Consider the following 57,671-nt stretch of genomic DNA (forward strand, 5'->3'; position numbering starts at 1 on the left):
TATCGAAATCTCTTATATAGTTTCAACCATCAAGCCAATAATTTAACTTTCCTTAGACTGACTTGTTAATGTATTCCAAATATAATTAATTTTATTTGAGAACGCCATTTCACGCCGAATAACATATACATCTTGAAATAAGTTATATTGATTACAGTCAATTACTTTTAATTTTTTCTCAGCAATCTCTCTTTCAACCAATAATTTAGGTAACCATGCAATGCCTAAACCTTGTAAAACCAACTCTTTTAAATCACTTGCATTATCTGTTTCATATAAAGTCCGATAATCTAATTTATTTTCAATCGCCTCATCAACACAGTTTCTTAAGTATGCTTGTTTACTATAAGCCAACAAGGGAAATGTCTGCTCGAATGAGTATTTAGGAGTACCATTATCATTTAATGCAGTTATAGGCAGTATTTCCATTTCAAAAATTTTATGGAATACGAAAAAAGATAAATCAAGTTGTTGTAAAGTTTTTTGATCACAATACCCAATTAAAAAATCACACGACCCATCTTTAAGTAAGCGCATTCCTTGTTTGAGATTAGCAGCAATAATTTCTAATTTTAAATCTTCCATGTTGATTGATAATTCATGAATAAAGCGAGGGAAAAACTGTGTGATTAAGGAATGAGATACTGCAAACTTAACCGTTAACTCATTGTTTTTAATATTCTTCTCTAGATATTTAATCGTTGCATCTAGTTGATTTTTTATGTTTTTTGAAGATGCCAATAAGACTTGACCTGCTTCTGTGAAATCAATGTTCTTACTATATCGTTTTAAAATTTGGAAACCCAATGCATTTTCAATATTTTGAATCCTGCGTGTAAATGCAGATTGTGTGACGTGTCGTAGTTCTGCCGCTTGGGAAATAGATTCTTCTTGCTCAAGTGCAAGTAAATCTTCAATCCATCGAATTTCCAAGGTCATAATAAATCCTTAATACATACTTTTATAAATTATAATCTATTATGCAAAAAATGCATGCAGTAATATTTTTTTACATTAGAAAAAAAATACGCTGCACTCTAATATGGATCTATTGAAAATTAGAGTCTATTTAAATGAACGTTAAGATTAATACACGTACTGAAAAAGATTTACTAGGTTATAAAGAAATTCCTGCTCATTGTTATTATGGTATTCAGACTTTAAGAGCATTAGAAAATTTTAATTTAAGTCCAAACAAGTTAAGTCAGTTTCCGGTTTTTATTAATGCACTCGCAATGGTTAAATCAGCATGTGCACATGCTAACTTTAAGCTTAATAAGCTTGATGAAAATAAAAACAATGCCATTCAATATGCGTGCCAACAAATTCTTGATTATAAATACCACGATCAATTTCCAATAGATATGATTCAAGGGGGTGCAGGCACTTCAACCAATATGAATATTAATGAAGTTCTTGCTAATATTGGTTTAGAGTATTTAGACTACTCAAAAGGTGACTATCAATATTTACATCCAAATAATGATATTAATATGTCCCAGTCTACAAATGATGTTTACCCTACAGCTATTAAAATCGGTTTAATTGCTGCAATAGATCAGTTAAATACCCCATTTTTAAACTTAATTCAAAGTTTTAAATATAAGTCAGATGAGTTTTCTCATATTTTAAAAATGGGTCGTACTCAGTTGCAAGATGCTGTGCCGATGACTTTAGGTCAAGAATTTGGCGCTTTTGCAACCACGCTACAAAATGATTTGAACAAACTTAATCAAATCATGCCGGATGCCTTAAGTGTCGTGAATTTAGGGGGGACTGCAATTGGAACAGGTATTAATACCGAAGCGAAGTACCGTGAGTATGCGATTGCCTCATTATCGGAAATCATGCAACGAAAAATTAGTAGCGCCCCTGATTTAATTGAAGCGACTTCAGATATGGGGGATTTCGTTTTATTATCTAGCTTATTAAAACGTACAGCCACTAAACTCTCAAAAATTGCCAATGACTTGCGTTTACTCTCTAGTGGCCCACGCACAGGTATAAATGAAATTCATTTAGAACCACGCCAGCCTGGTAGCTCAATTATGCCAGGTAAGGTTAATCCAGTGATTCCAGAAGCAATGAACTTAGTATGTTATCAAGTCATTGCTAATGATTTAGCTATTACTTTGGCTGCAGAAGCAGGCCAGTTACAGTTAAATGCTATGGAGCCTTTAATTGCTTTCAAACTGTTTGAATCTATTGATCTGCTAAGCAAAGCGATGCAAATGTTCCAACATAAATGTATTGAAAATATACGTGCAAATGCTAAACATTGTCAGGCAAATGTTGAAAATTCAATTGGTATTATTACTGCACTGAATCCCTATTTAGGTTATGAAACAACGACACGTATTGCGAAACAAGCCAATGAATCAGGCCAGAGCGTTTTGACTTTGATTAAAGCCGAAAATCTACTGTCAGATCAAATTTTGGCTGATGTTCTAGCGATCAACAATATGGTACAGCCTAAACAATGTGCTTAATCATCAGTTCGTATTAGTATTAATAGTTATCTAAGCTAAAAGGAATCTATTATCAGGTTCCTTTTAGCCTGAAACCCTTGTGCTGGAGGGGAAGATAAACAGCATGATCTACATTATAAAATCAGATCTTGTTTTTCTCGTACTTTTTGATCGACTTCCGGCCACTTAGACATACGACTCTTTATGTTGGCGCTGCTTCAAATACTTCTGCACTCATCCTATCGAGATGCGAATGGTGCATGATTCGATTGCAGAATATTTCGATATACTCATCCTTTCCAAGTATGGCTGTAGGTTATGTCAGTTTAGGTAATTCCCTATTATGCCTAGAAGATTAGAGATACATCACTTGTCATTAATTTCACAAAATAAATAATTTATTCCCTAACTCTTTTTAATAAATCAAAAAGCTGTTTATTTTTAATTTATTAAAAAGTTCTCAATAATTTTGCTACTCTTCCCGTATGCACTCAATCTTCTCACCTTGATTGAATGCCAACTGGTTAACAACAGTTTATATTTACCTGTCTGATCAAATATTTCCCGTCGCTCTTATCGCTTGGCGTTTAAGATAAGTGAGCTGGTTCAACGATTGGGTGAATCACTTTCGATACAACCATCAACCAAATTAATGGTGCGATCACAAGTGGCTGAAAGACGCGGGTCATGCGTGACCAGCAGCACTGCACAATCACGTTCACGATGTACTTTACGAAATAGTTCAAACATTTCAGCAGCGGTTTGGGTATCCAGATTGCCTGTGGGCTCATCGGCCAATAATAACGCCGGTTCAGTAATCAAGGCGCGCGCTATCGCCACCCGCTGTTGCTGACCACCTGAAAGCTCATTCGGTTTCCGGTCAGCGAACTTTTCCAAACCCACAGCAGCGAGCAAATCACGCGCCCGTTGCAACCCCTGTTGATTCGGTTTGCCACGAGTCATCATTAGCGGCATTAAGATATTATCCAATGCCGTAAACGCCTGAATCAGATGATGAAACTGAAACACAAACCCGATACTGTTACCGCGCAACGCAGTACGTCCGCTGTCATCCATCGCACTGGTCGGTTGTCCCAGTAGATAAAGTTCACCGCTGCTAGGCTTATCCAGCAGACCCAAGATATTCAATAAGGTACTTTTGCCAGATCCGGAAGGACCAATCAGCGCAGCAAAGTCGTTGCGACCAATACACAGATCAATGCCATGCAGAACTTCAACTTCATTGAGCTGACCAATATTATAAGATTTACGCAACCCTTCTAGGCGCAGCACTTCCTGAGACTGATCAGACATGACGAATTGCCTCCACCGGGTCGAGCGCTGCTGCCCGGCGTGATGGTACAGCCGCAGCCAGAACGCCAGTCACTGTGGCCAGTAATAACGCCAGGAGTACCAGCTCGATTGAAATCGGGATATAGAATAATCCTGGACCAAAATTATTAAAGACCCAGACCAGACCATAACTCACCACACTTCCCAGCACCGAACCGAGCAAGCCAAAGATTGCGCCCTGAAATAAGAAAATTCGTAAGATTTGCGCTTGGGTCGCGCCTGTAGCACGTAAAATGCCAATTTCCCGGGTGCGTTGTACCACACTGACCGACATGACGCTGGCAATCCCGAAAGCCACGGAAATCGCCACAAATACAATAATCATATTGGTCGACAGGCTCTGTGCGGTAATCGCATTCATCAGCTGGGCATTGGTTTTAATCCAGCTTTCAGCTTTCAAGGAGGTCAAACGTCCTATCTGTGCAGCAATGTTATCTGCCTCAAAAATATCTGCGATGGTCAGATCAATGACCGTCACCCCGCCCGGCAAGCCGAGTAAAGACTGTGCCTGTTTTAAGTCCAGATAGACATATCGTGCATCCAGTTCGCGTACCCCCAACTCAAAGATTCCGGCTATATTCACCAATGCACTATTTTGCTGACCGGTATCCAATCGCAACTTGCTACCCACCTGTACACCCAGATCTTTGGCTAACTGGCTGCCAATCAGTACATCGTCGGCACCTACTCGTAACTGACCACTGATCAGATATTCTTTCAACGGAATGATCTGTTGATAACGCTCTAGATTGATACCGACTAAGGCAACCGATTCGACTGCATCACCCCGCTGGACAAATGCAGGTCCAGACACTACTGGAGATACCGCCGTCAGTACAGGCAACTGATCCAAGGTTTCGGTAATTTGCTGCCAGTTATTGATCGAGCGCAGCCGCTGTGCTCGCTTGTCTTCCTGCACTAATTGCACAGTCCCTGCAGGAGGCGGCACAATCTGGTTCACTTGATCCGGTGACAGCAAACGGATATGTGCCTGAGTGCCCAAAGTGCGTTCGACAATATTCGACTGCAACCCATGAATTAAAGCACTAATAAACACGATTACAGCCACACCCACTGCGACACCCACAGTAATCATAATGGACTGCGCACGGCCCTCTCGCAAGAAACTGACCGCGATTTTCCATTCGATCCAGAGCCGCCCGAGAAAGTTTTTCAATCGAATTTCACCGGTAATTCATTTTTGCTGTCGGTATCATTAGCAGGATTCACCAATGTATTGTCTTCGGGCTTTAAACGGACTCTTGCCCCATCTTTTAAGGAAGATTCTGCATTAGCTAGTACTTGATCACCAGCACCTAAACCAGAAATCACTTCTGACATGGCAAGACCACGTAAGCCTAAACTCACCTGCTGACGCTGTATTTTTCCATTACGCACCATTAATACCACTGCCTTATTTCCCTTGATACCGCTTAAAGCATCATTCGGAATTGTGAGTGCCTGCGCTCGTCTAGCTGTCTCGACATTAACTGATACGGTCATGTCCTGACGTAGAAAATCAGGCACTGGATTCACGGTTAATCTGACCTCGACCGTACCACGCTGAGGATCAATGCTCGGTGCAATAAAATTGATACGGGCCGGAAAAGATTGATCTGGATAAGCATCGGTAATGACAGTTGCATTTTGCTGCAAGGCCAGTTGTGGTAAATTCCGCTCATCCAGCGGTACCCGGATTTCTGTATTGCCCTTCAATGCAATCGTAAATAAAGTTTGCCCTGGCTGGACTAAATCACCCGGCTCCACATTACGTGTGAGTACAGTACCTGCGACCGCAGCCCGAATTTTTGTTTTGGCCAATTGCGCCTGCGCCACTGCAAGCTGCTGACGAAGTGAAGCTTCTTCGACTTGCCCCGGAGCCAGGGCTGCCGCTTTTAAGCGTGCCGTTTCAAAATTGTTACGCGCGACTCTTTCTGCTTCTACCGCCTGTTCTATTTCTTCAGCCGACAGCATTCCCGCTTCTGCATTGCGTCTACGGACTGCCTCACGACTCGCCTGTTCCAGTTGTGCTTTGGCACTGGCCAACGCCGCCACTGCCTGTGGCCGTGTACTGGTTGCCAGTTCGGTTAGGGTAAGCTCGGCCTGCCGCACTTGGGCAAGTAGCTCATCCGATTTCAGAACCACCAACAGGTCACCCGGTGAAACTTGGTCTCCCTCCTGTACCAGCCGCTGAAGAACCACACCGCTAATTTCACTGCCTACCTGAGCACGCGAAACCGTCGCCACTCGTCCGGTCGCGACGACATTTTGCACCAGAGGCATGGAGGTTATAGTATAACTTGGCAATACTGGCCCTTGCCACCAGCGAAATAGAGCAAAACCTACTGCAAGCACAAGCAATATAATGATCAAATATTTATAGCGGGTAGCACGCAAGGAGCATCTCCAGTTCAACTTAAAAGCTTAGGGCCTTAAATGGCAAAGTATCGTTAGCCTATAAATTTGTATCTTTTCATTTTAGTTAATTATCAAGCTCTATTGAAAGGTCTCATAAATCTAAACATTTAAACACGGCGGAAGTAACCCAGTAGAGATTGGCGATTATCCAAATTCTAGTCCAAATATGCCCATCTAAAGATAAACGAAAATAGTATCTTATACATCTCTATTCGTACTTTTTGTTTGAAGACGATTACATATAAGCTTATTTCATAAGTCACTTTTACCGGATTATATATTATAAATCCGATAATGAAGTTGAGTCTAAGCTTCCATCTTTTCCATCGGTTTTGATAATGCGTTGCAAGTATTCTGAAAGTTTTTTCAGCCTGCCGACTAGATACTCAATCCTTCTTCTTATTTACTGATCTCTCCATTATGAACTTTTAATTCAGAATTCAATTCGCAGTATTTTTTTATTTTCATCATAATAGAGCAAGGTAATAAAATGCATCTATATCCTCATAACCTTTAGCTGCAAGGATAAAAAATCCTGTAGAAATCACTTTTAAATTTCTTTTAGATAGCTTGAACTGATGTACCGCAGCACGACTGTTACATCAACTGAGAATTCTTCTGGATATCGTTTACTGCTACACAGCATTTTTTAGGATACTCGGCAATAATGCAGACGCGGCTTTAGCAGCAAACTTGACTGTAAAAAATCATGATGCTAATACTTAACAAAACATGAAGATGTACAAAAACAATGGTATTCGGCACTTTAACTTGTGTATTCATACAAATATAAAATCCCCAAACACCCGGCAAACCACCAGTAGCGGATGTGCCAGCCGCTTTTTGCATGACTACGCCATAATGATGCAAGTAAGGTACTGTTAGGCCCTCGCCCCCAATTCCAAATATTGCAGAAGCCCCGTCTATCCCATACCTGAAAAATTTGTTTAGTCGTTAGTGGAAGTAGTTTGTTCTGATCTACGAGCTTTTTTGCATCTACTCACATCGTAGAAGCAACCCAGAACACAAAAACACCCTTGATCCTTTAAAAATTTATTCCAGAAAACAGCCCAGCAACGAATCCGGCTAATCCACCAACAACTAAAAAGTGATCAACTCCACGGCATACTCCTTCAAAGTTTGATGATCATTAGACCATTGACTTAAGCGACTTCCACCTCACCCACATGATGATAAGCACGATTAAAATAAACCAAACTTTCATTCTGTTGACTTTGCTTGATTGCAACAACACGACATATAAAAATACTATGCGTTCCGACGTCTTGAATTTGCTCAATCTCACAATCAAAACTCACCAAAGCATCTGCTAAAACAGGTGCACCGGTCTCCAATGTTGTCCAAGAAGCATGTTTAAAGCGCTCTTCTGAATTCAATTTGGATGCAAATGCATTGGATATCTGTTCATGCTGTGCACCTAAAATATTCACAGTTAAAATTTCATTTTCAATAAAATGTGCATGTGACCGAGACGCCTGATTCATACAGACCAGCAATGTCGGCGGTGTATCTATAACACTACATACCGCTGATGCAGTAAACCCATGAACACCAGATGCATCTTCTGTGGTGACGACATTGACCGCAGTCGCTAACAAAGACATTGCATTTCTAAAGTCAGTTGCTTCAATCATCACTTAAATCCTGAATTTGACTATAGCTAGTCTCTCGATGGAATTAAGGCTACTGACTGGTTTAACCAGATTTATCTGATCAAACCAGCAGAAATAACCCTTCATACATCTTGATATCAATAAGTACTAGGCAGTAAGTTCTTGACGAACGATTTCCGCACCCGCACTTAAAGCATTCAGCTTACCGCGTGCCACTTTACGAGATAAAGGTGCCATTTCGCAGTTGGTCGATGGATAAAGCTTGTCGGCATCGACAAATTGCAGTGCTTTACGTAACGTATTTGCAACCTCTTCCGGTGTTTCAATGCTATTGACATCAATGGTACCGACCATCACTTTTTTACCGCGAATCAGTTCAATTAAATCCATCGGCACATGGGAGTTGTGACATTCCAGTGAGATAATATCGATTTTGGATTGTTGCAGCTTAGGAAACGCTTCTTCATATTGACGCCACTCAGAACCCAAAGTTTTTCCAATCAGTATTGGCTTTAATGCCGTAACCATAGCAAATATGCACTGCGGTTTCACATTTCAGACCTTCAAGGGCACGCTCTAAAGTAGCAACGCCCCAGTCATTTACTTCATCAAAGAACACGTTGAATGCTGGCTCATCAAACTGAATAATATCCACGCCCGCCTTAATTTTATCCAAATCGCTTAATATAAGGTTTAAATACAAACCCTAGAGTGATGTTGAATACATTTAGACTGATCAATAAAACACTTTTCAAGTTAGAGCAATCATAAGTATACAATTTCGTTCTAATGAAGCTGTGTTCTAAATAAGTCGATCCAATTAGGCAGACCTTCTACCCAAGTTATCAGTTAACTCGGGCAACTTGAAAAAAATATATCTGTTGAAATGTTGTTTTCGCTGTTCTTAAAAATCAACTGTTAGGCTTGATGACATGTTCCGCATCAAAATGTTGATAGGTGAGCCGATCTGCTGAATCTTCCGACAAGGGCAAAACTTCGTGCAGGGAAGACAAACAGCGCTGTGTCAAGTGAATATATTGCTCGGTACCCTTGGTTTTCCAAGCAATTTCTTTAGCTTCCAAGCTACGGATCACCTTGGCTGGGCTACCGAAAGCCAGTGAGTTTTCAGGAATCCGGGCTTTGGCTTTGACCGTACTATTGGCACCAATAATGGTATTTTCACCAATTTCAGCCTCATCCAGAATCACGCTGTTCATTCCCACCAGCACATTTTTGCGAATAATACAGCCATGTAAAATTGCACCATGTCCAATATGACCATATTCTTCTACTAAGGTCACGCTGTCTGGGAAGCCATGAATCGTACACGAGTCTTGAACATTGGCATTTTTCTGAATACGAATCCCGCCAAAATCGGCTCTTAAGGCCGCGAAAGGACCGATATAAACCCCGGCCTCAATCACAACATCACCAATCAGCACCGCAGTCGGGTGAACATAAGCTTGAGGACTGACAACAGGGATCACCCCATCTATAGCATAGCAAGGCATCGTTTTATTCCTTTAAAATCTAATTGCTGTAGTAACTGATTGCTTTAATAACTGATTTCTTGCTGACGCAAACCACCAAAGCGTTTATAGAACTGTGGATGTACAGGCGGCATGGAACCTTCTGAAGTCCGTGCAGTCTCCATGAAAAATTCTTCACCCGCAGCGACCACGGTTTGATACAAGTTACTGCTTAAGTTCCGGGCATTGATGGATAACCAGTTTGAAGGTAACAATTCAAATGGCAGGTTTGGATCTTTCAATAAAATGCGACGATATTGATGAATCAATAAAATCCGCAGTTGAAAGGCCTGTACCGGATCAAGTTCCTCTTCATTTTCGACTAAATGAAAGAACTCTCTAAACACACCGATGAATTTTTCATAACGCTGATGCAACTCCTGAACCGGCCAATTCGTCTCTACCATGCGTTTCACGGTTGGATACGATTCCTGCCATAACAGTAAAGTTTCTGCCTTAAACACCACCACCTGCTCTGTCATTTTTAAATTTAACAGCAAGTTTTGCAGTTTGTGATGATCACAACCCGGATAGGCCATAACATTGGTGGCAATATTGGCAAAACCCAACCATTCTAATTCTTTTTTCAGGCTTACTTTATTTTCCAGTTCAACAGAACTCAATAAAACCAGATCCCATTTCTGATCCCATTCCTGATGGCTAAAACTGTAAATCTTTTGATCTGCCATAATAAATCGCTGGCGGCTGCTTTCCGTGACGCGGTAGTAACTGGTTCGGCCGATTTTTTCCGAAACTAACCAGCCATTTTGCACCAAACGAAATACGGCGGTACGAACAGATCTTTCGTTAAAACCAAATACGTCCATTAACTGGATTAAACTGGCCAAACTGATGATGCCGCCGCGGTGAAAAATACAGTCACCAAAGATAGTCATGATCAATGAGGTGCCACTGAGGGCTTCATTGCGAATAAAGTCATCGATGATTTGTTTTAATTTCGGATTCATTTCGTTTAACTTTACCTTGTAGAAACTGGATGATAGACCATTTGGCTATCATCCAATAGTACTTCATGCAGACTTGCGGATATCAAAAACGCGCTGTGCCTTACCTTCAGAACGTGGCAGACTCCCTTCTGGTAGCACTTCCACACTCACTGTGATCCCAACCATGGTTTTAATCTGGCTCTTCAGCTGATTCGCCAGCTGGTGCGCCATAATATCACTACTATCTTTACGCATTTCAGTACGAATATGCAATGTATCCAGATGCCCTTGTTTACAAATTTGAATTTGGTAATTAGGGATCAGTTGCTGGATCTGTAAAATCTGCTCTTCAATCTGTGATGGGAAGACGTTGACCCCACGGATAATCATCATGTCATCACTGCGGCCAACAATCTTGTCCATACGGCGCATGGTACGCGCCGTGCCTGGTAATAAACGGGTCAGATCACGGGTACGGTAACGGATCACCGGCATGCCTTCTTTGGTAATGGTGGTAAAAACCAGCTCGCCCAACTCACCGTCTGCCAGCACTTCTCCGGTTTCAGGATTGATAATTTCCGGATAGAAATGATCTTCCCAGATGGTCGGTCCATCTTTGGATTCCAGACATTCCATGGCTACGCCGGGCCCCATGACTTCTGACAGACCATAAATATCCAAAGCATTAATGCCGAGGCGATCTTCAATTTCCTTGCGCATTTCATTGGTCCAAGGCTCTGCACCAAATACACCGGTTTTAATCGAACTTTTAGCAGTACCAAATTTTTTCTCAAGTGCCTCAATAATATTCAGGCAGTAAGATGGCGTGACCATCAGTGCAGTCGGTTTGAAATCATGAATTAACTGCGCCTGACGTTCAGTCTGTCCACCAGACATTGGAATGACAGTTGCGCCTAGACGTTCAACACCATAATGGGCACCTAAGCCGCCAGTAAACAATCCATAACCATAGGACACCTGAATAATATCTTTGCTAGTCAAGCCGGCTGCTCGCAGAGAACGCGCCACCACATCTGACCAGGTGTTGATATCATTTTGGGTATAACCGACTACGGTCGGCTGACCGGTGGTACCGGAAGAGGCGTGCACACGTACGATCTGTTCTTGTGGAACTGAGAACATGCCAAACGGATAGTTATCGCGTAAATCCTGTTTGGTGGTAAACGGGAATTTAGCCAGGTCTTCCAGTGATTTGAATTCATCCGGATGCACACCCGCATCATCAAATTTCTTTTTATAAACCGGACTGTTCTGATACGCATGCTGTAAGGTCTTTTTAATACGCTGTAACTGTACACTGCGTAACTCATCTACCGATACCGTTTCAATTTTTTCCATTGCATTGTTATTCATATTCTTACTCCTGATGCAGTCGTCCTGACCACAATTTATTTCATTAATTGAATGATGTTGTTAATCTATATTTTCTAGAATCAGTGCAACTCCCTGTCCTACACCCACACACATGGTACAGAGTGCATATTTTCCATTACGACGTTTCAGTTCATGCATCGCCGTGATCACCAGACGGGTACCACTCATACCTAAAGGATGACCTAAGGCAATAGCCCCCCCATTCGGGTTAATTCTCGAATCATCATCTTGTAGGCCAAGTTCACGAATCACTGCTAATGATTGCGCTGCGAATGCTTCATTCAACTCAATCACATCCATCTGTTCAAGACTGAGTCCGGTCTGCTTCAAGACTTTCTGCACAGCAGGAACAGGCCCAATGCCCATATATTTGGCTTCAACCCCTGCACTGGCCATCCCGATCACTTTGGCTTTCGGACGTAAACCATACTGCTCGGCAAATTGCTGATTCCCGAGTAATACGCAAGCCGCACCGTCATTTACACCCGAAGCATTGCCGGCGGTGACTGAACCACCTTCTTTACGAAATGGGGTTTTTAAGGCTGCCAGATTATCCAGTGTCGTCTCTGCACGCGGGTGCTCGTCTTGAGAAATGGTCAGGGTGGTTTTCTTCGGACCTTTAACCTCTACCGGCAGAATTTCTTCGGCGAAAACTCCGTTCTGCTGTGCTACTGCAGTTTTCTGCTGACTGTGATAGGCAAATAGATCCTGATCTGCGCGGCTGACCTGATATTTTTCAGCGACGTTTTCAGCCGTTTCCGGCATGCTGTCGACGCCAAATTGTGCTTTAAATTTTGGGTTGATAAAACGCCAACCAATGGTGGTGTCATAAATTTCTGGGGTACGGCTAAATGCTGTGGTCGGCTTGGATTGTACAAAAGGCGCACGGCTCATGGATTCTACCCCACCGGCCAAAATAAATTGTGCTTCACCCGATTTGATGGCACGTGCTCCCAGTCCAATTGCATCCAGACCTGATGCACATAAGCGGTTCACGGTGAGCGCTGGCACAGATTCAGGCAGTCCTGCAAGTAAAGCAGCCATACGCGCAACGTTACGGTTATCTTCACCGGCCTGATTGGCACAGCCTAGGATCACTTCATCCAGTTCACCCCATGGCAATGCAGGATGCTGATCTTTCAGATACTGAATGGGGAGTGCTGCCAGATCATCGCTACGAACACTGCTGAGTCCACCGGCATAGCGTCCGATCGGGGTACGAATTCCATCAAAAATATAAACCTGTTCCATGATTGTTCCTTTTAGCCAGCGACACTTAATGGTTGCTGCTGAGTTTTCTGTGCATGTCCCTGCACCGCTTTCTTTGCTAAATATATACTAGTTCTATAGCGATCTTCACCATAAATACGATACATATTTTCTAAAATTTGTAAAATTGTGTAATATCCAATTTTATCTGCCCATTCAAATGGGCCACAAGGATAATTGACACCATATTTCATAGCAGAATCAATATCTTGTTCTGATGCAACATCATGCAATACCGCTTCACATGCTTCATTCACCAGCATGGCGATACTACGTATAACATAAAGGCCCGGATGATCCTTAGACCAAATTGGTATCACATTCATACCTATAAGGAATAGCTCTGCCACTTGGCGCTGTTCTTCACTACACGCCGGTGATGCCACCACCGGAATCGCTTGGGCATTGGCCCAATCTGCATGCCAGTCCATCAACACCACTGGGTCATGCGGATAGGTCAGTTCAACCGACTCGCCGAGCGATAATCGCAGGGAAAGATCATCAATCAGGATTTCATTCTGTTCTGCCACCTGAAAACTCAGTTCCAGATGAGATGCCTGTTTTAAACGTTCAATCAGTGCTGATGAATGCAGCCATTCACCTTTTACCGTAACTTTGAGCTTATTCACCGACTTGGCATAACTGACAGGCAACTCATACGCTGGCGCAGGCTTGGACTGTGTGTAATCATAAAAACCCTGACCAGACTTGCGGCCATAACAGCCGGCATCGACCAGCTCTTTTTGAATCAGAGATGGGCGGTAGCGTGGCTCATAGAAAAATTCCTGATAGACACTTTGTGTCACCGAAAAATTCACATCCTGTCCAATCAGGTCCGTCAGTTCACACGGCCCCATGGCAAAACGGCCACATTCGCGCATGATGTAATCGAGCTGTTCCGGTGTGGTGGCCTTTTCCTGCAAGGCACGAAAGGCTTCAGCATAATAAGGTCGTGCAACACGATTGACGATAAAACCGGGCGTCGATTTGGCCCGTACCGGAACTTTGTTCCAGTGCTTCATCAGATCAAATACTGCATCGGCCAGGATTGCTGAGGTTTTTAAGCCTTGGATCACTTCAACCAGCTTCATCACCGGTGCTGGATTAAAGAAATGCAGCCCAATCACCCGTTCCGGATTCGGAATCGCCGAGGCAATGGCGGTAATCGAAATCGAAGAAGTATTGGACGCAAAAATCGTCTGTTCCGGGCAAATAACAGCAAGCTGTTGAAACAGGTTTTGTTTAACCTCTTTCTTTTCGACAATGGCTTCAATAATTAAGCCCACATCGGCCAGCTGTTGAATATCTTCGGCCACGATCAGATTGGCGAAGGTACTCTCCAGCAATTGCTGGGTCATTTTGCCATTCTGTACCCGCTTGCTAAGCTGTGCCTCTAAAGCAGTCAAGGCACTCTGAACTTTGCTGCGATCGAGATCAAACACATAGGTCAGATGCCCGTGCATGGCGGCCAGTTGTGCAATACCAATCCCCATGGTTCCAGCACCGACCACAGCAACTTTGACGTGTTCCAAATTGATCTGTTGCATGATTTAGCATCCTTTATATTCAGGGGTACGTTTCTGCATAAAGGCTTGTACACCTTCTTTATAATCGCTTGAACGTCCAGCCAGACGTTGCAGGTCACGCTCCAGAATGAGCTGCTGATCAAGATTATTGTCGGCTGCGGCATGAATGGCTTTTTTGATTAGTGACAGGCCATAAGTCGGTTGCTTGGCCAAATGCTCGGCCAGTTTTTTCGCTTCCACTTGCAGTTGCTCATCCTCAACCACTTGCCAGATCATGCCCAGTTGTGCTGCGCGCTCAGCCGGAATTTTATCGCCAAGCATCGCCAGACCCATTGCCTGAGCACGCCCGACCAGACGCGGTAGGAACCAAGTACCGCCTGAATCTGGCACCAAGCCAAGACGGCAGAAGGCTTGAATAAAGGAAGCAGATTTTGCTGCAATCACAATGTCACACGCCAAGGCGATATTGGCACCTGCCCCTGCCGCCACACCATTTACCGCACAAATCACCGGTTTTGGCATCTCAGTAATCAGTTTGATTAAAGGGTTGTAATATTTTTCAATCGACAGACCTAAGTCCGGTGCATCGGCATTTGGATCGACCACACGATCATTCAAATCCTGACCGGCACAGAAACCACGGCCTTCAGCTGAAATCACCACGGTACGAATCTGGCTGTCTTTGGCCCAGGCCTTGATGACCTTGGAGACTTCCTGATGCATGGTTTCATTAAAGCTGTTGAGCTGTTTTGGACGGTTAAAGGTCAGGTAGCCCACTGCATTTTTTTCTTCGACAATAATTGTTTGATAATCCATTACACACCTCTAAATTCTGGTTTTCTTTTTTCTAAAAATGCATTGATGCCTTCCTGGCGATCTTGGGTCGCCGCCAACCAGACAAAATGCTGACGTTCCAATTTCAATCCCTGACTTAAAGTCACTTCATGAATCGACTTTAAAGATTGCTTGATGGCGCGAATGGCCAGCGGCGCCTGCTTGGCAATTTTTTCTGCCAGTTCCAGTGCGTATTGCACGGTCAGTCCTGCCGGACAAAGCTGGCTGCTAATGCCATGTTGCAATGCGGTCTGGGCTGAAATCATTTCACCGGTCATGGCCCAGCGCATCGTCAATTGCTGACCGACTAAACGTGCCAGACGCTGTGTGCCACCGGCGCCCGGTAGCATCCCTAAACCAATTTCAGGCAAGGCAAATTGGGCATTTTCTCCGGTCAGCACCATGTCACCATGCAAGGCCAACTCGAAACCTGCACCAAGAGCATAACCATTCACAGCCATGATTAAAGGTTTGGAAAATTCATCAATTTTTTTCCACAGCAGTGGCCGCTGATCCTGCTGGATGCTAACCACGTCTAACTGTGCCAGCTCATTTAAATCAGCACCGGCAGCAAAGCATTGCGTATTTCCGGTGATGACCACGGCTTTCACGGCAGCATCAGTTTCCAATTCCTGTAAACAGTCTGCAATACCTTGCAAGGTCGCATTGTTTAGGGCATTGCGCTTTTCCGGGCGATTCAGCTCAATCAGGACTACGCCGGGTTTTGGTGAGCTGGTTTTAATATAGGTCATCCTTGAACTCCTGCTATGCTCAGCAACTGATTCCGTACTTATTCATCAAAACTCAGACGTACATTGGCCGTGGTTGGACGTGCCTGACAACTGAGCACATAGCCTTTCTGAATTTCATCTTCTTCCAGACTGTAGTTGACTGCCATTTCGACCTTGCCTTCCAGCACCTTACATTTACAGGTGGCACAGACGCCGCCCTTACAGGCATATGGCAGGTCTGCTCCGGCACGAAGTGCAGCATCTAAAATACTGTCATCCTGTTTGGAGACTTCAACAATCAGCTCACGACCATCAAGAATAATATTGACGCGTTCTTCATTCCGGCTTTCCATCTGCTGTGCTGTTGCTTTTGGTGCAGTGCAGGTATTGAAGCGTTCAGTGTGAATCTTGCTCGACTGAATACCCCAAATCGGTAATACCGTTTCAACCGCTGCCATCATTTCTTCAGGCCCACAGGCAAAACAATGATCGGTGTCGGCTGAAATCAGATTCGCCTGAAACAGCTGCTGTAATTTGTCTGCGTTGATCCGACCGTTAAAGATTTCACTATCATTCAGTTCACGTGAAAAAATATTCACCAGTTGCAGACGTTCTTTAAAGCGGTCTTTCAGGTCCATGATCTGTTCAGAAAACATGGTCTGTTTCCAGGAACGGTTGCCATACACTAGGGTAAATGTTGCGTCCGCTTGACGGTTTAACACCGACTTTACAATCGATAAAATTGGCGTAATGCCACTGCCGGCTGCAAAGCCTAGATAATTTTGACCACCAGTCTTGGCTGCTTTTTGGAAGAACACCCCTTGTGGTGGCATCACTTCTACAACATCGCCCGCTTTCAAATGCGCATTGGCCCAGGTCGAGAACTGACCCTGATCAATTTTTTTAATCGCAATGCTCATATCTTCCTGCGTATCACTGCAGATCGAGTAACAGCGGCGCAGCTCGCCGTCATCGGTTAAATGACGAATGGTCAGGTGCTGACCCGGCTGATATTGAAAAGCATCCAACTGCTCAGGCGCGAGATCAAAGGCAATGCAGATCGCCTGCTCGGTTTGTGGCTGAATCGATTTAATGGTTAATGGTATAAATTGGCTCATGGCAAAATCCTTCTTTTAGGTGGCGGTGTTCAGGCTTCTTATTGGTTTACCCTGCCCACCGCGCAATCGTTACAATTAAATACATTTGAAATAGTCAAAAGTTTCTAAGCAGTCCCGACATTGATATAAAGCTTTACAGGCGGTCGAACCGAATTCACTTAATAATTTGCTGTTGTTACTTAAGCACTGTGGACAGGTGATGCCATCGGTCAATGCCACATGCGTACCACAGCTATGTGACTGACCTTGCGGCGGGGCAATACCATATTGCTGTAATTTGTGTTTGCCCGATTCACTCATCCAGTCCGTGGTCCAGGCTTGAGACAGGTCCACAATGACTTTGACCGGCGTCAAACCGTTCGCCTCGAAAGCCTGGGTAATTTCTGCTTTTAATAAATCCGTGGCCGGACAGCCGCTATAGGTCGGCGTGAGTCGCACCACAATTTCATCCTGCTGATTCAGCTCGACGCCACGAATCATGCCCAGATCAATCACTGACAATACCGGAATCTCTGGATCAGAAACCTGCTGCAAAACGTCCCAACATTGATCTTCTACGTGTCGAATCAGATTCATGCGACTCACTCCCTGTGATTGTGCCAAATTACCAGTTCATGTTTGGATATGAGCGCTGCATGTATTGCAGTTCAGCCAAAACAAAACCGAGATGTTCTGTATGTAAGCCCTGTTTAGCCCCACTACGATAAGCGCCGAGCTCTGGCAGGCTTAATTTAAATCGAGCTAACTCGGCTGTAATCTTCTCCAGCCACTGAGTTTTTAAATTTTCAATATCTGGAATCACACCGCTATCGACCAGCTGTTTTTCATCAGCCGTCAATACAAAAAGCTCTTCTGTAAAACGCCATAACTGGTTTAAACCTTGCTGGGTTTTTTCATGCGCTTCTGCTGTACCTAGACTTAGGCGTTCCATCCAAGTGGTGGAAAAACGCTGGTGATATTTCACTTCTTTGAGTGACTTCACTGCAAAAGCCGCCAACTCAGCATGCTGACTTTCAGTTAAAGCACTAAACAATAAAGCGTGATAATGATCCATCAACCACTGGCGTACCAAGGTCTGGGCAAAATCACCATTTGGTTGTTCGCACAGCAGCAAATTACGGTATTCACGCTCAGTACGGAAATAAGCCAGCTTGTCTTCATCACGGCCCAACCCTTCCACTTCACCGGCCAGACTGAGTGCAGTACGTGCCTGACCGAGCAAATCCAGTCCGATATTGGCTAAGGCAATATCCAGCTCCAGTTCAGGTGCATGACCACACCACTCTGCCAAACGATGTGACAGGATCAGTTGACTGTCACCCACATGTAAAAGAAATTCTGCCAATACTTGATTTGTCATAATTTTCACCTTTCCCTTTACATGTGCTCGATGCCAGACGGAATGTTATAAAAGGTCGGATGGCGATAAACCTTGTCCAAAGCCGGTTCAAAAAATTCTGCTTTTTCATCTGGCTGGGAAGAGGTAATCAATTCAGATTTCACCACCCAGATACTGATGCCTTCATTGCGGCGGGTATACACATCGCGGGCATTTTGCAGTGCGACTTCCTCATCCGGTGCACGCAGGCTGCCAACATGACGGTGACTCAGGCCCTGTTTACTACGCACAAACACTTCATAAAGTGACCAGTTGTTTTTGTTATTCATGAGCAAAATTCCCTATATTGATCAAACTGTTTTAAGCAACTTTTTGTGCTGCTGACTGTTGCTGCCGTTTTTGCGCATAGACTGCTGCTGAATCACGTACCCACTTGCCGCCTTCCCAAGCTTTGCGGCGTGCTTCAATACGCTCATGGTTACACGGTCCCTTGCCTGCAAGAATCGCGAAGAACTCATCCCAATTGATTTCACCAAATTCATAATGTCCGGTTGCTTCATTGAGTTTGAGGTCTGGATCCGGAACGGTTAAACCCAGCTGCAACACTTGCAACACAGTGTTATCGACAAATTTCTGACGTAGCTCATCGTTGCTGAATAATTTAACTTTCCACTGCATACTTTGTGCACTGTTCGGTGAATTATCATCACTTGGACCAAACATCATCAGTGCTGGCCACCAGAAACGGTTCACGGCATCCTGTGCCAATTGCTTTTGTTCCGGCGTACCATTGGCCAATTCCATCATGGCTTCAAAGCCCTGACGCTGATGGAAGCTCTCTTCCTTACAGACGCGCACCATGGCGCGGGCATAAGGACCGTAAGACGTACGGCAAAGCGCGACCTGGTTGACAATCGCTGCACCATCCACCAGCCAGCCAATCGCGGCAACATCGGCCCAGCTCAGGGTGGGATAGTTAAAAATGGATGAATATTTCATGCGACCGGCAATCAGTTTATCCATCATGTCGTCACGATCTGCCCCTAAGGTTTCTGCAGCACTGTACAGATACAAAGCATGACCGGCTTCATCCTGGACTTTTGCCATCAGCACGGCTTTACGTTTCAAGGTCGGAGCACGGGTAATCCAGTTGCCTTCTGGCAACATGCCCACCACTTCAGAGTGTGCATGCTGACCAATCTGACGAATTAAAGTTTTACGATAAGCCTCCGGCATCCAGTCCTTTGGCTCGATGGAAATATCCTTTTCAATCTTTTGATCAAAGATTTGTTGTTGATTATTCATTGTTCCCTCACTTATCCCAAGTGTTGATACATTCAAATTAAAACGATACACAATTAAAATCAATATATATTTATTAGTATCATTTATTTTTTTAAGCATATTTTTAATAAGATTATGTTTTTTATATAAATATATTTTTTATTTTATTTTTAATCATTTTTAAATACACATTTATGATTGACATTTCAGCTTTTTAATCACAAATTATGAAACATCAAAATTAAAATACTTTTTGAAACGTATCATAAATGGAGTTTTACAATGTTAGAGTTAGATAGCAGCTCAAGCGCAATGGATTATCAAGATACTGAGTCACAGAATAATCCTATTTCCATCAAAAGCTTAAGCTCACTGATTTATGGTCAGGAATACACAGCTCCAGCCGATTTACGTACGGTGTATCATGCCATTAGCGGTGATGCGGTTTATCAGGTGGGCAGTCAGGGCATCGATACCCAAGCCGTAGTGAAGTATGCCAAACAAAAAGGCTCCACTATTGCCACATGGACTTTCCATCAACGTGCCAATGCACTGAAGCAAGTGGCACAGTATTTGATGGAGCGCAAAGAAGAGTTTTACCAGCTTGCTAAGGCGACCGGCTGCACCCGTAAAGATGCCTGGATTGATATTGAAGGCGGGATTGGGACTTTATATGCCTATTCGAGTTTAGTACGCCGCGAACTCAGTGATGAAACCGCATGGGTTGAAGATGCGTGGATTCCACTGTCCAAGCAAGGAAGCTTTGGCGCCAAACATATTCTGAGCCCTAAAGCTGGTGTCGCAGTCCATATCAATGCCTTTAACTTTCCAATCTGGGGCATGCTGGAAAAAATCGCACCTACGCTACTGGCCGGTGTACCTTGTATTGTCAAACCGGCAACGGAAGGTGCTGAACTGACCCACGCCGTGGTCAAAGCGATTCATGAAAGCGGTTTCTTGCCAGAAGGTACACTGCAGCTTATTTGCGGTCAGATTTATGATCTATTTGATCATTTAACCCCCCAAGATACGGTGACCTTTACCGGTTCTGCTTCAACCGGGCAAAAGCTGCGTTCGCATCCACACTTAAATGCCTACTCGATTCCATTCACCATGGAAGCGGATTCAGTTAACAGCGCGATTTTGACAGCGCAAGCCAATGATGAAACGATTGATTTGTTTGTCCGTGAAGTTTTCCGTGAAATGACCACCAAAGCCGGACAGAAATGTACTGCCATTCGTCGTGCCTTTGTTCCAGCCGAGCTGCTGGATACAGTGCAAAGTCGTCTGATTGAAAAACTGAAAAAAGTTGTCGTGGGTGATCCTGCTCAAGAAGGCGTGAGTATGGGGGCTTTGGCCAGCGTAAAGCAGAAACACGATGTCGCGGCAAAAGTTGAACAGCTGAGCCAAGATGCAGAAATTGTGTTCGGTAGCCATTTACGTCAGGATTTCACGATCGACGTGGAAAATCCTAAAAAGTCAGCCTGCTATCCGCCTACGGTTTTAGTTTGCACAGCGCCAGAAAAAGCACAGCATATTCACAAGGTAGAAGCCTTTGGTCCGGTGGTAACTTTAATGCCGTATCATGATCTGGCCCAGCTTGCCGATTTGGTGGCACGTGGCGAAGGCAGCTTGGTGGCATCCATCGTACGCAATACCGATGAAAATATTGAACAACTGCTCAGCAAAATTGCGCCATGGCATGGCCGTGTACATATTCTGGATGCGGAAAGTGCCAAAGAAAGTACCGGACATGGTTCTCCCTTACCATTACTGGTACATGGCGGGCCAGGCCGTGCCGGTGGCGGTGAGGAGCTGGGCGGTTTGCGTGCAGTCAAACATTATATGCAACGTACTGCGATTCAAGGCTCGCCAAATGCCATGACCCAAGTTGGCCATAGCTGGACTGCCGGTGCTCAAGTCTTTGAAGACCGCGTGCATCCTTTTAAAAAATCATTTGATGAATTGCGTATTGGTGAACGTTTGCTGACTGCGCGACGTACCGTGACGGAAGCTGATCTGGTCAACTTTGGCTGCCTGAGTGGCGACTTCTTCTATGCGCATATGGACAAGATTGCTGCTGCGGATTCCCTGTTTGGCGAGCGTGTGGCACATGGTTATTTTGTCGTGTCTGCCGCAGCAGGTTTATTCGTTGATGCCGCTCCAGGCCCGGTCATTGCCAACTATGGCATGGACAACTTGCGCTTTGTAGAGCCAGTGAAAATTGGCGATACTCTTCAGGTCGAACTCACCTGCAAGCAAAAAACCCCTAAATTGCTACGCGATCCTGCACAAAAGCCACATGGAGTGGTGGTCTGGGATATTAAAGTCAAAAATCAGCGCAATGAACTGGTCGCAACTTATGATATTTTGACCCTAGTTGAACGTGAAGTCTAAACTTTAAATTAGCTAAAAAGGAATCATTATGATTCCTTTTTTTTATTATAAAAATTTATTTGTATCCTTTTATTGAAATTGATTGACGCAAATAAAATTAAACTCTAGATTAGATAATACGATACATAATAAAAATAATATCAATATTATAAGTATCAAAATATCTCAAACGATCAACATAGGATGTTGCATGATGAATGATAAATCGCTGGACATAGAAATGATTGAACGGACGCTTCAACCCGAAAATCAAAGTTTTGAGCCTAGCTCTGTAGAAACAGCATCGCCTGTTTCTGAACAGACTCCGCCGCCCAAAGAAAGCACGACCTATCAATGGTATGTGGTGGTGATCTGTATGCTTGCTTACATTCTGTCATTTGTAGACCGTCAAATTTTATCTTTAATGATTGAGCCGATTAAAGCCGATTTAATGATCAGCGACACTCAGTTTAGCTTGTTGCAAGGACTCGCTTTCTCGTTGTTCTATGCCATTATGGGTCTTCCAATTGCTGCACTGGCGGATAAAAAGTCCAGGATTAAAATTATTGCAACGGGTATTGCCTTCTGGAGTTTGGCAACTGCAGCCTGTGGTCTAAGTAAAAATTTCATTCAAATGTTTTTGGCACGTTTGAGTGTCGGTGCAGGTGAAGCAGCACTTTCCCCGGCATTCTATTCGATTGTCGCGGATTTATTTCCTAAAGAAAAATTAGGCCGTGCACTCGGTGTATATGCGATTGGTGCCTTTATTGGTTCAGGTTTAGCTTTCCTGATTGGCGGCTATGTGATTGGGCTGTTAAAAGACTTCAGTTTCGTGGCTTTACCAGTGGTTGGTGAAGTAAAGACCTGGCAACTCACCTTTATGATTGTGGGCTTACCCGGTGTATTACTTGCGCTCCTCATGGTTCTGACGGTGCGTGAACCGGCACGTAAAGGAATGAAAGTCGGTCAGGATGGTAAAGTCATGAAAGCCTCTTTCAAGAACTCGATTGGCTTTATTAAGACGCATAAGAAGACTTTCTTCTGTCATTTTATTGGTTTTTCTTTTTATACCATGATGTTGTATTCACTTCTGGGTTGGGCACCTGCTTATTACATGCGTAACTTCGGCCTTGATGCGAGTCAGACCGGTTATATCTTAGGGAGCATCATTTTAGTGGCCAATACCTCTGGTGCCTTATTCTGTGGCTGGCTGATCGACTTCTTCTCTAAACGTGGATACAGTGATGCTGCTATCCGTGCCGGTGCAATCGGCTGTGCAGCCTTAATTGTTCCAAGTGTATTGTTTACTCAGGTCGACAACATGTATTTGTCATTTGCACTGATATCTGTGGCTATGTTCTTCTCAACCTTCCCGATTCCTGCATCTGCAGCCGCAACTCAAATGCTGACCCCAAACCAACTACGTGCACAAGTTTCTGCCAAATTCCTGCTTATCTCAAATATGATTGCCCTTGGGATAGGAACCACTGCTGTTGCTTTAATTACCGATAAATATTTCCAGAACACCGTAATGGTAGGAAATTCCATTTCAATTGTGAATACAGTTGCCGGAGTCATCGGTACCTTCTTATTGTATAAGGGCTGTCAATATTACCGTGAGAGTATGAAAGTGGAGAAACTGGCTGAATAAGATGACCAGTGAGTGTCAATAAAACTTTCTTAGCTCTAATTTTAATGCTTTAAATATTAAAATTTTAGAATCCGTTGAGAATTAACAAGCGTTACTTCTCAACAGACCTGGAATCTGAGCTTGTTCAGAGGCGTGTAATCACTAAAAACACCTATAACTCATTTAAATGCAGCAAATCTAACCGTAGAATTTCAAAGGCCTCTTCAGCATTCAGCTCTCATGCTATCCACATCAAGCCTGTCACTTCAGTTCCCATGTCATACCACCCTTTATCCCCTTTTAACACCTTGGCAGCTTTTTTACTTAGAAGCGTGGCCACCTGCAGCAATCATTACATATCGGACTGCCACCACTCTCCTAGAAAAATATTGTTTATTCTTTTGCACAGAAGTGAACATTATGAGTGGATCATCTACCCTAAAATTTAAAGATGACGCTGTTAAATTGCTTCATGAACATGGATAAATGGTATTCTGATGAGCTCAAGAGTGAAGCAGTAAAGTGAGTGTCTGAAAAAGGCATAGGATGACTGAAGCTGTTAAACAATGAGGTAAAACCATGCCTAATTTTAGGCTTGGATTGAGTATAATGATCCGACAATAGCCTACATTCATTGAATCTAATAATTCCATTGCAGAGTTAGGGAAAGTTAAGAATATAAAGATACGAAGCGTGAATACTAGCTCCACGCTTTCTTAATGTGTATCTTTAAGATTAATTCTACGTCCCCCTAAAAATTCATTCGTTATGAATATGAGTACCTATTAAGATGCTTCCTTAAAGGGAATCTTGAATGGGAGCAAAATAAAAAATTAGCTTTCATAGGTGCTTTTTTAATTAGCCCTAAATTAATGAGCTAAATTTCTGAAAATAAGTTTAAGACTTTCTAACATTTTTTCCACCTGTAGAGGAGTTAAACCTTCAAAAGATTGATCTAAAACAATATAGCTGAGATCGTTAATTTTTTGCGCCATCTGTTGTCCTTTATCGGTTAAGACAACCCGTGTAATGCGAGCGTCATCTTCACAACAATAAGTATTGACTAATCCTTCATCTTTTAAACGGTAAACAATTTTTGTGGTAGTCGACATTTTACAAATCATCATTTCGGATAGCTCAGATACACTTGCCTGAGGTTTGACTTTTAAAGCTTGTAAAATACGCCGACGAGAATTATCTAAACCATATTTTTTTAATGCATGATCAATGTTCTGTACATATTGAGCATGGACTTGTGTAACCCAGTAATATGGGGAATGATCCAGATTAAAATCGGCTGCTGTAGAAAAAAACTTATTGAATTTTTTTGTCATGATTGAAAACCTTTAATTTATTGTTGTAATTGAAATTATTTTTTAGACTTCAAATTCTATTTGAAAAATACTGGTTTTAGCAATACATATTAAATTACTTTTATTGCTTATACTGATATTCAGTTTCTTGTACAATTGTTAGAAAAGCTACACATACTTTAAATCCTGTGTAACAAAATTTTAGTAAATAAAAAAACCTGCCCTCTTGCCAGAGTTTTCGTATTGATTACCTTCGTATACCCGCCTGTCTTACCTTATTGTCTTTGTACATATCTATATTCTTATTATTATTGAGGACTTCCTGTTCTTCCAATCGCTATGATATGAAATTACACTCGAAAAATATAACCAGAAAGGGACGGAGTTTTGCTGAGTACATGCGCATAATACCGTCTAACTATCCCCATTTTATCCACAGAAATTGGGGATAATTCTGATGCTGAAAGTATGATAAACATTAGGAAAAGCTTATTTTTGATTAATTATTGATCAATTTGATGAGAGTTTTATATTTTCGAACTTAAAAAAGTGAACGTAGTGCTAAGCTCATATTTTTCTTATTGTTTAAATTTTTTATTCTGTATTAACCTTATAATATTAAATAACTATTATAAGATTCTGCAAGAGAAATTATTTAACTTAATTTACATCTCAACATAAGCTTAAATCTTTATGAGTTCTACCACTGAAAGCTGTACCTTAAAATGACAAGGCATTCGCTAAGCAATACTTAAAGCAACTCTTTGATTTACACGTGACATAAAAGCTTTATTCTAAAAAAAATGATGTATTGATGGTGATTCGTCTTCATTTTGATGATTTATCAATTGAGGAAATATGTGATTATAGTCACACTAACTTACATTTTAGTGAAAAAATATAGAGTTTAAATGGTGAGTATTTAATCAATAGGTGGTTTAATCAGTCTCACAATAACAATAAATAAATATAAGGAAACAAGGGCAGCAGAAATTTAACTCTCTAATTTTTTGTTATAAAAACAAGTAAAAGAAAGAATTAGAGAGTTATTGTTTTCTTATCCAATTCATTAATCTTTACATCGTATAAATCATCAAGCATGAGCATAGAATCCAAATATTATTGAGCTCTTGTAAGCGGTATTAGAATAATTTTAGAAAATTTTAACACTAGAATTTTCTTGGTAATCTTCAATGAATAGTACCGTGTTTGTTAAATGCGTTTTTACTTGAGAGAATGTCCCGATGACAAAATCAAATTATACTCCAGAAATTAATAATAGCCGTTCACTTACTCGTTAAATCCGAAAAAGCCTACCCTTCAACTTGCGCAGTAACCACAGCTATAACTGCTAAAATTGGTTGTACTTTTGAAGTACTTCGTGCCTGATATATAAGCAATACATTACTCTAGATAGAGAGTATCAAAATCCAGTCAAAGTACAGCTCATATCAAATCAGCAACACATCAAGCAAATTGGGCATGAAATCAAAGAACTGCAACAGACGTATGAAATTCTTCTTAAGGCAGCTGCTTTCTTCGCCTAAGTGAGGCTCGACCACCCAAGTAATGGTAGATTTTATTCAAAACAACAAAGCGCTCTAAGATATTGAAGCCATCTTTAAGATCCTGCCGATTTCACCATCGACTTACTATCTTGGTATTAGAGCTTACAGATGAAGTATCGCTTCACAAGGCAACATCGATCAAAACGAGATTTAAATAATCAATATTATGCTGAATCCATTGAACGAATTTGGCAGCAAGGTGCTGGTCGAGACGGTATTTGTAAAGTATGACAACAATTGAAACAAGAGGGAGAGGCTAGCACGTCCACACTAAAAGATTGGTATGACAAGATATTGGCTAAGACAGTGCATGGCTTATACACAATGAGAATGATTAAGTATTTGAAATCAGAGTGGAGAGGTTTAGCTGATATTGAGCTTACTAGATTAAATCGTAAGGAGAGTGATTTAATAAAAACGGCTGCATAGTGTAAGTGAGGCAGGTATCACCCTTTCAGTTTGAAGCAACAGACCCCTTTCATAAATCAAAAAACAAATAACTTTTGGTGATTATCTGTACCGCAAATATCGAAATAGAGGCAAAAGAATCGCTTTAAGATTCAATGCAATTGCTGGAATTTACAACTTGGAGCTGAGCAAAAAATGATTTATGAAAGAGCTCGAATGTACTTAATAAGATAAATATATTAGGTCAGGCAGTGTAACTTCCATAAATTGTGTCCGACAAACCGGGTACGGCTCCCCCCAGTATCACGCCCCCTTCTCTACAGAGTCTTGTGCAGTAGTTTCTTTTTTATTTTCTAGAACTACTGGATTCTCTATGTTTTCATTGGAGAAAATTGTAATGAGAGGGTAAAGAGCAAAAATTCTTACATGTAATACTGACAGGATGAAATAAATTTTGTCCCACAGTTATCCGCAGAAATTGGGGATAATTTTTGCTCTGTAAATAGCGAAAATACTGTAAAATTCGCTATTTTGGTTAAAAATTGATCAATATAGTTGGTAAAATATTTCAGTTCTGGTTAAAAAGCTGACTTGTTTCAGAGAGAGCTTTTTAAAATATTTTTGATCCTCTATAAAATTACTCAGCATTTAATATTGAAATGAATATAAAACTGTACTTCGTATATAAAACCTACGATCAAATGAAGAAGAAATTGGTAAAGATTTCACTAAAATATTTATAATTTTTTGCTTTAATTATACTTAAGTAAATATAGGGGACTTTAATGTTGCTTATAGTAAACATAAATAACTTACAATTTATTAACTCACCGTTTTTCATATAAAAAATAAATCTTATTTTTACATTAATAAATTTCGATACACCTACCTGGTTCCTTATTCAATTTATTTCTCTTAACTTGGACTGGCTATTTACCTTTTGCGAATAAAAATGAAAGGACGGTATAGATATGGCTACCCGAAATAATGAGAATGACACAGATACTTCAAATCGTGGATTTGCGAGTATGGATCCAGAAAGACAACGAGAAATAGCAAGTCAAGGTGGTAAAGCTGCGCATGAAAGTGGACATGCTCACGAGTTTACTTCAGAGGAAGCACGTGAAGCAGGTAGAGCTGCTCATCGAAGTGGCAACGCTCATGAGTTTACTTCAGAAGAAGCACGTGAAGCAGGTTCCCGCAGCCATATAAACGATAACAACTCTGATGGCCGGGGTCGTAGCCGTGATGACAACGATGATGATCGTGGCAGCCGTTCCGGTGGCCGGGGTCGCAGCCGTGATGACGACGATGATGATCGTGGCAGCCGTTCCGGTGGCCGGGGTCGCAGCCGTGATGACGACGATGATGATCGTGGTAGCCGTTCCGGCGGTCGAAGTCGTAGCCGTGATGACGATGATGATGATCGTGGCAGCCGTTCCGGTGGCCGGGGTCGTAGCCGTGATGACGATGATGATGATCGTGGCAGCCGTTCCGGTGGCCGGGGTCGCAGCCGTGATGACGACGATGATGATCGCGGCAGCCGTTCCGGTGGCCGGGGTCGCAGCCGTGATGACGACGATGATCGCGGCAGCCGTTCCGGTGGCCGRGGTCGCAGCCGTGATGACGACGATGATCGTGGCAGCCGTTCCGGTGGCCGGGGTCGCAGCCGTGATGACGACGATGATGATCGGGGCAGCCGTTCCGGTGGCCGGGGTCGCAGCCGTGATGATGACGATGATGATCGTGGCAGCCGTTCCGGTGGCCGAGGTCGCAGCCGTGATGACAACGATGATCGCGGCAGCCGTTCCGGTGGCCGAGGTCGCAGCCGTGATGATGACGATGATCGTGGCAGCCGTTCCGGTGGCCGAGGTCGCAGCCGCGATGACGACGATGATGATCGCGGCAGCCGTTCCGGTGGCCGAGGTCGCAGCCGCGATGACGACGATGATCGTGGCAGCCGTTCCGGTGGCCGAGGTCGCAGCCGTGATGACGACGATGATGATCGCGGCAGCCGTTCCGGTGGCCGAGGTCGCAGCCGCGATGACGACGATGATGATCGCGGCAGCCGTTCCGGTGGCCGAGGAGCAGGTAGAACTCCAGCACGTGATGAACAGGGACGATTTACGTCTCGATAATTAGAAAATTTTTTATAATTTTTTGAATGATTAGAAAAGCGTAGATTTAATATCTGCGCTTTTTTATATTCTTCCTAACTAGAAGTATTCTATTTTAATTTCTGTAAATTATCTAAAATTTTAAATACTCGATTACTCAGAGATTTAGGTCTCTAGCCTGCCAAATAAGTGTTCAGTTTTTATTGATTCTACATGTCTTTTTACACTTACATTATTAACTTAGAAAAACTCAAACCCTGATAACCCTTACACATAGCCGATTTTTTATTGCGTAGACTATATATCTCGGCTCCTATAAATAGGTAATTATAATGAATAATTTCAATTCAAATGAGATCAAAGAACATGCTTCAGTAATCGCTTCATGTGGTACTCAAATAGGCAAAGTAGATCATTTAGAAGGTCAAGACTCGATTAAATTGACAAGAAGCGATGATGAAAATAACGAGCACCATATTATTCCCTTAAGCTGGGTAAGTGAAATCAAGGATGAAAATGTGATTTTGAACAGAAATGCAGAAGATGCAAGAAGAGAATGGAAGACCTTATAATAAGGTAATGTTTTTAAGTAAATAGATTCTATTCTTTGAATTTTAGAATGCCAGTCCAATCGACTGGCATTTTAGTGTCAGCTATAAATTTAAAACAGTCCCTAAAATAATGTTTTACAGCTTCTAAAAAGATTTATTGTAGGTTCAGATTTTGGCTGCCATAACCTTATTTTAGGCTGTACTCCAAGTTTACATAATGTCTCTTATGCAAAGCCAAAATGTTACAACCCATTTAAAGTGTCTATATTCTCACCAATAAAAATGTCTGGTTTATAATGGTTCTTATCATCATGCGATTAAAAAGATGAATAACAGATATACAGTTAAACTTTATCCTTCAACTTGAGATATTGATCAATCACTTCAGACGTTCTAAATTTTTGCTGAATCAAGTGATAGGCATCACTTGATTGTGATAATGCAAATAAACATATTTTTTCTGATGGATTGGTTAGGTAGCGAATAGCTTTATAATCCAAAGAAATTGCAAACTTAACCAATGCTTCTGAAGGATTCTGAATATATTTCAGAGCCATGGGATTATATTTGACTGCGGCAAAAATCAAACTATCCGTATGCTGTTTTAAATATCTGATGACCAAGGCATTGCGTTTAATGGCTTCCAGCCAGATCTGTTCTGAACAATTTTTTAAAAACTGAATTGTATGTGGTTTTCGACGTACTGCCAGCAAACATAGATCTGATGATGGATTGTCAATATATCGAATGGCTGCCGGATTCGAGCGGATTGCAAGCTCGCACACCTCAGCACTTGGATAGAAAATATCCTGCAGTACCAGGCCATCACTCTCTACTGCTTTTAGGCAGAGTTCATCGGTCTGGTTTTTTACATATTTTATCGCTTGCGGATGAGTGGTAATGGCTTGTAAACAAATCTGGGGGTTTTGCGCTTTGATGTATTTTAAAGCATAACCATTTTGCTTCACTGCAGTCAGACACATCTGCTCATCTGGCATAGTGATATACTGAATTGCCAATCCCTCATTATTTAAGGCTGCCAGACATATCTTTTCAGTTTTATACATCACATGTTGCAGTAAATCTCCGCAGGCTGACACAGCTTCCAGACAGAGAAATTCATCCTGTTTTTTAACAAATTTCAAAGCTCTTGGATTATTTTTAATCGCTGCATGGCAAAGCCTGAAATCCTGATTTTCAATAAATTGCAGATATAGACCATTTTCTTTGACGGCATTTAAGTTATTTTCATCAGAAGAATAATAAAGGTTTCGAAATTCCATTTTAAATCTGCTTTTGAGATAAAAAAGCTCCCCTTTAGCGGCATCATGTTAAGCACCATAAAAGGAAGCTCTGAATAAAAAATGCGACTCAAAACCTGAGTCTCAATGCACAAACTTTAAAGACCGACTTGTTTTGATTTCAGCATGTTCAACGCTACATCCACAATCATGTCTTCCTGACCACCGACCATGCGACGCTTGCCAAGCTCAACCAGAATATCAAAGGCAGAAAGTCCATATTTTTCAGCCGCGGTTTCGGTATGGCGCAAGAAACTTGAATATACCCCGGCATAACCGAGAGCCAGGGTTTCACGATCCACACGCACCGGACGTTCCTGCAACGGACGTACAATATCTTCAGCGGCATCTATCAGCTTTTTCACATCACAGCCATGATTTAAGCCCATGCGCTCAACTGCTGCGATAAACACTTCTAGCGGTGCATTACCTGCCCCTGCACCCATACCCGTGAGACTAGCATCAATGCGGTTACAGCCATGCTCTAAAGCGACGATGCTATTTGCCACACCTAAACTTAAATTATGATGCGCATGCATGCCTGTTTCAGTTTCAGAGTTGAGCACATCTTTCATGGCTTTAAAGCGGTCGGCGATGTCATACATATTCATCGCGCCGCCTGAATCCACCACATAAATACATTGTGCGCCATAGCTTTCCATCAGCTTGCCCTGCTCGGCCAAACCTTGCGGTGTATTCATATGACTCATCATCAGGAAGCCAACAGTATCCATTCCTAGTGATCGGGCATATTCAATATGCTGTCTGGATACATCGGCTTCGGTACAGTGTGTTGCGACACGTACCACGCGCGCGCCGGCATCATATGCGGCTTTTAAGTCATGAATGGTACCAATCCCCGGAAGCAGCAAGGTTGCAACTTTGGCCTGTTTGACTTCGCTGGCCACCGCTTCAATCCACTCTAAATCTGTATGTGCACCAAAACCATAGTTAAAGCTTGAGCCTTGCAAACCATCGCCATGGGCAACCTCAATACTGTCCACACCGGCTTCATCCAGAGCTCGGGCAATCTGCCTCACCTGATCGAGTGAATATTGATGACGGATTGCATGCATACCATCCCGCAAGGTCACATCTGACATATAGATTTTTCTTTGTTGATCAAACATTTCAATTCTCCTTACGCAATTTCTTCTTGTTGTATCTGGCTTAAATGGCTTTCGGCAAAACGCTCTGCTGCGGCTAAAGCGGCACTGGTCATGATGTCCAGATTGCCGGCATAGGCCGGCAGATAATGTGCCGCGCCTTCAACCTCTAAAAAGATCGACACTTTCAAGCCTGGAAGTTTGCCTAAACTTGGAATATTCAGTGGTTGGTCTGCATTGAATTCTTCGAACTGCACCTGCTGTTTCAGGCGATAGCCTGGTACGTAAGCCTGTACCGCATCTGCCATTTCCTTGACAGATTGGCGAATCGCTTCCTGATCTGCACCAGCTTCAGCCAGGCAATACACGGTATCACGCATAATCAGCGGCGGCTCGGCCGGATTCATGATAATGATGGCTTTGCCTTTTTCTGCCCCACCGACTTGTTCAATAGCTTCCGAGGTGGTTTCGGTAAACTCATCAATATTGGCCCGTGTTCCCGGACCGGCAGACTTGCTCGCAATTGAGGCAATGATTTCGGCATAGTGCACTTTGGCCACACGCGATACCGCTTTGACCATGGGAATCGTTGCCTGACCACCACAAGTCACCATATTGATATTCGGCGCATTCATGTGATCATCTAAATTCACTACAGGAATGACATAAGGACCGATTGCTGCGGGTGTCAAGTCAATGACCTGAATGCCATGTTGCTGTAAAATGGCATTATGATGTGCATGTGCACCTGCTGATGTTGCATCAAAGACAATTTTAATATCTTTAAAAGATGGTAACTTGACTAAACCTTCGATGCTGTCTGCGGTGGTTTCAAAACCGAAACGTGCAGCGCGTGCCAGACCGTCTGAGTTTGGGTCTGCGCCAACCATGGCTGCCACTTCTAAATATCGAGCATTACGCATGATTTTAATCATGAGGTCAGTGCCGATGTTGCCCGAACCAATAATGGCGCATTTAATTTTTGACATCTTGTTTTCCTTTTCAGCGTATTTTGCACTTAACTCTAGTTTTTTATCATTTAGGCAAATACCACAGTAACACTGCCAAAACCATCAATTTCAACGACAAACTCATCACCGGACTGTGCAGCGACCATTGGCCCTAAGGCACCAGTCAACACCAAATCACCTTTTTTGAGTGGGCGATCGCGTTTGACCATTTCATCTGCTAGCCAAATAGCTGCATTCAGCGGATTCGACAGGCAAGCTTTGCCAATACCTTGTGAAACCACTTCACCACGTCGCGTCATGGTCATTTGACAATTCGAAAGATCAACATGTTCCAGTTTGACTGGCTTGGAGCTAAGTACATAGGCTGCTGAAGATGCATTGTCTGCCACAGTATCGAGCAGTGAAATTTTCCAGTTTTCAATACGGCTATCTACAACTTCAATGGCTGCCAGCGCATAGTCTGTCGCACTAAGAATATCGGCATAGGTATGTTGCTTTTGATTTAGATCCGCTTTCAGCACAAGCGCAATTTCAGCCTCAACTTTGGGCTGAATAAGTAATCCTTGCGGAATAACTTCACCATCTCCATAAGCCATATCGGCAAACAGCATACCAAAATCGGGAGAATCTACGCCTAACTGTTTCTGAACAGCCACTGAAGTTAAGCCAATTTTTCGACCCACCAAGCGTCTGCCATTTTCTAAAGCGCGCTCTGTATTCAGCTCTTGAATAGCATAGGCATCATCCACGGTTGCATCACTGCCCAATTGTTCTCGAATCGGCACTATTGGCTGACGTGTTTGCTCTGCTTGTAATAACGAGGCTGCAATGGTTTCGGCTGTGTATGACATTTTCTATCCTTTATAGAGCGGACTGAAAACTCAGACAAAAGAAGTACAGAGTTCCAAACCCAAATTTTAAAAAAGTATGAAAGATTCGTCTGTTAGGTCTAACAGACGAACAAGGGATGATGCTTAGTCAGTAATACTCACATTTTTACCGCTTTTCAGCTCAGCCATACGGTCATTTAACTCACCATCCACATAGTACAGCTCTGTAAAACAGCCAATTTGCTCACGGGTATCAAAGTAAGCCCAGCGGCAGTTGCCAAATGGGCCTTCAAAGAAGCCTGCCATAGCTTTAGGAATGCCTAAATCAATGTAGTGCTGCTCTGCTTGTGCATATTCAGCTTCATCTATTTGACGGAAACCAATATGATGTGGGCCCTTGCCCTTATCATCCAACCAGTCTTTATAGACACTGCTACCACTATCATGGCGTGCTAGCTCAATCAGGGTTTCACCAGCAAAACCATAGGCACAGCTGAATTGAAAGTCGCCCGGCTTGCCGTAATATTCTTTCTCTTTTTGAGTTTGAGAAAGGCCTTCTGCCACATTCCACACTTCAACGCCATTGGTTTTACTGAAAAAATCCATGGCTTGCTGTAAGTCTTCAACTACAAAACAAATTTGGTCAAAACGCTTGCTGAGCATAGTGTTTACATTTGCTGTCATGACAATATCCCTTATGCAGTTTCTAAAATGCGGAAGCTGATGGCTTGTGCAGGACAAGCACTTGCCAGTTCTTTAATTTCACCTTCACGGTCTAAATCCACCATGTGTAGCTTGAGCTGAGCGACTTGACTGCCTTGCGGAATTTCAAAAATATCTTCTGACATGAGGCACATGCCATAGCCTTGGCATTGGTGGCTATCTAAAATTACTTCAATTTTTTTATCGCTCATGGACTTCATCCTTATCTTTTTTGCATTGGTCTTCACTGACCAGAATTATAGAAATACACCGAGGTTGGGCGTGCGCAATACAGCATCCGTTAAAATTGCCTTACGCTTCAACAATTGAATGCCCTGCTCTGTCAATTTCAAAGTATCCAATCGACGATATGGAATCACATCGCCTGCTTCGTCATGACCTCGCTGACGATACATAATCACGGCACTATGCACTTGTACCACGTCTGCTTGTTCAGTCGCTTCAATCATGATGCTACCAATTAATCGCAAGGTGCGTGACGGAGGTACCTCTGCCCATGCCTGACCAGTCGCCATCCGGTCAATACGAGTTTTGATGTGCGCTTTTTTATCAAGTACACGATAAGCCTCACCCGGAAATTCGTCTTTATAGTTGCTCATGCCAATACGTAGCGGCACTTCATAGACAATTTCATCATCCAGTAAAGCAAACCATTCATCGAAACGGCGTTCATCCAGAAGTAAGGCTTCATTGGATAAAAAATGGTGAATCTGTTCACGAGTAGCGTAATCCATTAGGCAACTCCTTTTTCTTGTTCTGCATTTGATTCAGTGTGTAATTCCGGGTCGGCACTGCATTTCACCGCTGTTTTTTTACCGTCACGCATTTCTTTTAACCAGCGTCTCCAGAATTCAATCTGGCAATATTCTCCATAAATGGAAGGATGGAATTCACCTGGGCCTGTCCATGCAGGATCTTTACCTGTTTGTTTTTGGCTGTAATGCAAGTTGACTTGCTCTTTACGCAACCATGGGCTTTGCGCACCTTTGGCAATCCCTTCCCAAACAGCTGTATCATCTGCTTCAAAAATGCCACCTGAACCAAAGGCATACTGACCGGCTGCATAAGCTTTCTCAGCATATTCATCGGGAACAAAACTAAATTCAAACTCATAGTTCCATAGTTCCATCACCCCTGGAGATACAGGCTGCCACATCCGAATATTGGTAAATGGAATCGGCATTTCACCCGGTGCTGGTGGGTGCGGTAAACGCATATAGCTGAAGTTCGGGAAAATTGTGCCGATGGTCGGCGGAATTTCTTTAATCATCTTGATTTGTGTTTCATCAAGCTTACTTAAATCGAACTGTTGTTGAATTTCTGGCGGGTAGCCCCAAATGGGCAAGGGTACGCCAATCATTTCAGAAAGGTTATGACCAATAAAGCTGTTGCCATGACCAAAATCGTAACCCGAAGCATGGGTACTGACCTGGTTTACACTTGGAATAAAACCGGCCCCTGCAGCTGACATATGTGCAGTACTGACATGGTAGGCATCGCCACAGAAATTTTCTGCACCGCTTTTCCAGTCTGCTTTGACTTGGAAGCGTTCAGGTTCTTTGAGCAATTTCACGCCATCTGGGTGGATGCCAAAGATGGCATCTAATGCCCACATCGATGCACCTAAATATTCACGTAATGGCGGTACATCTTCATTCAAACTGGCAAAGATAAATCCATAGACACTTTCAACTTTGGCTGCACGCAGCAAGCCCCACTCTTTGGCATCAAGCTTACCGCCATAGGCATCCTTCATGTGCGGAGCACCCATCCAGTCGCCATTGTTCTTGTAGACCCAGCCATGGTAAGGACATTTAAAACTTGCCGCATTGCCTTTATCGTTGTGGCACACTTCGGTGCCACGATGACGACAATGGTTCAGTAATACGTTAATTTTGTCTTCGCTGTCTCGGGTAACGATGACTTTATCCAGACCTAAACGACGCAGGACATAGTCGCCTTTGTTTGGAATTTCAGTTTCATGTGCAACAAAAATCCAGTTGCGGGTATAAATGCGTTCCATCTCGGCACGGAACACCGCTTCATCGTTAAAAATATCAATTGGGAGAAAGCCTTGATTGATACTGTCTTCAACACGATCACATAAGTGATCTACATATTCTTCATCGGTTCCTGATGACACTTGAATATACTTAAACATGTGGAAATCTCCTCCATAAGAGCATTTGTATTTGGCGCTATAGGTGTGACCTAGCTGTAATACAAGTGAGCCTCCTATCTGACCTGTATTTACGCCAACACACTTATGTGGCTTTCTTTCCTAAAGGCAATTAGCCTGCTTTTTTGACTGGCCCATTAAATGGTGCCCAATTTTTAGTTTTAAATTCGAGTAAATAGGCTTGTGCATTATCTTCATGCAGTGGCAATTCGCGCGGTTTCCAGTGTTCATCGAGTTGATCCATATCGGCATCGTATTCAAAACGGCAGCCTAAAGGACCATCAAAATACCAGAACCAGTTTGAACCCAAGCCGTGACGTCCTGGTCCCCAGAAACTTTCATGACCAAGTTTTAAGAATCGGTTTCCAGCAGCCATCACTTCACTTGGACCTGCCAAATGGAATGAAATATGCTCTACCCCTTTAATGTGAGCAGGCGCTTGAATTAAAAATAAAGTGTGGTGATCGGTTGTACCGCCAGCGCGTAAGAATGGTCCACCGCCTAAACGGTCGCTGACCCGAAAGCCTAAACGGTTGACATAAAATGCTTCTGCTTGTGCAGCATCGGGTACAAATACAGCCAGATGGGCAATAGTACGCGGGGTGATTTTTTCACCCTCTTTCACGCCCAGTTCATTTAATTGACGTTGATACGGGGCGCCGGGTGCATTGATTTTTTCTGCAGCTAAATCAAGTTCACGACGTTTAGAGATTTGAAAGCCAATATTTAGTCCGGCATCATCTCGAGTTTCAAGTGAACCATCTGCCAATACATTCACTGAACGATCTTTGGCAAGTTCTGCCTGAATGGTATTTAAAGCAGCCTGATCCGCAACAGCATAGATAATTTTACGAAGTTGACTGATGGATTCGATTTTTTGAGGCAGACTGGCATCATCTGCTGCTGCAACCAAAATACCTGAACCATCCAAAGCTTCAAAATAACGCGCCGAACCTTGGGTTTCCACTTCATTTAATCCAAAGTCCTGCATAAAGCGAACCGATGCATCCAGATCATTTACACCAAAAATCAGTTTTTCTATTCCTAGAATGTTCATATCCATACTCCTGTGTATCCATCTGCGGATCACACTGTCCAATCTTTTTTGTTCTATTCCATGACTCAAATAGAGATTCTTCCTGAACCTACTATTCGGTGTTTGCCATTGTGCAGGCAACTGAACCAGCCGAATAGTAGGAATACCGCTAATTGACTATTGACTTAGCCTGTGAGCAATCCGTCCCAGCACATGTATTTCACTTCAAGAAATTCATCGATGCCATAATGCGAACCTTCACGGCCTAAACCGCTTTGTTTCACTCCGCCAAATGGCGCAACTTCGTTAGAAATCAAACCAGTATTAATCCCGATCATACCTGCTTCTAGAGCTTCGGCTGTTTTCCAGATGCGGGCCGCATTTTGGCTATAGAGGTAAGCCGCTAAACCAAATTCAGTATCATTGGCTTGAGCAATCACATCATCATCTGAGCTAAAGCGAACCAAAGGTGCAACTGGACCAAAGGTTTCATCATGCACAATCACCATTTTAGAGGTGACATTGGCAAGTACCGTTGGCTGGAAGAAGAATCCGCCTAAGTCACTGCGCTGACCGCCACAAAGGACTGTTGCACCATGTTGCAGCGCATCAGCAATATGTGATTCCACTTTCTCTACTGCATTGGCATCAATCAATGGACCTTGCACCACACCTTCATCTAGGCCGTTACCAACCTTTAAGGTCTGAACTTTTGCAGCTAAACGCTGCGCGAACTCATCGTAAATGCCATCTTGCACATAAATACGGTTAGCACTGATACAGGCTTGACCGGTATTGCGGAATTTCGATGCGATCACGCCATCGACTGCTAAATCGAGATCCGCATCATCAAATACGATAGAAGGTGCATTACCACCTAGTTCCATTGAGCATTTTTTGATGGTCGATGCAGATTGCTCTAACAAGGTACGACCAACCTCAGTCGAACCAGTGAAAGTAATCTTACGCACCAGTGGATGTGAAGTGAGAATACCGCCAATGATACGGGTATCATTGCCTGTTAATACGTTGAATACCCCTGCTGGAACACCTGCACGATGTGCCAGCTCTGCCAGTGCCAATGCCGTCATAGGCGTTTGGCTGGCAGGTTTTACCACCATTGAACAGCCTGCGGCGAGTGCTGGACCTGCTTTACGTGTGATCATGGCTGCCGGGAAATTCCAGGGTGTAATCGCTGCACAAACACCAATCGGTTGTTTTAAGACCACAATACGTTGACTGTCTTTGTGCGCCGGTAATACATCGCCACGTACGCGTTTTGCTTCTTCAGCAAACCATTGCAGGAACGAAGAGGCATAATCCATTTCACCGCGTGCTTCAGATAAAGGCTTGCCTTCTTCCAAAGTAATCAGCAAAGCTAAATCATCTTTGTGTTCCACCACCAGGTTGTACCAGCGGTTGATGACTTCATAGCGATGTTTCGCGGTGGTTTTACGCCACGCCTGGAAACCGGCTTCAGCAGATTGAATCGCAAGTTCGGTTTCTTGGTCTTTACAACGTGGCAGTTCAACCAGAACTTCGCCTGTTGCAGGATTTTTTAAGCTGTATTTACCATGGGGGGTTTCATTCAGCCATTGGCCATTGATGTAAGCCCCTTCACGCCACAAGCTTTTGTCTTTGAGCAAGTCTTGTGGCTGTACTTTTGCAATTCCATTCATGACACAACTTCCTTATTCAGGGAAACGACCAACAATAAACTGGCTATCCGGATCTTCTGTACATGGTAAACCAGAAGCAACCAAACCTTGACGCAACACTTTCATCATACGATCTGGAATACGGGGTGTAGGTGCACGAAGTGGACCACCATTAAAGCCTGCCAACCAGTCCATGTATTTCCAGTGTGCACGGTTAATATAATTCGAACCGGCCATGTATGCACCTGTGGCAGCGCCAACAGCACCACGCGCAGGTTGCGCCTGCCAGTACAATTTCATTGCTTCATCAAAATTGCCTTGTTGAGCATTCTGGAACGTTTTAGGGAAATGATCACCCATCCATTGCGTATAACTGGTTCCTGAAAACTGGATATCCAGGTAACGCATTAACGGAATAACGTCGCTTTCGATTGGACAAGTCACCACAATCTGATCGTTAAAACGTTCATAGCTGTCAATTAAGCCCGCAACATGTGGGAAGCCCTGTTCCGCTTTAAGCGATGCCACATTTGGACAATCATCAATCAAGCGCTGAATCAGTTCAGGCGACATGCCTTGTGGATGCACACGCTCGAAGCCCCATAGGGGAATCGCAAACAGCATCACCGCAAGATCGGTCGCATCACAAAATGCTTTGGTATAATCGTAAATATCCTGTTCTGACGTCGGCCAGAAATTCGATGGATAAGACAGCAGTACAATGTCTGCACCGGCTTTTTCAGCCAATTTAACCGCTTTAATGTTTTCTTCTAAGGTGCCAAAACCGGCGTGGAAGAATAAACCCAATTTATCGCCCGCCTGGTCTTTGGCCCAAGCGGTAAACTGTGCATTTTCTTCTGGGGTAATGGCTACTTCAGTACACAGCAAAGTAAAGGTGTAGCCCAAATCGACGACTTTCTGAATATCGTGACGTATGCCTTTTTCATTTAAACGGGTTAAATCCTGGCTATAGCTTGGGATGGTCACGGATGAGCAGCCCTTTAAATGTTCTTTTGCCCAAGCACGTGCATCTTCACGTTTATAATTCGCCATGTTAAATATCCTTTATTGTTGAATCTGTGTTTGAAAAATTTTAAATACGGGGTTTATCGATCAATCGTGACGATGCTTTCCGGCATGTCCTGAAATAAGGATTCAGTTCTGGCATTACGTAGCAGCATTTCTGCAGTCACAATGTCTTGTAGTGCTGAACCCACCGATTTATAAATTAAAATGTCATCCGGTTTTTGACGTGCGATGATTTTTTTTGAAATCACATCACCCAAAGATACGATTTTATTTTCGATATCGTCCCCTGCGGCTTTTACTGCAAGCGCATCACCAGTTTCATGCAGTACTTCTTCTGGCATATCAGCTACAATTAAAGTTGCACGTTGCATGGTTTCTACATCAAGTTCGCGTTGCTCTGGTAAAGTCGAGCTGACTGAAACAATGGTCATGCCAGGTTTTAGCCATTCCGCTTTAAATACTGGACCACCGTCACGGCTGCGAGAAGCACATACCACGACATCTGAATCTTGAACTGCTTGTTCCGGGCTAGAAACTGCCTCAATATCGATGCCATAAAGTTCGCTAAAATCATGGGCAAACTTTTCACGATTTTCAGGGGTTGGGCTATATACGCGAACCGATTCAATACGACCTGTTGCATACAGCGCATGTAAGTGACCACGTGCAACCGAACTTGAACCTAAAATGGCAATTTTGAATTTTGCATCAGCAGCCAGAGCATTGACTGCAACAGCCGAGCTCGCTGCAGTTCGAATATCGGTAATACGGTTACCGTCGATCAGTGCAGCAAGACGCATCGTGTCTTGATCAAAAAGTGAAATCAAATAGCTGGCTTTTTTATTTTTTGGACTGGCTGCAATCAGTTTACAACCCATATATTCTTTGGATGGCGATACAGCACATAAGCTACGCAACCAAAAACCATCTCCGCGTGCCATCGTGCGTGGTGGAACCATGGTCGCAGTGACATCCTGTGCATAAGCATCAGTCAATGCAGCAATGACATCAGACCAGTTGGCTAAGCGACCTACATTTTCATCGTTAATAAAAACCGTCGTGTGGAGTGATTGATTCACATCCGAACTCCTTTTCAGCGTTATTTTTACAATCTACTGATTAGGAGGTATCGGAGCTAGAGTTGAAATCGAAAATCAGATATCTCTTAAATGGATACCTTAAGCTTATCTATCATCTACCATTCGTTTAAGTATAAGCGGGGCTTGTTTTTCTAACCATTGTTGCACCACACGCGTTGCACGTGTATGTGGACGACGCACGGTATGGCTAAGCACAATACTCCGCGGCAATTCAGGCTCTACAATCAAGGATGATTGTAAGAGTTTTGAGCCTCGATCCGACTGAAATAGCCCCGAGGTAATCGCATAGCCACCACCTGCCACCACCAGCTCATGTTGTAAACGGTTGGAGTCTGCTTCTATAACGCAATCAAATTTATAATCATAAGCCCTTGCTAAACTTTCCAGTCGTGCTCTGAGCGGATGCGGTCTAGAGGGTACAATGAGGGGTAAATCTTGAATGTCTTTAAGTTTAATGGTCGGTTGTTGAACCAAAGGGTCATGCTGTTGCCCGACCAACATCAGTCCAAATTCAGCGATCACGACTTCTTCAGTAGAGACCACCTCGCCTTCTCGAAGCAACAACGCCATATCTGTGCGTCCTTCAGAAATGAGTTCTTCGAGTTGAACACTGGCACCTTCACTCAAGTGCAGTTCAATTTTCGGATAATTTTGTCGTATATAAGAATATAAGGCGCCAGAAAGTTGATGCACCAGAAATGGCAATAAACCCACCCGTACTTCCCCCATGGGTTCGCCACCAAAGGTGCGGATATCATCTGCGAGTACCGAGGCATCTGTCGCAAGCTGCTGAATTCTAGGAAGCAACTGCATCCCAAGTTCAGTCAGTACCACCCCACGACCGGTACGGTTAAACAAGCGTGCGCCACATTGTTCTTCCAGTTGAGCAATATGACGACTAATCATCGATTGCGGTACGTTAAAGCTATTTGCAGCTTTAGATAAACTGCCCAATTCAGCGACTTTAATAAAAATCAGCCATTTTGAGTCAAGTATGGATTGCATGGTGTATATCCCTATAAACACCGATCTCACTGACCCTTAGGGTGATCAGTGAGATCGTCTTTAAACTTAATGGTTAATTTCTAACACAAATTAACTTAATAAAGTTTTCAAATTAGTCTGAATATCAGCAATTTTAGCTTTTTCTGGGGAAATTTTTGCCTCAAGGAGTTTCCGGGCGATCATATGATCTACAGGCTGATTGACCGAATCTATCGCAACCAGGCGATCGTCAGCGTAATGGAACACTGAAAAACGTCCGGTTTCAATATCACCGCGCACCACATAATCATTGGTATCAAAAGATAAACCGGTCATTTGCAAACGTACATCCCCTTGATCGGTCCAGAACCACGGTACAATATGGTAACTGGCTTTTTGATGCATCAGGTTTTTTGCCACAATCAATGCCTGGTCATTGGCATTTTGAACAGACTCCAGACGAATATGCCGATTGCCGGCAAATGGATTTTCATGGTTGGCACAGTCACCAATCGCAAAAATATGCTCGGCTGAGGTACGCATGCCTTCATCAACCACAATGCCATTTTCACACTGAATACCTGCTTGTTCCGCCAAGTCCGAATTCGGCAATGCACCGACACCGACCAGAACCAGATCGGCAGGAATCACACCACGATCACACACGACCGATTTCACCCGCCCATTCTCACCCAAAATTTCAGAAATATAGGTATCCAACTCCACCCGAATGCCATTTGAGCGATGAACCAGAGTCACATAATCAGAAATAATTGGAGCAACGGCACGACACAATATACGATGCATATTTTCCAGCACCGTGACATTTTTACCTAAATGACGGGCTGTAGAAGCCAGCTCCAGACCAATAAAGCCACCGCCTACAATCACCACGTGTTCACTCTTTTTTAAATACGCCCGAATTTTACGTGCATCATTTGCTGTACGTAAATTCATGACTCCATCCAGTTCTACTCCAGAGAGCGGTAGCGGACGTGCCCGAGTTCCCATAGCTAACACCAAATCATCATAATGTAAGGTTTCACCATGGTAGAGCTTGACGGCTTTAAGCTCCGTATCAATCTCGCTGACCGTGCTGTTCATACGCAGATCTATGCGGTATTTTTCATAAAAAGCTTCAGGCTGTAGATAAAGCTTTGCTTGATCCATTAACTCTTCATCTTTAATAAAACTTTTTGAGAGTGGCGGACGATGGTAAGGCAATTCAGATTCATTGCTGATCAGAATGATTTCACCATTAAAATTTTCTTGTCGCAGCGCTTTTGCACAGCTACAGCCGGCATGACCACCACCGATAATAATGACGCGTTGTTTATTCACTTTCTTCTCCTTGAAAATGTATGTTTTTATTTATGCGAGTAATGCCGTATCGACGGATGCTTGGGTTAAGAATTGAGTTAAATACTGGCTCACTTGTTCGGGTGCTTCAAAATTACAGATATGCCCACTGCCCTGTATGACTGCGATTGTGGCATGAGGTAATTGTGTTGCCATGGCTTGCATATCTTCAACGGGTCCACCGCCGTGATCATATTCCGCAGCCAGCAATAAGGTCGGTTGCTTAATCTGCTTTAGTTGCTGACTGAAATCCATTTCAATAAAGGCTTCCACATAGGCACAATAGCCTTCGACTGTGGTTCGATGAATCATGTCTCGTAATTGTTGATCCACCTCAGGGTGAGTTTGGCGAAATTCTTCGCTGAGCCAACGGTCAACTGTAATATTGCCAAGCTCGTTTAGACCTTCCCGGCGTGCAATATCACGACGCTGACGCCAAAAATTGTGACGGTTATCTGGCTGACGCGGGCGACAGCAGCACGCCACAATCCGTTTCACCCGTTCCGGAAAATGCAAACCGAGCGCAAGTGACATAGAGCCACCAAAACCCAGGCCTACCACATCACTTTGCTGTACCCCCAAATGATCCCAAAGCTGTATTACGCCCTCTAAAATATGCAGAAAAGAACACGGTTCCGGCGGTAAAGGACTTTGATTATGTCCCCATGGATCAAAGGTGATCACACGAAAATTGCTAGACATCAGCTGTGCATGTTTTTCCCAAAAATGCAGATCATTGCCAATCCCGGGAATAAAGGTCAGAACAGGGGCATTTTCAGGGCCAATCACTTGATAATTAAATTGAGGTAATGACGTCATGTCGGCACCTACTCCATAAATGTCGGTTTATATTGACTACCTTATGGAAAATGTGTAACTGCTGCTAGTTTTGAAAATCTAAAGCAGATATCTAATTATTGAATAGCTGATTTATGACTTAGATGCTGTATTCACAATTCAATGCTTCGTACAGTGAGGACAATAAATGAATTGTTCACTGAGAGGGAGTGTTGAAATGGAACAAAAGAATAATTTCCAGCTGACAGGAATTGAACGAATCAAATTTGCGGTTGAAAATCTGGCAGATGGATTACGTTTTGCAAATGATTGGGGCTTAACTGAAGTTGCAGCCGACCAAGACGATAGCCATTTGTTTGTTGCTGTGGATGGTTCACAAATTGAAATTGTCCTAGCCGATTCCACACGTCCAGACCGCACACCGATGGGTAACAGCAGCGGCATGTGTGAAGTAACCTGGGGGGTGCAAAGTTTTGCAGGCATTGAGGCTTTAGTCACTGAATTGTCCACCGACCGTGAAGTCTCTATAGAAAATGGCGTATTACGCTGTCAGGATGATTTAGGCATCAACCTGGCTTTCCGTATTGCACAGCGTCAAACCGTCCCTTACGCAGTGACACAGTTCAATGCACCGGGTCAGCCAAAACGTTTAAATAGTCGTGCACCGATGTATAAAAAAGCTGCTCCGCACGAGATTAGCCATCTTGCTATTGGGGTTGATAATGCAGGTGAAGCGATTGGTTTTTATACCGATCGCCTGGGCTTTATTGTATCGGACCGCTATGCCGATCGCGGAGTATTCCTGCGCTGTTCTGTAGAAGGCAATCATCATCATGTGTTCTTTATGAATGGCAAACAGCCAGGGACACGCTTTAATCATTTGGCATTTAAAGTTCGTGATATCCATGAAGTGATTGGCGGTGGGCAATTCATTGATGCACAAGGCTGGCACACCTTTGCCGGTCCAGGTCGTCATCGGGTGTCATCGGCATGTTTCTGGTATTTTCTCACCCCATTTGGCGGTGCGTGGGAATATGCAGCAGATGAAGATATTGTTACAGAAGAATGGGAATCAACCGATTTTGCGGCTGAAGCGCATATTTTCTCTGAATGGACATTTGGTCTAGAAAAATCTGATGGAACGTTAAAAGGACCTATCTCTCAAAGTAAAGCTGAAGAACTAAAAAGCTAAGCCATCGAATTGAGAAGAGAACTTTAAAATGAATGCACAAATCAAAGACGTTCCTTACTGGGTACAACTGCTGGGCACGCAAACCCGTATTCTTCAAGGCAAATACAAAACGCGTATTCTTGAAGCAGGTCATCCACATGCCCCTGCCCTGATTTTACTGCATGGCACAGGGGGGCATTTAGAAAACTATGCCCGTAATATCACCGCACTGGCTGAACACTTCCATGTCATTGCGCTGGATTTTTTATGGCACGGCTGTTCACAAACCGAAAATTATGACCCTGAAATTATACCTGTTTTAGTTGATCAAATTATTGATGTGATGGATCAACTAGATTTGGCTTCTGCACATGTTGAAGGTCAGTCCCTGGGCGGTTGGGTGGCTATGCAACTCGCCCTTCAACATCCTGAACGCGTTGATCGTCTGATCTTAACCACGACCATGGGCTACCGCCCTGATGCAGCTGCCATCGACGGTTTTGTTGAGCCAAATTGGGCAGCCAATGTACCAAGCTCGATTGAAGTATTGGAACAACCGAGCTTTGAAAATGTCAGAACCCGGATGAGCCGTATTTTGGCACAGCCAGCGCGTTTGACTGATGAAGCCATTCAGGTGCGTCAAGCCTTGTATCAACAACCGGAATTGGCAGAAGTTCAAAAACTTTTCATTACCGAATATTTATCCGGTTCAACCATCCAAAAACACATCATTACTGATGCCTTGGCAAAACAGATTAGCCAACCCATCTTGGTGTACTGGGGCGATGCCAATCGAACCCCACCGGCACTGGGTCAGCATATCGCTGAGCAAGTTCAAAATGGTCAGTTCTATTGCGCAAAAGATACAGGTCATTGGGCACAGTTCGAAAGTGCGCCTGTACACAATGAAATTGTGACTCAGTTTTTGTTGGGTCAAAGCATTTAAAACAAATGATTCAGCAGATTGAAATGAGGAAATAAAAATGTCAGCACAGAATTTAGCAGGTCGTTGGGAACTCGTAACTTTTGAACAGAATTATGATGATGGCCGCCGTGTCTATCCAATGGGTGAAGGGCCTCAAGGCATCATTCAATACACTGAAGATGGCTTTATGAGCTGCATGATCAGCCGTCCAAATCGTAAAAATTTCACCACTGGAGGTCAATGGAATGCCAGCGATGCTGAAAAAGCCGGGGCCTATAACAGCATGATGTCCTATGCAGGTCGTTATAGCATTGCGGACAATACAGTAACCCATTTTGTCGATTTAAGCCTGTTCCCCAACTGGATCGGTGGACAGCAACAGCGTGTTTTTAAATTTGATGATCAAGGCCTACTCAGTTTAACCGCACGTCTTGAGGAAAACACTTCGGAAGCACGCACTGCATTATTGCTATGGAAACGTGGTTAATCCCATTTTGTAAATAAGAAAAATTCCAAGGAATGAATATGAATAGCATGATCAATAATTCTGAAGTGGGCAAAAGCATTCAGTGTGGTGACATTCTCACCAATTACCATGATGTCGGAGCCGGTGAACCTATTTTGTTACTGCATGGTTCAGGTCCTGGCGTCAGTGCATGGGCAAACTGGCGTTTAACTATTCAGTCCCTGCAAGATCATTATCGTTTGATTGCCCCTGATTTAGCAGGTTTTGGTTATAGCCAGTTCCCTGAAAACATGCAGTTTAGCCGTGAAAACTGGCTCAAACAAATTGTCGATTTCCTCGACGCGCTTGGACTTAAGAAAGTCAATCTGATTGGTAACTCTTTTGGCGGATCCATGGCGCTTGCATTAGCCATTCATCATCCTGAACGGGTCAATAAACTGATTCTTATGGGCAGTGTCGGTGTGCCATTTGAATTAACTGCCGGGCTCGATGCAGTTTGGGGATATACCCCATCGTTTGAAAATATGCAGGCGATTATGAAAATTTTCGCTTACAACCAGAATCTGGTCGGTGATGAATTGGTACAAATGCGCTATATCGCCAGTACCAAAGAAGATACCCGTGCTGCCTATGAAAGTATGTTCCCTGCACCGCGTCAGCGTTGGGTGGAAGCGATGTCACATCCTGAAGCGGATATTCGCAGCATTCGGCATCCGACACTTATGGTGCATGGACGTGATGACAAAGTTATTCCGCTTTCAACTTCACTCACCATGTTGAACTGGATTGAAGATTCACAGCTGCATATTTATGGCCAATGTGGGCATTGGACTCAAATTGAACATGCCAAATCATTTACCCAATTGGTTGCCAATTTTTTAAAAGACCACTAAACAAAGGAATGTTTAAATGACTCAAAATTCTGCTGCTCAAGGAAAAAAAGCCCTGATTATTGGTGCGGGAACTGCGGGCATGGCATCTGCCATTACCCTGTCTCGTATTGGGATTGAAATCGATATTATTGATATTAATCCCAATTGGGGAGCACTCGGCGCAGGTCTGACCATTACTGGCCCGACCTTGCGTGCCTTAAAACAGCTTGGTGTTTATGATGAAGTGACCAATCAAGCCTATGTCGGTGATGGCATCCAGGTGTGCGATCCGCAAGGCAACCCTTTACGTATTTTACCCACCCCAATGCTCGAAGGTGCAGATACAGCCGGCAGTGGTGGCATTATGCGCCCGACCATGCATTCGATCATGCATAAACATGTTGAAGATGCCGGCGTAAAAATGCGTTTGGGTTTAACTGCAGAAGCCTTTGAGCAAGATGATAATGGTGTAAGTGTAACCTTCAGCGATGGAACCACAGGTCGCTATGATTTTGTTTTGGGTTCAGACGGTGTGCTGTCTAAAACGCGTCAGCTTTTATTTCCGGATGCCCCTAAGGCTGAATATACCGGTCAAAGCTGCTGGCGCTTATTTTTAAAACGTCCCGAATCGGTTGAACGCCGTACTTACTTCCTGGGTGGACCTGTCAAAGTAGGCTTCACCCCTGTGTCTAAAGAGCATATGTATATGTTCTTACTGGAGCGTTGTCCACAACGCTGGCAAGAACCTGAAGACAATTATAAAACCTTAAAACAATTACTTGAAGGTTATGACGGCATTTTAGCAGATATTCGTGAGTCCTTAACTGAAAAAGACAACCCTCACATTAATTTCCGTCCATTGGAATGTTTTGATCTTCCCGGCCCTTGGTATGCAGGAAAAGTCTTACTAATTGGTGATTCTGCACATCCAACCACGCCACAACTTGCCTCAGGTGCAGGTATGGGGATTGAAGATGCCTTAGTACTGGCCGAGATTTTCCAAAAAGAAACCAATGTCGAAAAAGCATTTGCTGAATTTATGGAGCGTCGTGAGAAACGTTGCCGTCTTGTGGTTCAAAGCTCAATGGAGATTGGCCGTTTAGAACAACAGCGTGCCCCTGTGGAACAGCAAACTGCTGTGGTTGAAAAAGCCCTCAATATTTTAAAAGAAGCGATTTAATCGCTTCTTTTTCCATTCAATCTAAAAGCGGTAAAAACAACAAAGCAGCTGTGATGGATATACAGCCTAAATAAATAATGAACTTAAAAAAGTTCACATGGCTCAGGCCATAGGAGATGGAAATGACAACAATAGAAAGCAAACGCGGCATATTTGCATTGATGATGGCACATTGTGCCGGTATGGTGGATTTAGTTGCACTACCGATTTGGGTCGGCACCCTGATTGCACATTATCATTTTGACCCACAACAAGCGGGTGGACTGGCAACCTTATTTTTAATGGGTGCAGCGGGTGCAAGTATTTTCTTTGCACCACGTTTTAATCGTGTTCATGTCAAATTTGCTGCCGTTTTAGGTTTTGCTCTGGCAGCAGTCGCTTTCATTATTTCAGGTATGAATACCAGTTTTCCGATACTTGCCGGCCTGCATTTGCTTGGAGGAATGGCCGCAGGTACCGCATTAAGCGTCACCCATGGCACCATGGGGCATGCAGTCAATCCGCACCGGGTATTTGGTATCGCAGGGCTGGCGATTGGTATTTTTGGTGTGTTATTTTTAGGTGGAACGCCAGGTCTCATTCAAAAATTTGGTGGCAGTACCATGTTTTTTGTATTGGCGGGCGTGATGCTGGCAGCGACCCTTTCCTGTCTGATGTTTTTCCCCAAAGCGACACGCAGTGTTGCTTTTGACAATTATGAAAATATTAAAAACCTGCCTCCTCTCGGCAAACCAGTCTGGTGTTGTATGATTGGTGTGGCATTGCTTGCGATGACTCAGGCAATGACCCTGAGCTTCTATGAACGGATTGGTTTAGAACGGGGTTTTAGCCGTGACATGGTGACCATGGCCTTGGTGATTTACGGGATTGTGACGATTTTCCCTGCACTGCTTGCAGCCTTATTACAGAACCGAGTTAGTGTAACGGTCATTATTACTTTTGGTCCAATTTTTCAGGCAATATTTTCATTACTCACCACCCAGACCCATCAATACTCTGTCTTTGCCCTTGCTGGTCCAATGATGGCATTTACCATCCTATTCGTGCATACCTTTGCTTTTGGTCTGCTTGCGCGTCTTGATCCGACCGGTCGTGCTGTTGCAGGTACTCCGGCAATGCTGATGGTGGGTGCAGCGATTGCGCCATTTATTAGTGGAACCTTGGTTAAATTTATTAATTTTGAAGCCATTGGTTATGCCTGCTGTGTTTTGGTTGCCGCGCAGGTGTATTTATTCAGTCAGACACGTAAAGCGGTTTTAGCAGGAACGGCCATTCCTAAAGCAATTATTAAAGATGAAACGGTTACCTCGGCATAAATTCTTGCAGTTATGAATCCCTGAAACTCTAAATATAAAAAAGTTTTTCCTTGAGCCATTCGTCCGTAAATGGCTTTTTTTTAATGCTTAGATTTTAAGATAAGGTGCAACAGAAAATTAATTGAGGGGAGAAACAAGACGAGAGCACACTCTTCAGTAGCATTTATTTTGTTAAAAAATATTTAACTTATATCTATCTAAAAGCTCAAAATCTGATATCCATTTTATTTATATTATCAAGTGGTTATGCAATTGATTGTTTAAAAAACACTCTCTACATTATCAAAGCTATCTAGAATTTTTGAATGTGTGCAATTTAAACCAAAAATCTGGATTGGCTAAAAATATAGCCTTTGGCTATCTTCCTTTTGAATAGTTGAGATTGACGATGTTTTTTAAATGGATTTTATTACTGGTTTTAAACACTACGCTGTGTCAGATTGCTTTTGCGCAGGATATCAATGATCTGAGCGGTTTATGGAAAGTGATTGATGATAAAAGTGGTTTTACCTTGGTTAAAATTAAAATATCAAAACAGGATAAAACCAGCTACAACGGGCATATTGTGGAAGCCTTTACTCCCCCCAATGTCAGCCCAAAAGATTTAAGTGCTTTAACCGGTTTTCAATTACTGACAGGTTTGCAACAGGATTTGAAGAATCCCAAAAATTTCATTAAAGGGAAAGTGGTCGATCCTGCCATTAATCAACTTTACGAGGTGAATGGTAAACTCAACAAAAAAGGTACCGTGTTGATTTTGAGAAACAGTTCTGATAAAGAAAAAGCTGGCCGGAAATTATCTTGGATTCGCATGAAATAACTCATATTCATCCTTAAAATAAAAAAGCCTGCAATGTGCAGGCTTTTATCATTATTCAATATTACATATAAGCAGTGGTTACTTGTTCAAACCCTTGGGCAAGCAGCATACTGCGAGCCAGCATCGATTCGCCTTCAATTTCCATACGACCAATTTCACCTGAGGTTTCGACTACATAGCGGGCACGAGCCAGACGCTTTTGCATAAATGCATTAAACACAGTTTCTAAGTCATCACCATATTGTTCAATCAGATGTGCCAGAACGATGGCATCTTCAACCGCTAAACCGGCACCAGAACCCAAGTGTGGTGTTGTAGCATGCACTGCATCTCCAATCAGCAGGGTTGAACCACGGTGCCATGCACCATCTACCATTACCCGCTCCAATGGTCGGTAAATGATAGGCGTAGTAGCATCAATTTGTTCAATATAATCATGCAGCACTTCATCAAAATCACTGAGCAACGTTTTTGCTATATGGGGAAGCTCTGCTTCTTCGCGCCAGACCTGATCCTTCGGTACACATTCCATCATGTACATATACATATGGGTTGGACTGCATGGATTAAAACCCACTTTCATTTTCTCAGATTGGAACATGCGACCACGGGTAATCTCCGATGGACGTTCGAACTGGATACGCCAGCAGGCTTGGCCGGTATATTCAGGCTTGGTTTGTTCCGGCATGAGGATACTTCTCAGTTTTGAGAAGACCCCATCAGCGCCCACAACCAAATCATAATGAGCGGATATACCGCTTTCAAATTCAACATCAGAACCGGTTTCAAGTTCACTTTGAATGGTTGCAATCGTATCACCCAAACGGACATTAATCCCCGCCTGAATGACTTTTTGCGACATGATTTGATGCAATACAGGACGCAAAATTGCCCCCTCAGAAGGGGTTTCTGCTGAAATCACACGTTTTGATAACACGGTACGAATAAATTCACCGTGCTGATCATAAATATCCACCCCATCATGCACATAGCCCTGTTCGGCAATCTCCTGCCCAATCCCTAAGTCCCACAAGGCCCGCAAGGTGAGAACGGATAAAGTTAAACCTGTACCTACAGCTTTCCAATCTGTGGCTTGTTCAACCAGATCTACAGCATGATTCAGTGCTTTAAGTTTTAAAGCAGCTGCCATTCCCCCTATACCACCACCCAAGACCAATATTTTCATGCTTTTCATCCTTTGAAAGTTAAGCGGTTATCCATCATTATGGATCAGCTTAAAGCATCTAGATTAAATGCAACATGCGTAAAAAAGTTAAAGCAGTTATCTTTAATCCAGATAACTGCTTTTAAAAAAGCGAAGAAAAATAGATGGGGCAGCTATTCAATCATAGCGTTTTTAAAACGCACTCTCATATTATTGATTAAGTGATATTTCCTGCTGTTGTTTTACATATTCACGGGTCTTTTTGCTGTCGGGATAAAGGGCATTTTTAAGCAATAAACAACATGTCATGATCACCGCAGGAATGGAAATGATGGTAAAAATATCAGTGAAATTCAGCTGCTTTTCAACCAGCACGCCCATCAGCATGGTACCGGCAACTGCACCAAAACGGCCAATACCACACATCCATGAAACGCCTGTCGTCCTGGCTGCGGTTGGATAAAATTGTGCAGCAAGCACCGGCAGTGAAGACTGCGCAGTATTTTGCATCGTACCCGCCACAATTATCACAAAAATAAACACCCCTAAACCCATTTGTATGGATGGGCCAATGAAAGCCACAGCGATTGCAGTAATAAAAGTACAGAAGGCGATCACCAGATTGCCATTCAATCGGTCCATCAACCAGCCATTTACAATCGCACCTAAACCACCCAATGCAAATAAGCCGGAAACCAAAGATCCCAAATGCGTTGGCATCTGCGCTTCTTTAAACAGTACCGGCATCCAGTTAATAATAGCGTAGAAAATCATCAAGCCACAGAAGAAGCTGATCCAGAGCAACACGGTGCCCCATCCTAACTGCCAAGATAAAATAATCGCAATCGGATGTTTATTATTTCCGGCCGCGACATGTTCAGTGAGTACAAATTTTGAAACTTGCTGAGCCTGGCTATTAATCCGGCTCAGAATCTTTTGAATCATCTGTTGGGGCTTTTGCTTAAGTAATAAGTAGCGTACCGATTCCGGCAATAAAAATATCATTACTATAGACAAGAGCAACGGCACCCCGCCACTGAGCAATAGCATGGCTTTCCAGCCAAAATTGGGGATTAACCACGAAGCAATAAAGCCCCCTACAGCGGCACCTATCGGAAAACCACAATACATAGTGTTTACCATTGTGGCACGCTTCTGATCCGGGCAATACTCAGACAATAAAGTGACCGCATTCGGCATTGCCGCTCCCAGACCCAAACCAGTGATAAAACGCAGGATAATCAGTTGCTGTAAATTCTGTGCAAACACTGACAGAATGCAGATAAAAGAAAATAAAAAAACAGAAAAAATCAGCATTTTCTTACGCCCAATTTTATCGGCCAGTGGACCAAAAGCAATTGCACCAATCGCAGCACCCAGAAGCGCTGAACTTAATACTGGTACCAGTTGAGATTTATCGATGCCCCAGTCCTGCATTAGGCTGGGCGCAATATATCCCATCACAGCTGTATCCAGTCCATCGAAAAAGGCGACCAAGAATGTCATGATAAAAATCAGCCATTGCAGTTTTGACCACTCATTTTGATTAAAAAAATCCTGAACGTTCATATCCAATTCATCCTTGTTCATTTTTGCTTTTTCAAATCGACTTTTCCTGATCCATAGAAAAGCGTATTTCTAGAGGGTAACGGCAAAAATAATTCAAAAATGCAGGATTTCGATATATTAGATATGCTGAATTTAGATAAAAGCAATACAAATAGATTGCTCTACTGCAGCAGTAGAGCAACATGCGCTGAGGAATTCAGAAATTGTAAGATGGAACTGCATGACCTGAAAATGATTCATGCACAGTTTTTACTCTAAGTCCCATCAATTATTTCGGTAGGTTAAAAAACTGCTTTTATTTAAATTAGGTGTTTAAGCGGTAACGGACTGTTGCTGTTGATAGCGTACGGTTGCCTGAATAGCCAGGTTTGCCAGGATGACAAAAATCAACATCGAAATGGCCATATTCATGAGTGGACTCCAGATCAGGAAATTTAGAACCAAACCGCTGCTTAAGCCAAAGATAAACTGTAGTCCTCCCATTAAGGCACTTGCCGAACCTGCCTGACGCCCTTGTTGCGACATTGCCAAAGCTGTTGAATTTGGTGCAGTTAAACCAATCCCGGCAACAGCCATAAACAAGCCAATCATCACCAAAGCGAATCCTAAATGCGGGAATAGCCCGACGCATATTAATAGCAATGCCCCCATCAATTGAACCATCCCGCCGATACTTAAGCGTTGTACCACTGAAAAACGTTCAGCCAGTTTATGATTCATGGCCGATAAAATCATGCTGCCCAAGGCGTTAAAACCGAAAGCATAAGCAAACTGTTGCTGGCTTAATTGAAAACTGTCCATTAAGACTGTCGATGCCGCATTGATATAACAGAACAAAACCCCAAAACTAAAACAGCCTGCCAGCATAGGAAAAATATAACTGCGATCTTTTAAAATGCAGACATATAAAGAACCTGCCTGTTGAAAGGACAGCTTTAACCGTCGGTCTTCGGCCAAGGTTTCCTGAAAGCCAAAGATAACCCAGATTAAACTCACCACGCCTAAAGCAAACAGTGCGATAAAGATGGATTGCCAGCTAAAAAACACCAGCAACCATGCCCCGAGTGTGGGTGCCAAAATTGGTGCAATGCCCATCACCATCATCATGCTGGCAAAAGCTTTGGCTGCCGAGTTGGTCTGCATAACATCTCGAATGGCGGCACGCGCCAACACCAGGCCGACACAGCTGCCTAGGGCTTGCAGGACACGAACCAAAAACAGCGACCAGACATCATCCACATAAATACAGGCAATGCTGGCAATGATATGCAGACCCAGACCAAAAATGAGGGGCTTTTTACGTCCAATCCGGTCACTGATGGGACCATAAATGAGTTGTCCAACCGCAATCCCCAAAAAATAGGCAGGTAATGAATTGGACATCATCAGCGTACTTACCCCAAAATCCTTAGCCATTTCAGGCAAGGCGGGTAAATACATATCTGTTGATAACGGTGCGATTGCAGTCAAAATCGCGAGAAGTAAAATCCAACGAGTGGTATAAGCTTTTTTAGTTTCGATCGTATTCATCATTTTATCTTCATTTTTATCATCTTTGAACAGCGTTCTTCCTCGCTTAAAGCAGGATGCGCTTTAAGCTAAATGCTACCTAGGCAGTCGTTATTTTTAAATATGGGTGGTGTAAGGGAGATGAAAACCGAGTTCATTCCCTCGAAACTCGACTTAAGACTGGGTTAATAAAGTACGATTAAGTAAGCCCTGATCGGCTACAATGGTTTGACCAGTCATAACAATATTCTGTTTGGATGCCAAAAATGCGTATAGAGCGCCATAGTCATTAGCATCAGGAAGTTGCTGTAACAAACTGATGGACTGAAATAATCCGAGGAAAGCATCTTTTGGAATATCAGATTGTGTTTGATGATCAAGATTGAGACTTTTCGGACCCTTCAGTTCACTGTTACCAATGGCAGCGGGTGCCACAGCATTCACCCGGATATTCGGTGCAAACTCAAAAGCAAGTTGATTCACCAGACTGCGGATAGCTCCCTTACTTGCGCTATAAACAGCGCCACCGCCATCAGCAGCATACGCTGCTGTTGAGGTCGTCAAGACAATAGACCCTTTACTCTGTTCAAGTAAATCATGAAAAATATGTGCTGAAAGCAGATACCCTTTTACATTCACATTAAAAATTTCATTGAATAAAGCATCCAGGCGGGTACTGGTCATTTGTTTTAGAGGGACATTGCCATCAAAAATCCCCTGCGCGCCAATTAATGCATCAAGGCGACCATATTTTTCAACAATCGCATCTCGACACTGCTCTAAATCTGAAATTTGAGTGACATCACACTGAAGAATAAGGTGATCGCTTGGAAATTCTGTTTTCAGTTGCTTAATTTTTTCGCTCGATACATCGCTAATAATAACGGTTGCACCTTGATCCTGACAGTATTTTGCAATGCCTAAGCCTAAGCCTGAACCCGCACCGGTAACTAAAATAATGTGATCTTGTAGCAATGACATATTTTTCCTATCCTTCTTTAAATATAAAAAGAGCCATCCATGGACGACCCTTCTTTTGTGTACTGGGAATGATAAACGCTAACTTAAAATTTGGTTGGTGAATTGGCTGGCTTGGGTTTGTTCTTCATAAACATTGGGACGGAAACATTCAGGGTAAAACGGCCATCATTACTCACTGCATTTCTGGTTTCCAAATCCTTAGACCAACTGAGTCCTACAAATAGTCCTCGACCAAAATCCTTTAAAACCTGAACACCTAAACCCATCTGACGTGCCTTTGAATTGGTTGTGCCGTAATAAGCTGTGCCATTATTTTTATCTTCAGTCACTTGCTCTCGGATATAACCAATCGGTCCAGCTTGTAATCCTTCAATAAAATCAAATTTTTTCAAGACTGTGGCATCAAAAAACAATTCATCTCCAGAATCATATTTACTTGTATCATTTTCAAAATTATAAAAATAATGACTTTCTAATGAGATATTCCAGTCCTGGTTCATTAAGCTATAGCCAATACGCGGGTTAATTGACCAGTATTCACCTCCTGTATTTGTACTCCCTTCTTTCCAGAAACCTGTTGTAGTAATCACCCCTACACCTGAACTGATAAATTGTCCCGGACTTAAAGTCCAAGCAATATCAGCGAAATGTACATCAATATTTGCCAGAGCAGTTCGTGAATGCTTACCGGGTTCCCCTAGCATTGGATTACTGATTTTCTCTTCTGCCAGAATAAACGGTACCGCAAGCCAAGCACGGTAATCCCCGCCTAAAACCTGAAACCCGGGGGTATAAATAAAAATGGAAGTGGAAGC

General features: G+C 43.2%; 51 protein-coding genes and 1 pseudogene (1 of these 52 running past the window's edge). 12 read left to right on the forward strand and 40 right to left on the reverse strand.

Annotated elements, in window-relative coordinates; genetic code table 11:
* Positions 1-42: 42 nt before the first annotated feature.
* A complete protein-coding gene (locus E0H89_RS13720; RefSeq protein WP_131217823.1) occupies positions 43-939 on the reverse strand; it encodes a LysR substrate-binding domain-containing protein in 897 nt (298 codons plus the stop codon).
* Positions 940-1,073: 134 nt separating this feature from the next.
* On the opposite strand from E0H89_RS13720, the gene E0H89_RS13725 reads away from it, so the two are divergent.
* Positions 1,074-2,489 (forward strand): aspartate ammonia-lyase, encoded by a 1,416-nt coding sequence (locus E0H89_RS13725; RefSeq protein WP_131217824.1) that lies wholly within the window; start codon positions 1,074-1,076, stop codon positions 2,487-2,489.
* Between the two features lie 585 nt (positions 2,490-3,074).
* Here E0H89_RS13725 and E0H89_RS13730 read toward each other — a convergent pair.
* From E0H89_RS13730 to paaA, 18 genes and pseudogenes are all read right to left on the reverse strand, one after another.
* Positions 3,075-3,782, reverse strand: coding sequence for an ABC transporter ATP-binding protein (locus E0H89_RS13730; RefSeq protein WP_131217825.1), 708 nt, complete (start codon positions 3,780-3,782; stop codon positions 3,075-3,077).
* The gene (locus E0H89_RS13735; RefSeq protein WP_131217826.1) at positions 3,775-4,998 is read right to left on the reverse strand and encodes an ABC transporter permease; all 1,224 of its coding nucleotides are present in this window, start codon (positions 4,996-4,998) and stop codon (positions 3,775-3,777) included. The genes E0H89_RS13730 and E0H89_RS13735 overlap by 8 nt, the downstream gene beginning before the upstream one ends.
* Positions 4,995-6,218: an efflux RND transporter periplasmic adaptor subunit gene (locus E0H89_RS13740; protein WP_131217827.1), complete on the reverse strand. Its 1,224-nt coding sequence runs from the start codon at positions 6,216-6,218 to the stop codon at positions 4,995-4,997. Before E0H89_RS13740 ends, E0H89_RS13735 begins: the two co-directional genes overlap by 4 nt.
* Positions 6,219-6,920: 702 nt before the next feature.
* Entirely contained in the window at positions 6,921-7,088 is a 168-nt protein-coding gene (locus tag E0H89_RS16495; protein WP_165494058.1) for a hypothetical protein, read from the reverse strand.
* A 314-nt stretch (positions 7,089-7,402) separates the two neighbouring features.
* A complete protein-coding gene (locus tag E0H89_RS13745; RefSeq protein WP_131217828.1) occupies positions 7,403-7,894 on the reverse strand; it encodes a flavin reductase in 492 nt (163 codons plus the stop codon).
* A gap of 126 nt (positions 7,895-8,020) precedes the next feature.
* Positions 8,021-8,534: pseudogene (locus E0H89_RS13750) on the reverse strand (uroporphyrinogen decarboxylase/cobalamine-independent methonine synthase family protein); the annotation flags it as partial.
* Between the two features lie 250 nt (positions 8,535-8,784).
* Positions 8,785-9,384: a DapH/DapD/GlmU-related protein gene (locus tag E0H89_RS13755; RefSeq protein ID WP_131217829.1), complete on the reverse strand. Its 600-nt coding sequence runs from the start codon at positions 9,382-9,384 to the stop codon at positions 8,785-8,787.
* Positions 9,385-9,428: 44 nt separating this feature from the next.
* Positions 9,429-10,370 (reverse strand): phenylacetic acid degradation operon negative regulatory protein PaaX, encoded by a 942-nt coding sequence (gene paaX / locus E0H89_RS13760; RefSeq protein WP_131217830.1) that lies wholly within the window; start codon positions 10,368-10,370, stop codon positions 9,429-9,431.
* Between the two features lie 63 nt (positions 10,371-10,433).
* Positions 10,434-11,723 (reverse strand): phenylacetate--CoA ligase PaaK, encoded by a 1,290-nt coding sequence (gene paaK, locus E0H89_RS13765; protein WP_131217831.1) that lies wholly within the window; start codon positions 11,721-11,723, stop codon positions 10,434-10,436.
* Positions 11,724-11,783: 60 nt separating this feature from the next.
* Positions 11,784-12,995, reverse strand: a complete 1,212-nt coding sequence (gene pcaF, locus E0H89_RS13770) for a 3-oxoadipyl-CoA thiolase (protein ID WP_131217832.1) — start codon at positions 12,993-12,995, stop codon at positions 11,784-11,786.
* Between the two features lie 11 nt (positions 12,996-13,006).
* The gene (locus tag E0H89_RS13775) at positions 13,007-14,560 is read right to left on the reverse strand and encodes a 3-hydroxyacyl-CoA dehydrogenase (protein ID WP_131217833.1); all 1,554 of its coding nucleotides are present in this window, start codon (positions 14,558-14,560) and stop codon (positions 13,007-13,009) included.
* A gap of 3 nt (positions 14,561-14,563) precedes the next feature.
* On the reverse strand, positions 14,564-15,355 hold the full coding sequence (gene paaG, locus E0H89_RS13780) for a 2-(1,2-epoxy-1,2-dihydrophenyl)acetyl-CoA isomerase PaaG (RefSeq protein ID WP_131217834.1): 792 nt from the start codon (positions 15,353-15,355) through the stop codon (positions 14,564-14,566).
* Positions 15,355-16,125, reverse strand: coding sequence for an enoyl-CoA hydratase-related protein (locus E0H89_RS13785; protein ID WP_131217835.1), 771 nt, complete (start codon positions 16,123-16,125; stop codon positions 15,355-15,357). The genes paaG and E0H89_RS13785 overlap by 1 nt, the downstream gene beginning before the upstream one ends.
* A gap of 38 nt (positions 16,126-16,163) precedes the next feature.
* Positions 16,164-17,222, reverse strand: a complete 1,059-nt coding sequence (locus E0H89_RS13790; protein WP_131217836.1) for a 2Fe-2S iron-sulfur cluster-binding protein — start codon at positions 17,220-17,222, stop codon at positions 16,164-16,166.
* A gap of 75 nt (positions 17,223-17,297) precedes the next feature.
* Positions 17,298-17,798, reverse strand: coding sequence for a 1,2-phenylacetyl-CoA epoxidase subunit PaaD (paaD, locus tag E0H89_RS13795; protein ID WP_005247163.1), 501 nt, complete (start codon positions 17,796-17,798; stop codon positions 17,298-17,300).
* Between the two features lie 28 nt (positions 17,799-17,826).
* A complete protein-coding gene (paaC, locus tag E0H89_RS13800) occupies positions 17,827-18,582 on the reverse strand; it encodes a 1,2-phenylacetyl-CoA epoxidase subunit PaaC (RefSeq protein WP_131217837.1) in 756 nt (251 codons plus the stop codon).
* Positions 18,583-18,599: 17 nt separating this feature from the next.
* Positions 18,600-18,890, reverse strand: a complete 291-nt coding sequence (gene paaB, locus E0H89_RS13805; protein WP_131217838.1) for a 1,2-phenylacetyl-CoA epoxidase subunit PaaB — start codon at positions 18,888-18,890, stop codon at positions 18,600-18,602.
* Between the two features lie 31 nt (positions 18,891-18,921).
* Complete coding sequence (gene paaA / locus E0H89_RS13810) at positions 18,922-19,866, reverse strand: 1,2-phenylacetyl-CoA epoxidase subunit PaaA (RefSeq protein ID WP_131217839.1); 945 nt, start codon at positions 19,864-19,866, stop codon at positions 18,922-18,924.
* A 261-nt stretch (positions 19,867-20,127) separates the two neighbouring features.
* Here paaA and paaZ point away from each other — a divergent pair, with 261 nt between their 5' ends.
* Together paaZ and E0H89_RS13820 are read left to right on the forward strand one after the other, a co-directional pair.
* Entirely contained in the window at positions 20,128-22,242 is a 2,115-nt protein-coding gene (gene paaZ / locus E0H89_RS13815; RefSeq protein ID WP_131217840.1) for a phenylacetic acid degradation bifunctional protein PaaZ, read from the forward strand.
* 190 nt (positions 22,243-22,432) lie between these two features.
* A complete protein-coding gene (locus tag E0H89_RS13820; protein ID WP_131217841.1) occupies positions 22,433-23,872 on the forward strand; it encodes a spinster family MFS transporter in 1,440 nt (479 codons plus the stop codon).
* Between the two features lie 848 nt (positions 23,873-24,720).
* Here E0H89_RS13820 and E0H89_RS13825 read toward each other — a convergent pair.
* Positions 24,721-25,185, reverse strand: coding sequence for a MarR family winged helix-turn-helix transcriptional regulator (locus E0H89_RS13825; protein WP_131217842.1), 465 nt, complete (start codon positions 25,183-25,185; stop codon positions 24,721-24,723).
* Positions 25,186-28,111: 2,926 nt separating this feature from the next.
* Between E0H89_RS13825 and E0H89_RS16870 the strand changes: the two genes are divergently transcribed.
* The gene (locus E0H89_RS16870; protein WP_131217889.1) at positions 28,112-29,278 is read left to right on the forward strand and encodes a KGG domain-containing protein; all 1,167 of its coding nucleotides are present in this window, start codon (positions 28,112-28,114) and stop codon (positions 29,276-29,278) included.
* Positions 29,279-29,589: 311 nt separating this feature from the next.
* Positions 29,590-29,829, forward strand: a complete 240-nt coding sequence (locus tag E0H89_RS13840) for a DUF2171 domain-containing protein (protein WP_131217843.1) — start codon at positions 29,590-29,592, stop codon at positions 29,827-29,829.
* A 323-nt stretch (positions 29,830-30,152) separates the two neighbouring features.
* Here E0H89_RS13840 and E0H89_RS13845 read toward each other — a convergent pair whose 3' ends face one another.
* From E0H89_RS13845 to E0H89_RS13915, 15 genes are all read right to left on the reverse strand, one after another.
* Positions 30,153-31,091 (reverse strand): DUF4116 domain-containing protein, encoded by a 939-nt coding sequence (locus tag E0H89_RS13845; protein WP_131217844.1) that lies wholly within the window; start codon positions 31,089-31,091, stop codon positions 30,153-30,155.
* 116 nt (positions 31,092-31,207) lie between these two features.
* Positions 31,208-32,239, reverse strand: a complete 1,032-nt coding sequence (gene dmpG, locus E0H89_RS13850) for a 4-hydroxy-2-oxovalerate aldolase (RefSeq protein WP_131217845.1) — start codon at positions 32,237-32,239, stop codon at positions 31,208-31,210.
* An 11-nt stretch (positions 32,240-32,250) separates the two neighbouring features.
* The gene (locus tag E0H89_RS13855; RefSeq protein WP_131217846.1) at positions 32,251-33,204 is read right to left on the reverse strand and encodes an acetaldehyde dehydrogenase (acetylating); all 954 of its coding nucleotides are present in this window, start codon (positions 33,202-33,204) and stop codon (positions 32,251-32,253) included.
* A gap of 50 nt (positions 33,205-33,254) precedes the next feature.
* Positions 33,255-34,037, reverse strand: a complete 783-nt coding sequence (locus tag E0H89_RS13860) for a 2-keto-4-pentenoate hydratase (RefSeq protein WP_131217847.1) — start codon at positions 34,035-34,037, stop codon at positions 33,255-33,257.
* Positions 34,038-34,160: 123 nt separating this feature from the next.
* A complete protein-coding gene (locus tag E0H89_RS13865; RefSeq protein ID WP_131217848.1) occupies positions 34,161-34,700 on the reverse strand; it encodes a VOC family protein in 540 nt (179 codons plus the stop codon).
* 11 nt (positions 34,701-34,711) lie between these two features.
* Positions 34,712-34,930: a ferredoxin gene (locus tag E0H89_RS13870; protein WP_131217849.1), complete on the reverse strand. Its 219-nt coding sequence runs from the start codon at positions 34,928-34,930 to the stop codon at positions 34,712-34,714.
* Positions 34,931-34,975: 45 nt separating this feature from the next.
* Complete coding sequence (locus E0H89_RS13875; protein ID WP_131217850.1) at positions 34,976-35,473, reverse strand: aromatic-ring-hydroxylating dioxygenase subunit beta; 498 nt, start codon at positions 35,471-35,473, stop codon at positions 34,976-34,978.
* Positions 35,473-36,900, reverse strand: a complete 1,428-nt coding sequence (locus E0H89_RS13880) for an aromatic ring-hydroxylating oxygenase subunit alpha (RefSeq protein WP_131217851.1) — start codon at positions 36,898-36,900, stop codon at positions 35,473-35,475. The genes E0H89_RS13875 and E0H89_RS13880 overlap by 1 nt, the downstream gene beginning before the upstream one ends.
* Before the next feature lie 130 nt (positions 36,901-37,030).
* Positions 37,031-37,975 (reverse strand): VOC family protein, encoded by a 945-nt coding sequence (locus E0H89_RS13885; RefSeq protein ID WP_131217852.1) that lies wholly within the window; start codon positions 37,973-37,975, stop codon positions 37,031-37,033.
* Between the two features lie 164 nt (positions 37,976-38,139).
* Positions 38,140-39,633 carry an NAD-dependent succinate-semialdehyde dehydrogenase gene (locus E0H89_RS13890; protein WP_131217853.1) on the reverse strand — a complete coding sequence of 498 codons (1,494 nt, stop codon included), beginning with the start codon at positions 39,631-39,633 and terminating at the stop codon, positions 38,140-38,142.
* 12 nt (positions 39,634-39,645) lie between these two features.
* Positions 39,646-40,665 carry a dihydrodipicolinate synthase family protein gene (locus tag E0H89_RS13895; protein WP_131217854.1) on the reverse strand — a complete coding sequence of 340 codons (1,020 nt, stop codon included), beginning with the start codon at positions 40,663-40,665 and terminating at the stop codon, positions 39,646-39,648.
* A 53-nt stretch (positions 40,666-40,718) separates the two neighbouring features.
* Positions 40,719-41,720 carry an ornithine cyclodeaminase family protein gene (locus tag E0H89_RS13900; protein WP_131217855.1) on the reverse strand — a complete coding sequence of 334 codons (1,002 nt, stop codon included), beginning with the start codon at positions 41,718-41,720 and terminating at the stop codon, positions 40,719-40,721.
* A gap of 105 nt (positions 41,721-41,825) precedes the next feature.
* Positions 41,826-42,746 carry a LysR family transcriptional regulator gene (locus E0H89_RS13905; protein ID WP_131217856.1) on the reverse strand — a complete coding sequence of 307 codons (921 nt, stop codon included), beginning with the start codon at positions 42,744-42,746 and terminating at the stop codon, positions 41,826-41,828.
* Between the two features lie 90 nt (positions 42,747-42,836).
* Positions 42,837-44,066 carry an NAD(P)/FAD-dependent oxidoreductase gene (locus E0H89_RS13910; protein WP_131217857.1) on the reverse strand — a complete coding sequence of 410 codons (1,230 nt, stop codon included), beginning with the start codon at positions 44,064-44,066 and terminating at the stop codon, positions 42,837-42,839.
* Between the two features lie 30 nt (positions 44,067-44,096).
* Positions 44,097-44,903 carry an alpha/beta fold hydrolase gene (locus E0H89_RS13915; protein WP_131217858.1) on the reverse strand — a complete coding sequence of 269 codons (807 nt, stop codon included), beginning with the start codon at positions 44,901-44,903 and terminating at the stop codon, positions 44,097-44,099.
* A 196-nt stretch (positions 44,904-45,099) separates the two neighbouring features.
* Here E0H89_RS13915 and E0H89_RS13920 point away from each other — a divergent pair, with 196 nt between their 5' ends.
* The 7 genes from E0H89_RS13920 (at position 45,100) to E0H89_RS13950 (ending at position 51,632) form a co-directional block, all read left to right on the forward strand.
* Positions 45,100-46,074 carry a VOC family protein gene (locus tag E0H89_RS13920; RefSeq protein WP_131217859.1) on the forward strand — a complete coding sequence of 325 codons (975 nt, stop codon included), beginning with the start codon at positions 45,100-45,102 and terminating at the stop codon, positions 46,072-46,074.
* 28 nt (positions 46,075-46,102) lie between these two features.
* A complete protein-coding gene (locus E0H89_RS13925) occupies positions 46,103-46,999 on the forward strand; it encodes an alpha/beta fold hydrolase (protein WP_131217860.1) in 897 nt (298 codons plus the stop codon).
* A 37-nt stretch (positions 47,000-47,036) separates the two neighbouring features.
* Positions 47,037-47,465, forward strand: a complete 429-nt coding sequence (locus E0H89_RS13930) for a lipocalin-like domain-containing protein (protein WP_131217861.1) — start codon at positions 47,037-47,039, stop codon at positions 47,463-47,465.
* Positions 47,466-47,503: 38 nt separating this feature from the next.
* Entirely contained in the window at positions 47,504-48,337 is an 834-nt protein-coding gene (locus E0H89_RS13935) for an alpha/beta fold hydrolase (protein ID WP_131217862.1), read from the forward strand.
* A 16-nt stretch (positions 48,338-48,353) separates the two neighbouring features.
* Positions 48,354-49,496: an FAD-dependent monooxygenase gene (locus E0H89_RS13940; RefSeq protein ID WP_131217863.1), complete on the forward strand. Its 1,143-nt coding sequence runs from the start codon at positions 48,354-48,356 to the stop codon at positions 49,494-49,496.
* Positions 49,497-49,618: 122 nt separating this feature from the next.
* Positions 49,619-50,812, forward strand: a complete 1,194-nt coding sequence (locus tag E0H89_RS13945) for an MFS transporter (RefSeq protein WP_131217864.1) — start codon at positions 49,619-49,621, stop codon at positions 50,810-50,812.
* Positions 50,813-51,200: 388 nt separating this feature from the next.
* Positions 51,201-51,632 (forward strand): DUF2147 domain-containing protein, encoded by a 432-nt coding sequence (locus E0H89_RS13950; protein WP_131217865.1) that lies wholly within the window; start codon positions 51,201-51,203, stop codon positions 51,630-51,632.
* A gap of 61 nt (positions 51,633-51,693) precedes the next feature.
* Here the strand turns inward: E0H89_RS13950 and E0H89_RS13955 are convergent, their stop codons facing one another.
* The 5 genes from E0H89_RS13955 to E0H89_RS13975 all read right to left on the reverse strand — a co-directional run.
* On the reverse strand, positions 51,694-52,818 hold the full coding sequence (locus E0H89_RS13955; RefSeq protein ID WP_131217866.1) for an FAD-dependent monooxygenase: 1,125 nt from the start codon (positions 52,816-52,818) through the stop codon (positions 51,694-51,696).
* A gap of 189 nt (positions 52,819-53,007) precedes the next feature.
* Positions 53,008-54,366 (reverse strand): MFS transporter, encoded by a 1,359-nt coding sequence (locus tag E0H89_RS13960; RefSeq protein WP_131217867.1) that lies wholly within the window; start codon positions 54,364-54,366, stop codon positions 53,008-53,010.
* A gap of 312 nt (positions 54,367-54,678) precedes the next feature.
* Positions 54,679-55,896: a multidrug effflux MFS transporter gene (locus E0H89_RS13965; RefSeq protein WP_131217890.1), complete on the reverse strand. Its 1,218-nt coding sequence runs from the start codon at positions 55,894-55,896 to the stop codon at positions 54,679-54,681.
* 153 nt (positions 55,897-56,049) lie between these two features.
* Positions 56,050-56,856, reverse strand: coding sequence for an SDR family oxidoreductase (locus E0H89_RS13970; RefSeq protein WP_171459174.1), 807 nt, complete (start codon positions 56,854-56,856; stop codon positions 56,050-56,052).
* A gap of 83 nt (positions 56,857-56,939) precedes the next feature.
* Positions 56,940-57,671: the 3' portion of a SphA family protein gene (locus E0H89_RS13975; RefSeq protein WP_131217868.1), read on the reverse strand. It continues 237 nt past the right edge of the window; the window shows 732 of its 969 coding nt (coding positions 238-969); its start codon lies off the right edge, out of view; the stop codon is at positions 56,940-56,942.

This window comes from Acinetobacter sp. ANC 3781, from assembly GCF_004331285.1.
GTDB lineage: Bacteria > Pseudomonadota > Gammaproteobacteria > Pseudomonadales > Moraxellaceae > Acinetobacter.

Excerpts from the sequence above, each read along its gene's own strand:
- E0H89_RS13720 (WP_131217823.1), bottom strand. The coding sequence starts at position 939 with ATGACCTTGGAAATTCGATGGATTGAAGATTTACTTGCACTTGAGCAA.
- E0H89_RS13725 (WP_131217824.1), top strand. The coding sequence starts at position 1,074 with ATGAACGTTAAGATTAATACACGTACTGAAAAAGATTTACTAGGTTAT.
- E0H89_RS13730 (WP_131217825.1), bottom strand. The coding sequence starts at position 3,782 with ATGTCTGATCAGTCTCAGGAAGTGCTGCGCCTAGAAGGGTTGCGTAAA.
- E0H89_RS16495 (WP_165494058.1), bottom strand. The coding sequence starts at position 7,088 with ATGCAAAAAGCGGCTGGCACATCCGCTACTGGTGGTTTGCCGGGTGTT.
- E0H89_RS13745 (WP_131217828.1), bottom strand. The coding sequence starts at position 7,894 with ATGATTGAAGCAACTGACTTTAGAAATGCAATGTCTTTGTTAGCGACT.
- E0H89_RS13755 (WP_131217829.1), bottom strand. The coding sequence starts at position 9,384 with ATGCCTTGCTATGCTATAGATGGGGTGATCCCTGTTGTCAGTCCTCAA.
- paaX (WP_131217830.1), bottom strand. The coding sequence starts at position 10,370 with ATGAATCCGAAATTAAAACAAATCATCGATGACTTTATTCGCAATGAA.
- paaK (WP_131217831.1), bottom strand. The coding sequence starts at position 11,723 with ATGAATAACAATGCAATGGAAAAAATTGAAACGGTATCGGTAGATGAG.
- pcaF (WP_131217832.1), bottom strand. The coding sequence starts at position 12,995 with ATGGAACAGGTTTATATTTTTGATGGAATTCGTACCCCGATCGGACGC.
- E0H89_RS13775 (WP_131217833.1), bottom strand. The coding sequence starts at position 14,560 with ATGCAACAGATCAATTTGGAACACGTCAAAGTTGCTGTGGTCGGTGCT.
- paaG (WP_131217834.1), bottom strand. The coding sequence starts at position 15,355 with ATGGATTATCAAACAATTATTGTCGAAGAAAAAAATGCAGTGGGCTAC.
- E0H89_RS13785 (WP_131217835.1), bottom strand. The coding sequence starts at position 16,125 with ATGACCTATATTAAAACCAGCTCACCAAAACCCGGCGTAGTCCTGATT.
- E0H89_RS13790 (WP_131217836.1), bottom strand. The coding sequence starts at position 17,222 with ATGAGCCAATTTATACCATTAACCATTAAATCGATTCAGCCACAAACC.
- paaD (WP_005247163.1), bottom strand. The coding sequence starts at position 17,798 with ATGAATCTGATTCGACACGTAGAAGATCAATGTTGGGACGTTTTGCAG.
- paaC (WP_131217837.1), bottom strand. The coding sequence starts at position 18,582 with ATGACAAATCAAGTATTGGCAGAATTTCTTTTACATGTGGGTGACAGT.
- paaB (WP_131217838.1), bottom strand. The coding sequence starts at position 18,890 with ATGAATAACAAAAACAACTGGTCACTTTATGAAGTGTTTGTGCGTAGT.
- paaA (WP_131217839.1), bottom strand. The coding sequence starts at position 19,866 with ATGAATAATCAACAACAAATCTTTGATCAAAAGATTGAAAAGGATATT.
- paaZ (WP_131217840.1), top strand. The coding sequence starts at position 20,128 with ATGTTAGAGTTAGATAGCAGCTCAAGCGCAATGGATTATCAAGATACT.
- E0H89_RS13820 (WP_131217841.1), top strand. The coding sequence starts at position 22,433 with ATGATGAATGATAAATCGCTGGACATAGAAATGATTGAACGGACGCTT.
- E0H89_RS13825 (WP_131217842.1), bottom strand. The coding sequence starts at position 25,185 with ATGACAAAAAAATTCAATAAGTTTTTTTCTACAGCAGCCGATTTTAAT.
- E0H89_RS13840 (WP_131217843.1), top strand. The coding sequence starts at position 29,590 with ATGAATAATTTCAATTCAAATGAGATCAAAGAACATGCTTCAGTAATC.
- E0H89_RS13845 (WP_131217844.1), bottom strand. The coding sequence starts at position 31,091 with ATGGAATTTCGAAACCTTTATTATTCTTCTGATGAAAATAACTTAAAT.
- dmpG (WP_131217845.1), bottom strand. The coding sequence starts at position 32,239 with ATGTTTGATCAACAAAGAAAAATCTATATGTCAGATGTGACCTTGCGG.
- E0H89_RS13855 (WP_131217846.1), bottom strand. The coding sequence starts at position 33,204 with ATGTCAAAAATTAAATGCGCCATTATTGGTTCGGGCAACATCGGCACT.
- E0H89_RS13860 (WP_131217847.1), bottom strand. The coding sequence starts at position 34,037 with ATGTCATACACAGCCGAAACCATTGCAGCCTCGTTATTACAAGCAGAG.
- E0H89_RS13865 (WP_131217848.1), bottom strand. The coding sequence starts at position 34,700 with ATGACAGCAAATGTAAACACTATGCTCAGCAAGCGTTTTGACCAAATT.
- E0H89_RS13870 (WP_131217849.1), bottom strand. The coding sequence starts at position 34,930 with ATGAGCGATAAAAAAATTGAAGTAATTTTAGATAGCCACCAATGCCAA.
- E0H89_RS13875 (WP_131217850.1), bottom strand. The coding sequence starts at position 35,473 with ATGGATTACGCTACTCGTGAACAGATTCACCATTTTTTATCCAATGAA.
- E0H89_RS13880 (WP_131217851.1), bottom strand. The coding sequence starts at position 36,900 with ATGTTTAAGTATATTCAAGTGTCATCAGGAACCGATGAAGAATATGTA.
- E0H89_RS13885 (WP_131217852.1), bottom strand. The coding sequence starts at position 37,975 with ATGAACATTCTAGGAATAGAAAAACTGATTTTTGGTGTAAATGATCTG.
- E0H89_RS13890 (WP_131217853.1), bottom strand. The coding sequence starts at position 39,633 with ATGAATGGAATTGCAAAAGTACAGCCACAAGACTTGCTCAAAGACAAA.
- E0H89_RS13895 (WP_131217854.1), bottom strand. The coding sequence starts at position 40,665 with ATGGCGAATTATAAACGTGAAGATGCACGTGCTTGGGCAAAAGAACAT.
- E0H89_RS13905 (WP_131217856.1), bottom strand. The coding sequence starts at position 42,746 with ATGCAATCCATACTTGACTCAAAATGGCTGATTTTTATTAAAGTCGCT.
- E0H89_RS13915 (WP_131217858.1), bottom strand. The coding sequence starts at position 44,903 with ATGACGTCATTACCTCAATTTAATTATCAAGTGATTGGCCCTGAAAAT.
- E0H89_RS13920 (WP_131217859.1), top strand. The coding sequence starts at position 45,100 with ATGGAACAAAAGAATAATTTCCAGCTGACAGGAATTGAACGAATCAAA.
- E0H89_RS13925 (WP_131217860.1), top strand. The coding sequence starts at position 46,103 with ATGAATGCACAAATCAAAGACGTTCCTTACTGGGTACAACTGCTGGGC.
- E0H89_RS13930 (WP_131217861.1), top strand. The coding sequence starts at position 47,037 with ATGTCAGCACAGAATTTAGCAGGTCGTTGGGAACTCGTAACTTTTGAA.
- E0H89_RS13935 (WP_131217862.1), top strand. The coding sequence starts at position 47,504 with ATGAATAGCATGATCAATAATTCTGAAGTGGGCAAAAGCATTCAGTGT.
- E0H89_RS13940 (WP_131217863.1), top strand. The coding sequence starts at position 48,354 with ATGACTCAAAATTCTGCTGCTCAAGGAAAAAAAGCCCTGATTATTGGT.
- E0H89_RS13945 (WP_131217864.1), top strand. The coding sequence starts at position 49,619 with ATGACAACAATAGAAAGCAAACGCGGCATATTTGCATTGATGATGGCA.
- E0H89_RS13950 (WP_131217865.1), top strand. The coding sequence starts at position 51,201 with ATGTTTTTTAAATGGATTTTATTACTGGTTTTAAACACTACGCTGTGT.
- E0H89_RS13955 (WP_131217866.1), bottom strand. The coding sequence starts at position 52,818 with ATGAAAATATTGGTCTTGGGTGGTGGTATAGGGGGAATGGCAGCTGCT.
- E0H89_RS13960 (WP_131217867.1), bottom strand. The coding sequence starts at position 54,366 with ATGAACGTTCAGGATTTTTTTAATCAAAATGAGTGGTCAAAACTGCAA.
- E0H89_RS13965 (WP_131217890.1), bottom strand. The coding sequence starts at position 55,896 with ATGAATACGATCGAAACTAAAAAAGCTTATACCACTCGTTGGATTTTA.
- E0H89_RS13970 (WP_171459174.1), bottom strand. The coding sequence starts at position 56,856 with ATGTCATTGCTACAAGATCACATTATTTTAGTTACCGGTGCGGGTTCA.